Source organism: Bacteroides faecis (assembly GCF_020091505.1).
Taxonomy (GTDB): Bacteria; Bacteroidota; Bacteroidia; order Bacteroidales; family Bacteroidaceae; genus Bacteroides; species Bacteroides faecis.
The window spans coordinates 1,499,459-1,557,129 of sequence record NZ_CP081916.1 but is presented as its reverse complement, the minus strand read 5'-3'; the positions used below and the strand labels follow the sequence as shown (position 1 = coordinate 1,557,129).

The 57,671-nt window shown below is 42.3% G+C and carries 38 protein-coding genes and 3 pseudogenes (2 of these 41 running past the window's edge); 10 read left to right on the top strand and 31 right to left on the bottom strand.

Annotation, left to right across the window (positions count from 1 at the left end; genetic code table 11):
- The 3 genes in view from K6V30_RS06280 to K6V30_RS06270 are tightly spaced (at most 26 nt apart) and all read left to right on the top strand, a layout consistent with a single transcriptional unit that may run on beyond the window.
- On the top strand, positions 1 to 268 hold the 3' portion of the coding sequence (locus tag K6V30_RS06280) for an endonuclease/exonuclease/phosphatase family protein (protein ID WP_055269053.1). Its footprint begins 767 nt before the window's first position; only the last 268 of its 1,035 coding nucleotides appear in the window; the start codon falls outside the window, past its left edge; the stop codon is at positions 266 to 268.
- A gap of 15 nt (positions 269 to 283) precedes the next feature.
- Positions 284 to 3,031: a TonB-dependent receptor gene (locus tag K6V30_RS06275; protein WP_055269052.1), complete on the top strand. Its 2,748-nt coding sequence runs from the start codon at positions 284 to 286 to the stop codon at positions 3,029 to 3,031.
- A 26-nt stretch (positions 3,032 to 3,057) separates the two neighbouring features.
- Positions 3,058 to 4,050, top strand: coding sequence for a DUF5689 domain-containing protein (locus K6V30_RS06270; RefSeq protein ID WP_055269051.1), 993 nt, complete (start codon positions 3,058 to 3,060; stop codon positions 4,048 to 4,050).
- Positions 4,051 to 4,242: 192 nt separating this feature from the next.
- Here the strand turns inward: K6V30_RS06270 and K6V30_RS06265 are convergent, their stop codons facing one another.
- From K6V30_RS06265 to prfB, 5 genes are all read right to left on the bottom strand, one after another.
- A complete protein-coding gene (locus K6V30_RS06265; RefSeq protein ID WP_010536263.1) occupies positions 4,243 to 5,538 on the bottom strand; it encodes an MgtC/SapB family protein in 1,296 nt (431 codons plus the stop codon).
- Between the two features lie 50 nt (positions 5,539 to 5,588).
- A complete protein-coding gene (locus K6V30_RS06260) occupies positions 5,589 to 6,056 on the bottom strand; it encodes a CYTH domain-containing protein (protein WP_010536262.1) in 468 nt (155 codons plus the stop codon).
- A 22-nt stretch (positions 6,057 to 6,078) separates the two neighbouring features.
- Positions 6,079 to 7,131: a porin gene (locus K6V30_RS06255; protein ID WP_022301379.1), complete on the bottom strand. Its 1,053-nt coding sequence runs from the start codon at positions 7,129 to 7,131 to the stop codon at positions 6,079 to 6,081.
- A gap of 234 nt (positions 7,132 to 7,365) precedes the next feature.
- Complete coding sequence (locus K6V30_RS25185; protein ID WP_010536260.1) at positions 7,366 to 7,500, bottom strand: hypothetical protein; 135 nt, start codon at positions 7,498 to 7,500, stop codon at positions 7,366 to 7,368.
- Between the two features lie 83 nt (positions 7,501 to 7,583).
- A protein-coding gene (gene prfB, locus K6V30_RS06250) for a peptide chain release factor 2 (protein WP_162533273.1) occupies positions 7,584 to 8,700 on the bottom strand; the annotation gives its coding sequence in 2 pieces (ribosomal slippage) (positions 7,584 to 8,636 and positions 8,638 to 8,700; 1,116 coding nt in all).
- Between the two features lie 105 nt (positions 8,701 to 8,805).
- Between prfB and K6V30_RS06245 the strand changes: the two genes are divergently transcribed.
- Positions 8,806 to 11,724, top strand: coding sequence for a M16 family metallopeptidase (locus K6V30_RS06245; RefSeq protein WP_022301382.1), 2,919 nt, complete (start codon positions 8,806 to 8,808; stop codon positions 11,722 to 11,724).
- 100 nt (positions 11,725 to 11,824) lie between these two features.
- On the opposite strand, the gene K6V30_RS06240 is transcribed toward K6V30_RS06245, so the two are convergent.
- Positions 11,825 to 13,630: an AMP-dependent synthetase/ligase gene (locus tag K6V30_RS06240; RefSeq protein ID WP_010536257.1), complete on the bottom strand. Its 1,806-nt coding sequence runs from the start codon at positions 13,628 to 13,630 to the stop codon at positions 11,825 to 11,827.
- A gap of 109 nt (positions 13,631 to 13,739) precedes the next feature.
- On the opposite strand from K6V30_RS06240, the gene K6V30_RS06235 reads away from it, so the two are divergent.
- The gene (locus K6V30_RS06235) at positions 13,740 to 14,807 is read left to right on the top strand and encodes a M20 family metallo-hydrolase (protein WP_055269050.1); all 1,068 of its coding nucleotides are present in this window, start codon (positions 13,740 to 13,742) and stop codon (positions 14,805 to 14,807) included.
- Positions 14,808 to 14,819: 12 nt separating this feature from the next.
- Here K6V30_RS06235 and K6V30_RS06230 read toward each other — a convergent pair whose 3' ends face one another.
- The 9 genes from K6V30_RS06230 to K6V30_RS06190 form a co-directional block, all read right to left on the bottom strand.
- Positions 14,820 to 16,034 (bottom strand): ATP-binding protein, encoded by a 1,215-nt coding sequence (locus tag K6V30_RS06230; protein ID WP_055269049.1) that lies wholly within the window; start codon positions 16,032 to 16,034, stop codon positions 14,820 to 14,822.
- A gap of 541 nt (positions 16,035 to 16,575) precedes the next feature.
- The gene (locus tag K6V30_RS06225) at positions 16,576 to 17,217 is read right to left on the bottom strand and encodes a hypothetical protein (protein WP_022301384.1); all 642 of its coding nucleotides are present in this window, start codon (positions 17,215 to 17,217) and stop codon (positions 16,576 to 16,578) included.
- Positions 17,218 to 17,301: 84 nt separating this feature from the next.
- Positions 17,302 to 20,199 carry a glutaminase family protein gene (locus K6V30_RS06220; protein ID WP_055269165.1) on the bottom strand — a complete coding sequence of 966 codons (2,898 nt, stop codon included), beginning with the start codon at positions 20,197 to 20,199 and terminating at the stop codon, positions 17,302 to 17,304.
- A 689-nt stretch (positions 20,200 to 20,888) separates the two neighbouring features.
- Positions 20,889 to 21,638, bottom strand: a complete 750-nt coding sequence (locus K6V30_RS06215) for a hypothetical protein (protein ID WP_055269048.1) — start codon at positions 21,636 to 21,638, stop codon at positions 20,889 to 20,891.
- Between the two features lie 207 nt (positions 21,639 to 21,845).
- Positions 21,846 to 23,393, bottom strand: a complete 1,548-nt coding sequence (locus K6V30_RS06210) for an O-antigen ligase family protein (RefSeq protein WP_055269047.1) — start codon at positions 23,391 to 23,393, stop codon at positions 21,846 to 21,848.
- A 13-nt stretch (positions 23,394 to 23,406) separates the two neighbouring features.
- The gene (locus K6V30_RS06205) at positions 23,407 to 23,904 is read right to left on the bottom strand and encodes a hypothetical protein (protein ID WP_055269046.1); all 498 of its coding nucleotides are present in this window, start codon (positions 23,902 to 23,904) and stop codon (positions 23,407 to 23,409) included.
- Positions 23,905 to 23,916: 12 nt separating this feature from the next.
- Positions 23,917 to 24,783, bottom strand: a complete 867-nt coding sequence (locus K6V30_RS06200; RefSeq protein ID WP_141758182.1) for a hypothetical protein — start codon at positions 24,781 to 24,783, stop codon at positions 23,917 to 23,919.
- Positions 24,784 to 24,957: 174 nt separating this feature from the next.
- A complete protein-coding gene (locus tag K6V30_RS06195) occupies positions 24,958 to 26,976 on the bottom strand; it encodes a transglutaminase domain-containing protein (RefSeq protein ID WP_055269044.1) in 2,019 nt (672 codons plus the stop codon).
- Positions 26,977 to 27,173: 197 nt separating this feature from the next.
- The gene (locus tag K6V30_RS06190; RefSeq protein WP_055269043.1) at positions 27,174 to 27,578 is read right to left on the bottom strand and encodes a hypothetical protein; all 405 of its coding nucleotides are present in this window, start codon (positions 27,576 to 27,578) and stop codon (positions 27,174 to 27,176) included.
- A 517-nt stretch (positions 27,579 to 28,095) separates the two neighbouring features.
- On the opposite strand from K6V30_RS06190, the gene K6V30_RS06185 reads away from it, so the two are divergent.
- Positions 28,096 to 28,884, top strand: a complete 789-nt coding sequence (locus K6V30_RS06185) for a hypothetical protein (protein ID WP_224207264.1) — start codon at positions 28,096 to 28,098, stop codon at positions 28,882 to 28,884.
- A gap of 282 nt (positions 28,885 to 29,166) precedes the next feature.
- On the opposite strand, the gene K6V30_RS06180 is transcribed toward K6V30_RS06185, so the two are convergent.
- The 4 genes and pseudogenes from K6V30_RS06180 to K6V30_RS06165 form a co-directional block, all read right to left on the bottom strand.
- Positions 29,167 to 29,979: a hypothetical protein gene (locus K6V30_RS06180; RefSeq protein ID WP_055269041.1), complete on the bottom strand. Its 813-nt coding sequence runs from the start codon at positions 29,977 to 29,979 to the stop codon at positions 29,167 to 29,169.
- A gap of 346 nt (positions 29,980 to 30,325) precedes the next feature.
- Positions 30,326 to 30,556, bottom strand: a complete 231-nt coding sequence (locus K6V30_RS06175; RefSeq protein WP_224207263.1) for a hypothetical protein — start codon at positions 30,554 to 30,556, stop codon at positions 30,326 to 30,328.
- 38 nt (positions 30,557 to 30,594) lie between these two features.
- Entirely contained in the window at positions 30,595 to 31,581 is a 987-nt protein-coding gene (locus tag K6V30_RS06170) for a DUF2059 domain-containing protein (RefSeq protein WP_055269161.1), read from the bottom strand.
- Positions 31,582 to 32,192: 611 nt separating this feature from the next.
- Positions 32,193 to 32,867 (bottom strand): annotated as a pseudogene (locus tag K6V30_RS06165) (aldose epimerase family protein); the annotation flags it as partial.
- Positions 32,868 to 33,059: 192 nt separating this feature from the next.
- Between K6V30_RS06165 and K6V30_RS06160 the strand changes: the two are divergent.
- The 3 genes from K6V30_RS06160 to tnpC all read left to right on the top strand — a co-directional run bounded on the left by K6V30_RS06160 (position 33,060) and on the right by tnpC (position 35,368).
- Positions 33,060 to 33,341: a hypothetical protein gene (locus tag K6V30_RS06160; RefSeq protein WP_224207215.1), complete on the top strand. Its 282-nt coding sequence runs from the start codon at positions 33,060 to 33,062 to the stop codon at positions 33,339 to 33,341.
- Positions 33,329 to 33,682 carry an IS66 family insertion sequence element accessory protein TnpB gene (gene tnpB / locus K6V30_RS06155; RefSeq protein ID WP_055268734.1) on the top strand — a complete coding sequence of 118 codons (354 nt, stop codon included), beginning with the start codon at positions 33,329 to 33,331 and terminating at the stop codon, positions 33,680 to 33,682. The genes K6V30_RS06160 and tnpB overlap by 13 nt, the downstream gene beginning before the upstream one ends.
- Before the next feature lie 90 nt (positions 33,683 to 33,772).
- On the top strand, positions 33,773 to 35,368 hold the full coding sequence (tnpC, locus tag K6V30_RS06150) for an IS66 family transposase (RefSeq protein ID WP_055268733.1): 1,596 nt from the start codon (positions 33,773 to 33,775) through the stop codon (positions 35,366 to 35,368).
- A gap of 59 nt (positions 35,369 to 35,427) precedes the next feature.
- Here tnpC and K6V30_RS06145 read toward each other — a convergent pair.
- The 11 genes and pseudogenes from K6V30_RS06145 to K6V30_RS06095 form a co-directional block, all read right to left on the bottom strand.
- Positions 35,428 to 35,898, bottom strand: a pseudogene (locus K6V30_RS06145) (aldose epimerase family protein); the annotation flags it as partial.
- 264 nt (positions 35,899 to 36,162) lie between these two features.
- A complete protein-coding gene (locus K6V30_RS06140) occupies positions 36,163 to 38,226 on the bottom strand; it encodes a beta-L-arabinofuranosidase domain-containing protein (RefSeq protein ID WP_055269369.1) in 2,064 nt (687 codons plus the stop codon).
- A gap of 50 nt (positions 38,227 to 38,276) precedes the next feature.
- Entirely contained in the window at positions 38,277 to 40,289 is a 2,013-nt protein-coding gene (locus K6V30_RS06135) for a GH92 family glycosyl hydrolase (protein WP_055269377.1), read from the bottom strand.
- Between the two features lie 93 nt (positions 40,290 to 40,382).
- Positions 40,383 to 41,516, bottom strand: coding sequence for an aldose epimerase family protein (locus K6V30_RS06130; protein ID WP_010536235.1), 1,134 nt, complete (start codon positions 41,514 to 41,516; stop codon positions 40,383 to 40,385).
- 94 nt (positions 41,517 to 41,610) lie between these two features.
- Positions 41,611 to 43,074 carry a glycoside hydrolase family 125 protein gene (locus K6V30_RS06125; protein ID WP_010536234.1) on the bottom strand — a complete coding sequence of 488 codons (1,464 nt, stop codon included), beginning with the start codon at positions 43,072 to 43,074 and terminating at the stop codon, positions 41,611 to 41,613.
- A 3-nt stretch (positions 43,075 to 43,077) separates the two neighbouring features.
- Positions 43,078 to 45,366 (bottom strand): GH92 family glycosyl hydrolase, encoded by a 2,289-nt coding sequence (locus K6V30_RS06120; RefSeq protein WP_022301397.1) that lies wholly within the window; start codon positions 45,364 to 45,366, stop codon positions 43,078 to 43,080.
- 12 nt (positions 45,367 to 45,378) lie between these two features.
- Positions 45,379 to 47,856: a glutaminase domain-containing protein gene (locus K6V30_RS06115; RefSeq protein ID WP_055269368.1), complete on the bottom strand. Its 2,478-nt coding sequence runs from the start codon at positions 47,854 to 47,856 to the stop codon at positions 45,379 to 45,381.
- Between the two features lie 29 nt (positions 47,857 to 47,885).
- Positions 47,886 to 50,051, bottom strand: coding sequence for a hypothetical protein (locus K6V30_RS06110; RefSeq protein WP_055269376.1), 2,166 nt, complete (start codon positions 50,049 to 50,051; stop codon positions 47,886 to 47,888).
- Between the two features lie 55 nt (positions 50,052 to 50,106).
- A complete protein-coding gene (locus K6V30_RS06105) occupies positions 50,107 to 51,369 on the bottom strand; it encodes a glycoside hydrolase family 76 protein (RefSeq protein WP_055269367.1) in 1,263 nt (420 codons plus the stop codon).
- Positions 51,370 to 51,579: 210 nt separating this feature from the next.
- Positions 51,580 to 52,524 (bottom strand): family 43 glycosylhydrolase, encoded by a 945-nt coding sequence (locus K6V30_RS06100; protein WP_229112917.1) that lies wholly within the window; start codon positions 52,522 to 52,524, stop codon positions 51,580 to 51,582.
- Positions 52,522 to 53,505 (bottom strand): annotated as a pseudogene (locus K6V30_RS06095) (glycoside hydrolase family 43 protein); the annotation flags it as partial. The gene K6V30_RS06100 and the pseudogene K6V30_RS06095, both read right to left, overlap by 3 nt.
- Before the next feature lie 166 nt (positions 53,506 to 53,671).
- Here K6V30_RS06095 and K6V30_RS06090 point away from each other — a divergent pair.
- Entirely contained in the window at positions 53,672 to 54,784 is a 1,113-nt protein-coding gene (locus tag K6V30_RS06090) for a glycoside hydrolase family 43 protein (RefSeq protein WP_022301398.1), read from the top strand.
- Here the strand turns inward: K6V30_RS06090 and K6V30_RS06085 are convergent.
- Positions 54,781 to 57,671 carry the 3' portion of a glycosyl hydrolase 115 family protein gene (locus K6V30_RS06085; RefSeq protein WP_055269366.1) on the bottom strand. The gene runs 58 nt beyond the window's last position, so 2,891 of the gene's 2,949 nt are visible here — the last part of the coding sequence; its start codon lies beyond the right edge, outside the window; the stop codon is at positions 54,781 to 54,783. The two genes, K6V30_RS06090 and K6V30_RS06085, sit on opposite strands and share 4 nt — an antisense overlap.

The following is a 57,671-nucleotide window of genomic DNA, read 5'->3' as shown; positions in this document are numbered from 1 at the left end:
GGCAGGATACGGAACATTAGCTTATGGTGACGCCTGGAATATATTTGATAACATTGTCGTTTCTGAGAATTTAGCCAAAGGTTCGACCGGAAAACTTAAATTACAGCAAGCATCCGGTTCTAAATTCTACGGAAACATCTTCAAGCAACATTATATGGTGCAGAAAGAAGGACAATACAAAGGATATCCATTGCGCACTTATGTGGGTAACAATTTCCAAGGAGGATATAGTGACCACTTCCCCGTATATATCTATATAGGTAAATAAAAAAAATAAGTTTATATGAAAATCAGAACATTCCTATTCATGATGCTATCTTTGATGTCATTCACCGTTTTTGCACAAAACAATGGTGGTGTCAAAGGTAAAGTCGTTTCCCGTACAACACGTGCGGCTATAGACGGCGTAAAAGTGACATTAACTCCGGGAGATGTAACGACCAGAACCGATGAGTCGGGTAACTTCGTTATCGAGAATCTGGCAAAAGGAGAATACACTCTTACTTTCGAGGCAGCAGAGTTCGAACCATTGACTCTTGCAGTTCGTGTAGATAAGATGATCAGAGATATCAATAACGTAATCATGGTTCCCGACAATGTCGCTCCAACTATGGACGACGCAATCTTTGCCGAGTTTGATACAGAAACGCTGGACGATGCCCAGTCGCTTCCTTCATCACTGTCGGCTTCCAAAGATGTATTCAACAACATCGCTTCTTACAAATTCAGCGAGATGCGTTTCAATGTCCGCGGTTATGATTCACAATACTCAGACGTATATATGAACGGCATTCAGCTGAACGACGCAATGACAGGATACACTCCTTGGTCTTTGTGGAGCGGCTTGAATGATGCAACCCGTAACCAGGAAATCACATCTGCGCTGAACATGGGCGACATGGGCATTGGCGGTATCGCAGGTACAACAAACATCAATACCCGCCCTTCACAGATGCGTAAAGGACTTCGTGCCAGCGTAGTGAACGGTAACTCCATGTATCGCTTCCGCGGTATGCTGACTTATGCATCCGGTATACAGGATAATGGCTGGTCGTATGCTTTCTCCGTATCGACTCGCCAGGGAGGAAACTCGTATGTAGACGGTGTGTATTACAATGCTTTCGGATATTTTGCTGCTGTGGAAAAGCAATTCAATTCGCAACACCGACTGGCATTAAGCATCTTGGGTGCTCCTACAGAGCGTGGCGCACAACAGGCTTCTACTCAGGAAGCTTATGACTTGGTAGGCAACAACTACTACAACCCGAACTGGGGCTGGCTGAACGGCAAGCGTGTCAATGCACGTGTGCGTAGCTACCATGAACCTATCACCATGCTGAACTATACATTCGACATCAATGACCGTTCGCAATTGAACGTTGCAACTTCTCTGCGTTTCGGACAGAACGGTTATTCTGCCCTAACCTGGTATGGCGGTCCCGACCCACGTCCTGACTACTACCGTTATTTACCCAGTTTCTACGACAACACTTATGTCGGAGCGCAATTGTATGAAGCATGGATGGGAAATACGAACAACATCCGCCATATCAACTGGGACAACTTGTATCATATCAACCAAAGCCAGGAGGAAAATCCGACTTATGGAGCCGGTCATCGTGCCATCAACATGATTGAAGAACGCCATGCAGACCAACTGGACTGGAACCTCTATACACAATTCTCTCATCTCTTCCGTGATAACTCTAAAATCAACGGTGGTTTGAACTTCCGCCGTAACCGTACGGAATATTATAGCGAAGTGAAAGACTTGCTGGGCGGCGACTACTGGGTAGACGTAGATAAGTTTGCCGAACGTGACATGGGTGGTATGAATCCTGTTCTTTACCAGAACAACATGGAATACTATGAAAAGCATGGTCATGCACAAGCAGTAAAGAAGGGAGATAAATATAGCTACGACTATTACGGTAACATAATCAATGCGCGTGCCTGGGCACAATACAGCAAGAGTTTCGGTAATCTCGGAGTTAATCTGGGTGGAGAACTCGGGCATACTACTTTATGGCGTCATGGTATCTGGAAGAAGGGGTTGTTCCTTGACAATTCTCAGGGAGATTCCAAGAAGCAGAATTACCTGACTTATAAGTTGAAAGCTAACTTCAGCTACAAGTTCTCTGCCGCTCATTCTATTGACGCCAACATCATTTATATGCAGGATGCTCCCGCTTTCCAGGCTTCATTTGTTTCACCTCGTACTCGTAACTCTGCGACTCCGGGCATTTCAAGTGAAAAGGTATTCGGTATAGATGCTTCTTACAACTTGCGTTGGGGAGATGTTAAAGCACGTATCTCCGGATACTATACGAAATTTATGGATCAGTCTAAAGTCCTTTCTTATTATGATGACGTAGAAGCTACCTTCTCTAACTTTGCCATGAGCGGTATTAACAAACGTCATTTCGGACTTGAAGCTGCGGCTTCCGTACCCATCTACGCAGGACTTTCTCTGAATGCAGCTATCAGCTGGGGACAATTCACTTATGACAACAATCCGGATTATGTACAGATTCAGGACAATAGTGGAGAAATTAAAAATCAAGGTAAAGTATACTGGAAGAACTTCCGTGTAGAAAGCACTCCGCAGACTGCACTGAACGTAGGCTTGTCATATCGTGGTCCTAAAAACATATTTGCGTCATTAGATATGAACTACTATGATAACATGTACTTATCAATGAGTCCGCTCTATCGTACAGATGCCGTATTAACACCGGGAATGACTACAGAAGACATTGCAACCTTGCGTAATCAGGAGAAATTCAACTCAGCTTGTGTATTTAATGCAAGTGTTGGCAAGAACTGGTACATCAACCGTGCCTATACTCTTGGCTTCAGCTTAGAAGTGAAGAACCTGCTCAACAACCAGAACATCAAGACCGGCGGTTATGAACAAGTTCGTCTGCTGAAGAACAAAGACGAGAGCTATCAGACTTACCAACCGTTTGATTCGAAATATTTCTATATGTTCGGTACAACGTATTACATGAACATTTATTTCCGTTTCTAAGGATATCATAAGTAAAAAGAACAGTTATGAACAAAATATTTAAATTATTTATGCTTGCGGCAGTAGTGCTCGGTTTCAGCAGCTGCTACAACGAATTCGAAGAGCCTGCTCCCGCCAAAGTCTGGACGAAAGCAGACTTCGCAGATAGCAAACTCATCTCTATCAAGGACTTTAAGCAACTTTTCTATGACAAATATGGAAACGGTGCTTCCAGCCTTGGCAAAACGTTGGAAGTCACAGAAGATTATGTCATCAGTGGAAAAGTAATCTCAAGCGACCAAGCCGGTAATGTATACAAATCAGTATACATCTATGATGAATCATCCGAATCGGCAATCGAACTGAAACTGATGGTTAGCAACTATGTTTATTTTCACGTAGGACAAACTCTCTTTGTCAAGACCAAAGGATTGGCTATCGGAAGCTATCGCTATATGTTAAGTGTAGGCGGAATGCCAACAGCTGAAGATATCGCAAAGGGTTATGCAAACCGTAATCTCGAAAACACTTTATTTGTTGATCAACATGTGTTCAAAGGTGAGCTCGGCAGTCTGACAGAAGATGATACATTAGTTATCAACTCAAGCAATTATAAAACAGCATTGAATGATGATGCACTTGGCCGTTTGGTACGCTTCGAAGGATTGACTTACACAGAAGGTTCATTCGACGGAGACAAATATCCTCAATACCTGGAAACGACTTATCCGAATGGTTCAACTACTGCGGTATACGAGAATAAATATTATTCAGAAGAAGGATTGACTCCGACCTATGCTTACAGTTATGGAGGCAATCGTTATTATGGATCTTCATTGTTCAACTATGAGAATGCCACGACTACAAGTGGGAACTATATCCTGCGCGTCAGCGGATATTCCAACTTCGCCCTCCAACCTCTGCCCACAAATGGGGCTAAAGGTAACATTACTGCTATTTACACTAAATATTCTTCCAAAAGTGGAGGATACATTAAATATCAGTTATTGGTTAACAGTATGAACGATATTGATTTCTAAATAAACTCATTAAAAAAGGCATCTGTTTCTCAGATGCCTTTTTTAATGAGTTTATTTACAGATTTCATTACGCCTGTTCTTTCTGAAAATTATAAAGCAAAGCATACCATTGTATTCAATTAGTGCGAATAGCTACTTTCTCAGAAAACAAAATATAATGGAGTATTTTCATATAGCAACCACTATACGAACTCAAATAAAATAGAAGAACAACAGCAGCACAAGATTTACTCCAATCACCGTTCCGAATCCTCCCAGAATCCAGGGGCGTAACTTACTGCCTTTCCCTGCAAAAAACAAAGCATAAAACATATTCACCAGGATATTACTGATAATAGCCTGCATACTGCATGCCACAACAATCAGCACAGCAACACTTCCCGTATTCTGCAACAGGTTCAGTATAAAAGGTGTAATATCGCTAAGTCCGGACACAAAAGAGAGCAGATTCAATCCGCCTGTACCCGCATAAACCAACGTATAATGTGTCAAAACGGTAAATATCACGAAGAGAGTGGCAAAAATCAGGGCTACCTTAAACTCAAGCGGGTTACTGCTGTCCTCCTCTTCCGAGTCAGCCGACAGGTCTTTGGAACGTCGCTGACGGGAATGGATGAACCACGCGACAACAGCAGCTACCACAGACATTATCAACAGATAAGGATAGATAGACATAAAAATCTCTCTGCTAAAGATCAGAATCAATATCATAAAGCGCAGAAACATCATGCTGACTGCAAGCAACATGGCAGCTACATACTCGTTCGCCTCCTGCGCAGAAGCTTTTCGGCTCTTGCGCGCCAGTACCGAAATGGTAGCGGTACTGCTATACAGTCCGCCGATAATACCGGAAACCAACACTCCCGATTCATGAAACACATATCGCTTTAACAAGTAGGATAGATAGGAGATACCCGATACGACGACCGTCGCCAGCCAGATAGAATAAGGAGTAAGGTTGATATCAGGAATCAGATTCTTATGCGGCAGCATAGGCAGTATGATGCCACTGATAGCCAGGAACTTTGCCAGCGTAATCATCTCATCATTCTTCATCCGCTGGGCAAACTCCGTAAAGGTATGTTTGAGCTCTGTCAATAAAAGTACCGTCACAACCACCATCACATAGAACCAGGAAGGCTGGGTAGACACGATAGGGGCCAAACAATAAGTTATCAGCGCAATGATAATGGTCGTCACGCCAAAAACGTGAAACTGGGATTGCTTGACGTAATAATTCAAACCCAGCAACAGACCGAGCACAGCACCGCCACCCATAAACAGGCGCATATCTGCAGGATCGAGTATATAGAGCAGATAGCCTAAAATACCAATGAAAGTAAATGTACGGTCAGTCCCGAAAAGCGTTGTTTCTCCTTCACGCTTCAGGCTAATGCGACGCTGAGACAGTCCGATAAGTAAAGAAAATAGGGTAACCAAGATGAAAGTAACCAGTTCTCTCGGTAAATAATTATACAACTGTTCCATACATTGTTCTTTTAATACTAAAAACAAATATACGGCTTATTTGTTAACATTCACCACGTTTGATACGGCTTTTTCATCAAATGAGAGTTATAGTAGCGTATATCTCCGGTTACTTCCTCACCGATAAACTCCGGTTTCACAAAAGCCTCATCTTCTGACTCCAGCTCCACTTCGGCCACAATAAGCCCTTCGTTCTCGCCATAGAACTCATCAATCTCGAAAACATGATTGCCACAACGAACCAGATAACGGGTTTTATCAATCATGCCCGGTTCGCAAAGCTTCATCAGTTCCTCGGCTTCCGACAGGGGAAGTTCCTTTTCCCATTCATAACGGCTGGTTCCCGATGCATTAGAGGCCCCTTTGATCGTGAGATAACCTTTATCGTCACGAATACGTACCCGCACCGTCCGTCCGCGGGCGCTGCATATATATCCCTGCACTATTCGGCTTTGGGCAAATGCAAAGGGTTTGAAATCACCGGTAACTAAAAATTTACGTTCTATTTCTTGTGCCATGGCACAAAAGTAAACATAAAAATCAGAATCTCGTCATAAACTCAATGACGATTTTATCTCGCTCCGACTCTTTGGGAACACCGGATTTCTTATAGAAGTACTTTTCGAAATTCAACCGGAGATCGGCAATAAAGGCTTTGGAAAGGCTCAGCGTGATACCTCCTGTCACCCGATGACGGGCATAGTCGTTTATCTTCAGAGCGCCTGTCTCGCTATCCGCCAGACCATTGCTATGATCCGTCATCATATCATAACGGGCCAGAAAAGAAACCTTATTGAATACTTTCTTCAACGGCAAGTCGTAATTCACAAAGCTGTTGACCGCATGAACATTCTTAAATGCTTCGTGTCCATACATCTTATACAAATACTCCGCTTCGACATGGAAATTACGATTCTGATAGTAGATACCTGCATCATACATATTAATACGTGTATGCTCCGGCTTTATCATTTGGGTGCTGAGAGTCAGATTCCAGTTTTTATTAGGCAGCAACTGGGCTTTTATCGAATAATTCAGGGTCTTATGCCACTCCTTCTGATTGGTCAGTCCGGAACCATTGAACAACCCTCCTTCAAGGATAAAAGGAAAACCTTCCTTTTGCGTATAGCAACCGGTGAAACCGACATCACGCACATTGCCCACCTGCTTGGCTATAAACGAACGATTGGCAAAATACTGCTGATGAGGCGAACGATGGGCGTCTATCGTGAAAGGCACACGCATCTGACCAAGCGTAAAATTCAGGTTTTTGACAGGAAACACACGGGTATACGCATCGAGCATCTTGATGGAGCCTTCATCGGACAAGTCGATTTCCGCCTTATAAGCAACGATAGGATGTACATTTCCCGAAACACTGAAACGGGCATTGCGCACTTCAAAACGACTTTCATTTGTTTCTGTCTGGAACTCATATTTCCCCCGGATCGTTCCATGAATTTCGGGCAGATAATCTTTCAGTTCCATAGTCTGCTTATTCAGTTGTTTGCCATCCCCGGCATCTTCTTTGGCCTGTCCATAGGCTGCTGTCGCCAGTAAAAAGATAGCGACGGTTGTTGTGATTCTACTCATTCGGTTACTTGCTACTTAATTCGCGGCAAAGGTACGACGTGCAGAATACGGAGAGATTACAATAGAAATACAGTGAAATTACAGAAAGATTACAATACTGTTACGCGAATGACAAAGGTATTACAAAAAAAGAATTCACCACGGACTACCCTGGTCAGCATGGACATTCACCGTCGAGAGATCAACGTTTACTGTCTCCATCCATGCAAAACTGCGTAACCTGTGGTGAATCAATCAGCCGAAAAAGGAATATGCGATCAGCATAATCAGTGCCAGAATAATCAGTGAAACAAATACTATCTTGACTACCCGCTGGGCCTGTTCCTCCTCTTTCTTACTATGTGCTACTTTTCTCTTACTTTTACCCATAATGCTAGCTTTAAAGTTCAACGCTAACAAAGTAAAAACAAATCTTTTAACTTTCCAAAAATAACACTCGCTAATTTTTGTTTTTATGATTCCTGCGATGAAAATTCCATCAGATAAGCTTTGATGAAATCATCTATCTTGCCATCCATCACTCCGTTCACGTCCGAAGTCTGATAGTTGGTACGATGGTCTTTCACACGACGGTCATCAAATACATAACTACGTATCTGCGATCCCCATTCGATTTTCTTCTTACCGGCTTCTACTTTCGCCTGTTCCGCCATGCGATGCTGCAATTCTTTATCATACAAGATAGAGCGCAACTGACGCATTGCATTCTCGCGGTTCTTCGGCTGGTCACGAGTCTCGGTATTCTCGATAAGGATTTCCTCTTCTTCTCCCGTATAAGGGTCTTTGTACTGATAGCGCAGACGAACGCCGGATTCCACCTTATTGACGTTCTGACCACCGGCACCACCGCTTCGGAATGTATCCCATGAAATGCAGGCGGGCAAGATATTCACTTCGATACTGTCGTCCACCAGCGGAGTGACGAACACGGAAGCAAACGAAGTCATGCGTTTTCCCTGCGCATTGTACGGAGAAACACGTACCAGGCGGTGAACGCCGTTCTCTCCTTTCAGATAACCGTAAGCAAAATCTCCTTCAATATTGATGGTACAGGTTTTGATTCCTGCCTCATCCCCTTCCTGAAGGTTGGCGATAGTAGCCTTATAACCGTTCGTTTCGGCATAGCGCAGATACATACGCATCAGCATTGATGCCCAGTCCTGACTTTCTGTACCACCTGCACCGGAGTTGATTTTCAACACACATGCCATCTGGTCGGCCTCATCACGCAGCATATTCTTGAGTTCGAGTGCTTCTACCGCTTCACTGGCTTTCGCATAAGCCGCGTCCACATCTCCCTCGGTCACTAATTCTTCTTTATAAAAATCAAATGACAGTTCCAGTTCATCTGCCAGCGTCTTGACTTCGTTATAGTCATCAATCCACTTTTGCAGGTCTTTCACCAGTTTCATCTGGGCTTCTGCCTTCTTCTGGTCATCCCAGAATCCCGGTGCCTGAGTTCTTAATTGTTCTTCTTCGACTTGAATTTTCTTCCCGTCGATGTCAAAGATACCTCCTCAGCGCATCAGTGCGCTCTTTCACGTCTTTAAGTTGTTCAATAGTAATCATGTGATTTACAATTTTATCATTTACAATTTACAAATTTCTATTTTCGGTGCAAAGGTAAGAAAAATTCCGCTACCTTTGTTTCTGTCACTAAAATGTTGTCACATTATGAACAAACTACTGAAACTTTCATGCTTATCACTTTTCCTCGCATTAGTGATCTGCAGTTGTAGCTCACCACAGAAGTATAGCTACGAGACAGTGCCTAATGACCCGCTAAAAGCCCGCATCTACACACTGGACAACGGATTAAAAGTTTATCTCACAGTTAACAAGGAGACCCCGCGCATTCAGACATTCATTGCCGTACGGGTGGGCGGAAAGAACGACCCGGCAGAAACGACCGGACTTGCACACTATTTTGAGCACTTGATGTTCAAGGGTACGGACAAATACGGCACACAGGATTATGCCACAGAAAAGCCGCTATTGGACCAGATAGAACAACAGTTTGAGATATACCGCAAAACAACGGATGAAGCGGAACGCAAGGCAATCTACCACACCATCGACAGCCTTTCTTACGAAGCGTCCAAATACGCTATTCCTAACGAATATGACAAACTGATGGCTGCTATCGGCTCTACCGGCAGCAATGCCTATACGTGGTATGACCAAACTGTCTATCAGGAAGATATCCCTTCCAATCAGATAGAAAACTGGGCTAAGATTCAGGCAGACCGCTTCGAGAATAACGTCATACGCGGTTTCCACACAGAGCTGGAAGCAGTGTACGAAGAAAAAAACATGTCTCTCACCCGGGATAACAGTAAAGTACAGGAGGCTATCTTCTCCTCACTCTTCCCCAAACATCCTTACGGCACACAGACCGTACTGGGAACGCAAGAGAACCTGAAGAACCCTTCTATCACCAATATCAAGAACTACTATAAACAATGGTATGTTCCCAACAACATGGCAATCTGTATGTCAGGAGATTTGGACCCGGATGAAACAATTGCCATGATCGACAAGTATTTCGGTAGCTTAAAGCCTAATCCGGAACTTCCGAAACTGGACTTGCCGAAAGAAGATCCTATCACAGCACCCATCGTGAAAGAAGTGTTAGGTCCGGATGCCGAAAGCGTAGCATTGGCATGGAGATTCCCCGGTGCATCCAGCAAAGACTTTGAAATCCTGCAAGTTGTCTCACAGGTATTGTACAACGGGCAGGCAGGACTCATCGACCTGAATCTGAACCAGCAGCAGAAAGTACTGAACAGCTACGGCTATCCGATGGGACTGGCTGATTATTCGGCACTGATACTAGGCGGACAGCCCAAGCAGGGACAGACACTGGAGGAAGTGAAAGACCTGTTGCTGAGTGAAATCAAGAAACTCCGTACCGGAGAATTTGACGAAAAGATGCTGCAAGCCAACATCAACAACTTCAAGCTCAACGAACTGCAAAGCATGGAAAGCAATGAAGGACGTGCCGATATGTTTGTCAACTCCTTCATTGACGGCACAAACTGGGAAGACGAAGTAACCGCCATCGACCGCATGGCCAAACTGACCAAAGAGGATATCGCAGCATTTGCCAACCAATATCTGAAGGAAGATAATTATGCTGTGATCTATAAGAAGCAAGGCAAAGACCCGAACGAGAAGAAAATGACGAAACCGGAAATTACTCCTATCGTGTCCAACCGGGATGTGACAAGTCCTTTCCTTACCTCTATACAGGAGAGTGTAGTAAAACCAATCGAACCCGTATTTCTTGACTTCAAGAAGGATATGAGCCAGCTGACCGCCAAGTCCGATATTCCGGTACTTTACAAGCAGAACGTTGCCAACGACCTCTTCCAGCTCATCTACGTATTCGATATGGGCAATAACAACGACAAGGCACTGGGAACTGCTTTCGACTACCTCGAATATCTGGGGACTTCTGACATGACACCGGAAGAACTGAAAAGCGAGTTTTATCGTCTGGCTTGTACTTTCTACGTTTCCCCGGGCAACGAACGTACTTATGTAGTACTCTCCGGCCTGAATGAGAATATGCCTGCCGCTATGCAGCTATTCGAAAAATTACTTGCAGACGCACAAGTGAACAAGGAAGCTTACGAAAATCTGGTCGAAGATATTCTGAAAGCTCGTACAGATGCCAAACTGAACCAGGGAAAGAACTTCTCCCGCCTGATGAACTACGCAATGTACGGTCCGCAGTCTCCTGCCACCAACGTGCTGACAGAAGCCGAACTCATCAGCATGAATCCACAGGAACTGGTAGACCGGATTCATAATCAGAACAACTACAAACACCGCATCCTGTATTACGGGCCTAGCAGCAGCAAAGACCTGTTGGCCACCATCGACCAATATCACCAGGTACCGGCTGCTCTGAAAGATATTCCTGCAGGAAACGAATATCCTTATCTTGAAACTCCGACAACCAAAGTACTGATAGCTCCTTATGAAGCCAAGCAGATATACATGGCGCAAATTTCCAATCTCGATAAGAAATATGATCCGGCTATCGAACCTACCCGCGAATTATATAATGAATATTTCGGAGGCGGCATGAATTCTATCGTCTTCCAGGAAATGCGTGAGACACGCGGACTGGCTTATTCCGCATGGGCCGGCATGTTGCCGCCAAACTATCTGAAGTATCCATACACGATACGTACCCAGATTGCAACGCAAAATGACAAGATGATTGATGCTGTCAATACGTTTAACGATATTATCAATAATATGCCGGAGTCCGAAGCAGCCTTCAAACTGGCCAAAGAAGGACTGATCAACCGTATGCGTACCGACCGCATTATCAAAAGCGATATTATCTGGACTTACATCAATGCACAGGATCTGGGACAGAATGTAGACCCTCGCATCAAACTCTACAATGACGTGCAGACGATGACATTGAAAGATATCGTTGATTTTCAGAAGGAATGGGTGAAAGGACGCACGTATGTATACTGTATCTTAGGAGATAAGAAAGACCTTGATATGAACAAGCTGAAGGCAGTAGGTCCGATTGAAGAACTTACTCAGCAACAAATCTTCGGTTACTGAAAAACGATGTACTTGTATCGGCCGGCCGATACATAAAAAAGAAACGGTGAACAGCCTGCGGAATGCGGCCTGTTCACCGTTTATCATTGATCATCTGTCGTTACTCTTCGTACATCTTCTCGATCAGTTCCTTGTAATTCTCAGCAACCACTGATCGTTTCAACTTCAACGTATTCGTCAACTCTCCACGTTCCATACTGAAAGGTTCGGGAAGCAATGTAAAACGTTTGATCTGTTCGTAATGAGCGAACTGTTGCTGCAAGGTCTCTATCCGGGCACGGAACAAACCGATAATTTTAGGATGCTGCAGCAAGTCAGCCATATCTTTGTATTCAATGCCTTTCTCCTTCGCATAGTCCTTGACAAACCCGTACACCGGCACAATCAAGGCAGAAACGAACTTGCGCTGATCTGCGATAATAGCGATCTGATCGATATAGCGGTCAATAACCAGTTTGGTTTCCAGCGCCTGCGGGGCAATATACTTTCCGTTAGATGTCTTGAACAAGTCCTTGATACGTTCTGTAAGGAAAAGCTGTCCGTTCTTGAAATAACCGGCATCTCCCGTATGGAACCAGCCGTCAGCATCAATAGCGGCAGCCGTAGCTTCCGCTTTCTTATAATATCCTTTGGTGATGCTTTTTCCACGAAGCAGAATTTCATTATCTTCATTAATCTTCACTTCCAGTCCCGGTAATACCACCCCTACCGAACCGATGTCATACCCTACCGGCAAAGTACATGACACTGTAGCCGTAGACTCTGTCAGTCCATAGCCGACCACCATATTGATTCCTACAGAATGAACAAATTCATTGATTTCATCGGGCACGGCAGCACCTGCTGTCGGGAAGAAGTTACCATTCTCGATGCCGATCGTCTTCTTCAGCAAAGAATAAATGGTCTTTTCGTAGAACTTATATTTAAGCTGGTTCATCACCGGAGGAGTCTTTCCCTGACGGAGATAATCCAGATTATGGATTCTGCCGACCTTAATCGCATCCAGCATCAATGCCTTCTTCAATCCTGTCGTTTCACTGATCTTTTCCTGTACACCGGCGTATACCTTCTCCCAGAAACGGGGAACGCTGCACATCAGTGTCGGACGGATTTCTTTAATGGTAGTCTGAATATCTGCCGGACGGAGATTGATACATATCTGCACTCCCTTGTGAATACAGAGATAGCTCCATGCTTTCTCGAACACATGTGTCAACGGGAGGAAGTTCATAGAAACATCCTTGTCGGTCATTGTCGTCAGGCGTTCGTCATGCGTATGGAATTGCTCCAGATAGCAAGAATGGTGCAGCATCACACCTTTAGGTTCCCCCGTCGTACCGGAAGTATAAAGGATGTTAGCCAGATCATCGTAAGAAGCACGTGCGGTACGTTCTTCTACCACCTCATTATGCGGCAACCCTTCGCCCATTGCCATAAACTCATCAAAATAGATGGAAGAGACATCACGCGGGTCCTTTACTACCGAACGGTCGAAAATAATCAGTTGTTGCAACGAAGAGCAAAAGCCGAAGATGCTGAATGCAGAATCATACTGATACTGTTCGCCAACAAAAAGATATCGGATTTGCGCATCGTTGATAATGTATTGTGCCTGTGCGGGCGAACTCGTTGCATAGAACGGAATAGTAACCCCGCGATTGGCAAATGCACCGAAATCGACATAGAACCATTCAGGCTTATTCTGTGAAAAAATACCGATATTCTCTTGTTCCTCCACTCCTAGTGCTACGAAAGCATTAGCAGCCTGCCGTACAGTTCCGGAGAATTGATTCCAGGTTATTGGAATCCATTGTGCTGTCTCGTAGTCGCGGTATTTCAAGGCTACCTTGTCGCCATACTTTTCAGCCTGACGATGGACCAAGACAGATAAATGATGATAAGTCATACTCTTTGTATTGATAAATATGGTACAAAGGTATTAGTTTTATTTGAAACTATTGCGCAAAACGAGTATCTTTGTGCAAATATTAAGCTCTAAATTAACAAGTTTGTATATGAAATACGATATTCCAACCATGACAGCCGAAGCTGTAAGCCTGTTGAAATCACTAATCAGCATTCCGTCCATCAGTCGGGAAGAGACGCAAGCAGCTGATTTCCTGCAAAATTATATCGAAGCCGAAGGGATGCAAACCGGACGCAAGGGAAACAATGTCTGGTGCCTCAGCCCTATGTTCGATCTTAAAAAGCCGACCATCCTTCTCAATTCTCATATCGACACGGTGAAACCTGTAAACGGCTGGCGCAAAGACCCTTTCACGCCCCGCGAGGAAAACGGAAAATTGTACGGACTGGGCAGTAACGATGCCGGAGCCAGTGTTGTTTCGCTCTTACAGGTGTTCCTGCAACTATGTCGCACTTCTCAAAATTACAATCTCATCTATCTGGCTTCCTGCGAAGAAGAAGTTTCGGGCAAGGACGGAATTGAAAGTGTATTGCCGGGCTTGCCTCCTGTCTCTTTTGCCATTGTAGGCGAACCAACAGAAATGCAGCCTGCCATTGCCGAAAAGGGATTGATGGTATTGGATGTAACTGCGACAGGCAAAGCCGGACACGCTGCACGCAATGAAGGAGATAATGCCATTTATAAAGTATTGGATGACATCGCCTGGTTCCGCGATTATCGTTTCGAGAAGGAATCGCCCTTGCTCGGACCGGTAAAAATGAGCGTTACGGTCATCAATGCAGGCACTCAGCACAATGTGGTTCCCGATAAATGTACGTTTGTTGTTGATATCCGAAGCAACGAACTTTACTCTAACGAAGATCTGTTTGCTGAAATCAAGAAACATATTTCCTGCGATGCGAAAGCCCGTTCGTTCCGCCTCAACTCTTCACGGATTGACGAAAAACATCCGTTCGTACAGAAAGCAGTGAAAATGGGACGCGTTCCTTTCGGCTCCCCGACTTTATCTGACCAGGCATTAATGTCCTTTGCGTCGGTAAAGATCGGTCCGGGACGTTCTTCACGCTCACATACAGCCGAGGAGTATATTATGCTGAAAGAGATAGAAGAGGCTATCGGACTTTATTTAGAATTATTAGACGGGCTAGAACTCTAGTCCGTCTTGGTTTCACCACTCGTCGAGTAGGAAGTCTGCTATGTGACGGTGTTTAACCCCCTCAATGTTATCCTGCCACAATTCATCCATACTAACCACATATTTGGGATAATGATCATCAATTGCCAGCAAGGGTGCAAATTCACGATCAATGGTTGCTTGTGAACCTAGTTGATAAGTAACCTGTATATAAACTTTTTCTTCACGCCTAATGGCTACAAAATCAACTTCTTTTTCATCCTGCTTGCCTACGTATACTTCGTATCCACGACGTTTCAATTCCATACAGACCAGATTTTCAAGCATTCCCCCTATTAATCTATCCCGATATCCCATTACGGAATAGATGAGCGAAAGATCACTTACAAAATACTTTTCATTAGTTTGCAATATTTCTTTACCTTTGATATCATAACGTGGAATACGCTGTATCACAAAAGCATTATTTAAAGCATCCAAATAATTGTAAATCGTATTGATATCCACTTTTCGTTGCTGACTTTTAAAATAGTCGGCAATATTCTTGGCATTCAATTTATTCCCGATATTATCAAAAACAAACTTTACTATCCTTTCGAGCATTTCTACATTACGGATTCCATGTCGCTGCACAGTATCACGCAGAATGACAGAAGAATAAATATCATACACTATTTTGTAAATAGCGTTATAATCATAGTTTGCTGTATGAATAGCCGGAAATCCTCCCATGCGAAGGTATTTCAGAAATTCCGCTTTACGGTCGGATGCAGAAATTGCCAAAGGAACATTATGGAATAACAGATATTCCCTAAAAGACAAAGTCATTATATGAAAAGCAACATATCTTCCTGCTAAATATGTGGAGAACTCAGAAGACAGTAAACGTGAATTGGAACCAGTCACATAAATGTCAGCATCCAAGTCTACCAAGAATGCATTTACCGCCTTCTCCCAATCTGTAACTTCCTGAATCTCATCCAGAAGAATATAATATTTTCCCGAAACTTTCGTAACTTCCCGAATATAAGTATACAGTGCCTTCGCCTCCTTCACATCCATCCACTCAAAGCTTTCAAAGTTCATATAAATAATATGATCTTCAGATACTCCCCTTCGTAAAAGTTCCTCACGGATTAAACGCAACACGACAGACTTGCCACAACGACGGATACCAGTGATCACTTTCACAAATGGTTTATCAATAAAAGGAGTGATTTGCTCCATATAAAGTTCACGATTAATCATACATCCGAAGTTTTTAGGGTTATAGACACAAATATAAATAATTAATCGGAAGTTTTTAGGGTTATACCCCTAAAAACTTCCGATTTCGAACATCTTTTATGGTTATAGACGGAAACAAGAATGGCATTTATGCAAAGAAAAACTCCTTCTGTATCTTTATCCAGGTTAAAAAATTTAGCCACCATCATAATAATGGTAGCTAAATCAAAGAAAAACAACCAGTTTCAATGGTCTATTCAATCCATCCCGGATTTACAAAGAACATAGAGAAAAAAAGTTTACCCGATTCATATTATACATCAAATCAGACATTTCCGTGCGATCCACTATTGCTCGTTTTGTTAAGATACTGTTTCCATATCAAAAAGGCAATTATGCCTAACAGATTAAATAACAAAACCAAAATGACCCATAGATATTTATATGGTTTAGTAAGTTGATGACTTTTCAACACTACCAATATCCCAATCAACAAAATCAAAACATAAGCAATTTCAAAAAACATTGGAGACATAATCATAATTTTTATTTTCAATAATCATTAATATGCAGAAACTGTAACACTTCCCTTTCCCGCACTCTTATCGTATGTCCCTGAAGAATTAATAACATAAGAAAGGTTAAAGCCAACAACCTGAGTTATAGTTGCCTTAATTTTCCCCGTACTATTAAATGATATAGCATTTCCTGATACATAGCCACTCGCATAAGATTGAGAATACGTATAAATTGATAATCCTGTTATATCTGTCATTACTGTTACATTTTTATTATCTTCGATCAAAGTTACACTAAACCATGTAAGATTCCAAATCCAATCACTGAATGAATAAATTTCACTACGTGTTTTAGCAAGCGGCACACTAGGTTTCTGCTCTTTAGTAGAATAAAACATACAGCCATTTTCTTCTTTATCCTTATACATCTTTAATTCAACAGGGTGTTCTCTAAGTTGTTTTATATCACGAAACAATTCTTCTATTTCTTCTAATGACATCTCATTTTCAGTTTTTTCTGAAGGATTAATCTCAAAAAAATCGACGTTTACATCATATTTTTCAGCTAATGATGCAATCTTTGTTTTAACTTCTTCCTTCTTAACTTCTGAATTAGCATCAAACTCTTCATTTGTACATGCAATCATTACTACCATAGTAACAACTAAATAAAATAAACTTTTCATATTCATAATGTTTTTATTTAAAATAATAAATCAACTATATCATATTGCTCCTAATATACCTTCTAAAAGACATCAAGATTCTAATTATTCCTTTTCCAACAACCTGATAAAATATGCACCTACTACAGTACGCCCCGTAAATCCTACTATGGTTTTCCCATCCGTATTTATCAAATCAGCCATTGGTGTGCGATCTGTCGTCTCATTCATAAACTTATAAAGCGGCAACATAAGTTTACGGAATCGCATACGGTCAGCACTCAACGAAGCAGACCATACTGTCCAATCCACTTTCGCGTAACTATGTCTGCTATCCAACGGACATCCAAATTCATTCATTTTAGTAAGATAGAAATCCGTCTCTTTCTGAATGACTCTCTCTGGGAAAAGATTCAAGCCAAGCAGCCTGTCCCATATCAGATTATACTTCATCCCCCAACTATCCGGCTGATCAAAAGCCAAGCGATAATGATCACCTGCATAAGCAGCCTTTTCCCATTCTTTCGTCATCTCATGGGCAGCATCCATATACTTCTCCGCTTCTTCTTTCTTGTTCAACATTTCCGCCAGACGTGCGTATGCTGCAATACCTAAAATACCTTTTGCAGACAAGTTAGTATGATGGGGACAGTTTCCTGCGAAATTATCCGTAGTAAGCTGATCACCGGTATCTGTTCCATTTTCCAATAAATACTCAGCCCATTGAGTCAATGTCTTCCAATGTTTCTCCGCATACGAAGCATTCTTCTCCATTTTAGCAATAGCAGCAGTCATTATCAAGCCGTTTCCTGCTTCTTCCACAGGCATATCACCGCCTATCGTCTGTCCGTTTACAGCAGGATATCCGCCTAAGTCATGCGGAGGAAACGGCTTTCCCCATTTTCCGCTTTCACTGTAGTAGAAAAATGGATTAAGCATCGCTTTTACCAAATCAGGATTATAACGGAGATAAAGTGGCGAAGCCGGATAATACTCATCCACAGGCCCCACCTGTGGAGTAAAATAAAGTAACTCACCTTCCGAATCTTCAGACATTTGGAAAGCGGAAACAGACTGACGATAAGCTAAAGCACAAAGTTCGGCATATTCTTTTCCTCCGGCGAGGTAAGCATCTGCCATCAATTGACGGTCAAATGCATAACATTTTGCCATCACTTCTTTATAGTCCTCCTCCGCGTCCGCATACAAATCTTCTATGCTTGTTTTTCCATCTTTATTCCAATAAGGTCTCAGATCCTCTCCAAAATAAGCCATTGTATACAGTCCGTCGAAAGCAGCAGTGAGATGCTGCGGAAAATCACCATCCACATCCAGTTTCTGTGCAAAGGCGGCATATCGTTTTTCGGCAGACTTTCTCATCTGTTTCAGATCTCCCTCTTTCATAAAATATGCCCTCATTTCGGCTGCATCTCCCTGTGCACAGGTTACATCATCCTTTGTTCCCAAATAGAAATATCCCCACGATCGTCCGCCTTTTTCTTGATCTACCCACAATTTCTGATTCTCTTGTCCTGTCTTCATAAGAGACAGTCCATCCTTTTCATACATTTGGGTAGACTGTCCGGCACGAAATGCCTTATGTGGATCTATCTCAAAATAGACAGCAACATCATGCTCCTTACCATCCAACGCCTTAGCCTGATAAGAGATATAATTGACGGGACGGGCAAGCGTCTCCAGATCATCCAACAGGTAAGGAGCAGTAAAGCTAAGTTTCAGTTCCACATCCCCACATTCAAACGTATAATGTGTCTGGGTTGCCTGCACATCAACAGACGTTTGTTCAGCTTCTTTCAATTCTGCATATAGTCCGAAATCAACCAATGCACCTCCCATACGGTTTTCGCAATGAGCAGCAATCACGGCTTTCCCATCTTTCATTGTTTCCGCTATGGAATCCGGAATATTCACCCTAAGATCACTTTTCCATTCATATCCCGTGCTGACCAACTGCATTCCATTCACATACAATTGAAATACATCATCATGTGAATAGCGCAAATACAGTTGCTTGTTTTTCGCCAATGCCGGGTCGAATGTCAATTCGCGTCTCACCCATATATTAGGTGAGAACCAGGGAGTATTCACATTCCGCTGATCATCCGTACCGAAGGCTGCCTGTCCTTCTGTCCATGTTGAATCGTCAAACTCTTTGGCTTCCCAATTTTCCTGAGGTTGCTCCATGGTATATCTCCCCGTCCACTCTTTTTCATAAGAGATGGGAGCTACCCTTTCCACAGGCATAGCCGGTTCCTCGGCAAAGAGTCCGAAGTCTACCAATCCTCCTCCCACACGATTCTCACAATGAGCGGCAATCAACGCTTTTCCACTTTTCATTGTTTGCAGAATAGAGTCCGGAACTTCCACTTTAAAGTTTGCTCCCCAGTCATATCCGGTATTTACCAATTGCTTCCCATTAATGTACAATTGGAATACATCATCATGAGAATAGCGCAAATAGATCTTCTTATGTTCCAAAAGATACGGATCAACTTCAACCTCTCTTCGTACCCAAATATTAGAAGAAGTCCATTGTGTTCTTGCTTCCCACATACCAGGCGTACCAAATGCCCCTTCTGACAATTGCCAGTACTTATCATCAAAGTCCGGCTGCTCCCATCCTTCATCAGGTACTAATGAAGTGAACTTTCCTTCCCACTTTTCGTGATCAAGCGCCATCGGAGCGATGGCTTGCATCGGCAGTTCTTTATTACCCATAAAACGATACATAGCACCGTCTACCCGTAAGAAGCCAACAAAAGGAAGTTGTGTGCTGCCGCCAAAAGTCATATTCTGTTTGTTCAGTTCATCCGTCATAGACCAAAGTTTCATATGCGGATGCAAGGTTAATAACGGATAAGCAGGCGCACGAAGGTCACTTTTTGTAGTTTCATCAGAGTAAGGAGTGCTTTTGCAAGCTGCCAATACCGTTATTAGCAGGCAAATGAATGCTTTATTCATTAGTGTTTTATAAATTCTCATTTTCCAAATAATCATTATTAACTACACAATACTTTCAATAGTTACAGGATTTCCTCTTACAGTAATCTCTTTTACAATCTTATTTTACTCTTACACAAGAGAGTCTTTTAGTTTTATCACCTATAAAAAGACACGATAGAATACCTTAAACAACAAAGCTCCTTTTACTATTCTACCATCATGTAGCAATTCAAGTACTGCTGACAGTCCTTTTTGATTAGAGATTTGCCTTTATAATCAAATTTTACGCTACAGATATTGACTCTCTATCCACTAACATAGCATCTATAAATCTATTATACACATATAAAATATCTTGTTTGATGTACTTCTACTTGACAATCTGTAGTATGTAATAACAACCAGCTTATTCCTCTTGGATAAGCTGGTTGTTTCTTAGTAGCTTATCATCTTCTCCGCATTCATTAAGCAATACTTCACAAACGCAACTTATATTGGAATAACAAAATAAGCTAGAGCAAGAAGCGTTACAGATATAGCGTATCCTATCTTCTCTATTTTACTATGCCGAAAGAAATAATTAAATACAAACAAAGCAATCAGCCAACCAATCACTATCTTCATTAAATCATAATGTTTCTCCAAAGGATCCCAAATGTAGAGGTACACATTAAGGAAAAACATTATAATACTAATTATCCAAACCATTATACGTCTCATAGAACTAATTAATTTATACTTGAACGATAGGAAGTAGACCCTACCCCTGTAGTAGATGACCACATATACGTCTCTGTCAATGTAATTCCATTAGTAGAGCCAGATCGTGCATATTCATCTTGAATAGCTGAGAGCTGAGAACTAGATGCTCCACAATAAATACTGACTAATGCTCCTGCCACAGCACCGGAAAGACCTCCCGCTAATAATGATGCATAAAAAGATGTTTTATCACTTGCACTTCTCATCGCATTTAATACTGTTATAGTTTCTTCATTATTCAAGACAGTAGTAGTCGTAATCATATTAGGTCCGGATGTGCTTTCAGATGTAGCTCTTGTAGTAGCGATAGGAGGTCGCATTTCAAATGGATTTCTTATTATAATCCCTTTCTCGTTATTCTCAAAATACACATAAGCCGCGTATTGTGCATTGAGACTATTCACTGATTGTTTTACTAAATCAAAAACTGCATCTGACATATTCATATCTTTAGCAGACTGGACGGTCAAATAGCATGTATCATCTTCAATAACAAAACGATCCCCTATTCTCTGAAAAGCCTTATCTATAATCATTAATTCCTCTTCTGAAGATAAGTCGCTCGGACAATCCAAATATTCACTAATTACCGCAGATTCATTTTTTGTTTCTAAACTTTCTTCAAAATCACTACTACAACCTTGAAACAAACTAACTGTCACCATAAACATTCCTACTGAAACACAGAATGTCACAGATTTAAATACTCCATTCATAATATTAAATTTTAAATTCTATTATTTAGCGAACTGTTTAACCACTATTCCGTAAGTACTATGACTAAAGCATATTCTTAGATGGTTCGCATTCATCTTTCTTACAATTTTTATCACTGCATAGGCCAATAGTTTAAAGTTCACAAATCAACATCTTCAAATTAAAAATATTCAATTCCATTTTTTACCATATAAAATTGCATAAGATCAAAACTCCTTACTTACTTTATGTTTTATCCGTTTTACAAATGCTGAATTAATCTTAACTGGTTTTTCCAATATTGTCTTTGCGATTAAGAATACTTTCTTTTCATTTCCGTTTTTTTTATACAGCTCATACAATTGATAAAGTGGATAAAAACGACAAGGACACATCATTGATGCACTATTATAATATTCCTCAGCCAAGTCGGGTTTATTTAGCTGCTGATAATTTTCTCCGATAATAAGTTCGAGATCATAATCAGCCCAATATTGACGGCATTTCAATGCTACTTCCAAACTCTCACTATATTGTCTCATCTCTTGCAAAATAGCAGCATAGTTATAAAGGAAATAAGGATTATCCAGAAATTTCTTTTCTAATATTTCATATGCTGGAAGAAGTTCATTATATGATTTACAACGCGCAAGCGTAGACGCTTTGCCCCAGCTTAGTTCTGCCTGAATTCGTTCTGTTAATTTATAAAATCCGATAATAGAGGCAATTAATACAAACACACAAATTATATTCTTTATCCAAATCCTAATAAAAAATCGTTTTATATACTCACCAATTATTATGTATATACTAAAGAATGCTATAACCCAAACAAAAGGATATGTAAATGGATAGGAAAACAACGAAAATGTACCTATTGAGATCAAAGAATAAAAACCTATCTTCTTTTCTGTATTTGAATTCTTTTTATAACAATAAACAATTGCTCCTATCAACAGAAACAACACCAATATACCAACAATCCCAAAATTCAGAAGAATTTTGAGATATTCGTTGAATGGTTGCTTCACATTATCTGCTAACATAGAATAACGACTTTGCTCATGTTGTTTAAAGTAGTCTGCTTGATAATCCATATAATGCGCTTCGAAACTACCAATTCCATGACCTGTCCAAGGAGCATCTTTCACCATATTTATACAACATTTCCAAATTAGCAGTCTCCCATCTGCAGAGTCTTTTTTCATCCAATAACAGCCAAACAACAATAATACCAAACTTGCCAATAAAAGATATTTCAACACCTTTTTCCATTCCAATCTTTCATATAAATATAAGCAAGATAATATAGTAACACTAACAATGCCAGCTCTCGAATATGATAAGATGATAGCTGTTACAATGATAGTTCCAGCTAACCAGCCACCATATCGGACATATTTATTCTTACTCGACAATAAAAGTATGAGAAAGGGGAATCCAGCACAAAGACAAGAAGCAAAACCTGCGGGATTATCAAAGCTACCAGTTACCTTATAAAATGAATGAGAAGAAAATAATCCTGAAAACTGTAATATCCCATAAAGTGCTTGTAGTACACAACTGAACACAATAATATTCCCACACATTAACATATTTACCGATACAGACTTATACAACAGCACTTTTATACAGATATATAGCAATAGCACTAATGATATCAACAATGTCAAACACCATTTAGCAACAATGTATACATCAGTAAATTGGTATGAGTAAACAAACAAACTACCGATACAACAAACAGCAAACAGAATATGAGGGAATCTTATCATTTCATATTTTCGTTCATGACACAATCATTAAGTTCATGATAATATGATCATATACAATCCCATTATCAGAAACCACACACAAACTTTCATACGTTTTGGAATGTAATTTCCATGTCAATTTTACAGTACGCATTCCCTGTTGAATCACATGATCAAAGTACTCCGACAAAGATTTAATTGTGGCGGAGACATTTTCCTTGCCTCTTATCTTCTGAATTTCTTTCAAATTTAGAAGTTCTACACACTCATTTTCTTTGTTGACAACTGGCAAATAATTATCAGTTTGCGATAGAAGTTTTTTCTTTAGTCGCTTCATCTCATCCACTGTCTTGACCTCTCCTTGAAGAGCATAGCTTACTAGCTGAGGATACCCCTTATCTCTCAACATTTCATTTTGTTGGATTTCCTTTAATTGCTTCTTCCAATCACTATCGTTTTGCGCTTGCAAATTTATTAAAGGAAAAGCAACTACCAACAGAAATATACAAAGAATAAATCTTATTTTACTCATATCGCTTTATTCTTACAAATTAGATGCACTTAAATAATTATCTCCAGATCCCGACGCCTCACTTCCGATACCAGAAGTAGATATAGAAAAATCAATACCATTTCCACCACTTATAGAAACGCTTACCGTCGGTGTTGCTAGGTAATAGGCATAATTACATATTGAATATCCACCTACTCCTTTACTACATTCTTTTATTTGTGAGTCTGCACCTGCACTTCCAATAGATATATAAGCGTCCTCACTACTAGTACTATTGGTCAGGTTTCCGGTACTTACATAAATAGTATGATTAATCTCTACACGCCCACGTTCTGACCCCCACAACCAATAAGCAGTCCAACGCAAGGTATTAGTACATGATCCACTAAAATTACTTTCAGGAGATTTCGTTTTTATTATTGGCGTAAGCCCTTTATTTAATGGAGACTCCTCTGATATACATAAAATATTCATTATGACATTATCATATATAATATCTTCATTCGAAGTAATGCATATTGTTTTATATGTTTTCGAATTGCATTCCCAGGTTAATTCCATTTTATTCATTCCAACCTTAAGAACTGTATTTAAAAAAGTCTCCAAATCAGATTTGGAATATTGAGTTTTCTCATTTTGTTTTTTGCACTCTATTTCCGACCATGTCAACAAACTAATATTACTATTTTCAGTATCATAATAAGGGAAATAACTTTCATTAGATAAAATAACCGATTTCAGTTGATCAAGTTCTTTCTCAGTAGTAATTACTCCAATATTTTTATATTCTTTCAATTGAAGCTGAGACTCATTTGCATATAAACTGCGAGTCAGAATATCCTCCCCACTCTTTTGAATATTGGTCAACTTTTGTTCTAGAGTCAACTCATCTTTCACAATAACGCTTGATTCTGCCTCCGCTATATTGGACTGTATAGAGAAATCATCCTCTTGATAACAAGAAGCCAACAGTATACCAACAAAAATTAATTGCAAAAAATAATCTTACAAACTTCATATTTACAAACCTTTAATTAATAATATTTTAACTATAATAAATAACAAGATAGACTACTTCCAATTTTGTTTTTCATCTTCACATATAAAAACTCTCTCCTGCACACCATGCGAATAATTTTTCAATAGCAACAACACATTGCGAGGAACATTCTTATAAGTTAACGAGTCCGCTTCAGAAAGTTGTTTACCTAGAGAACTCCATTTATTCCCAGTGCAATAGAAAAGTTCATATTTATCACCTGAACGAATATAATTATCATAACTCCGAGGTGTATAAACAATCTTTTCTATCTGCTTAGGAATTCCAAGATCAAGACCTGCCCAGCCACCGGAAGACTCAATATAATCAAAAGAAGTTGTGACATCCCCATCAAATACATTCGTGTATTCATGCGAACCGTCTTTTTGAAAACATCCGGGGGTACCCATTACCTTACCTTTTAAAGAAGCGGTATCATTAGGAGTATAAAAAGCTACTTCTGCAATATTACAGTGTGACTCTTTAGGTCCTACATATCTGACATAGCGATACGGTTTTGAAGAATATGATTGAACAACTGTCTGTAATCTTTTCGGTTTCTCATTTATCAAGTACAAGACTTCTTTTTCACGAAAATCAGGGTCATTGCTTCCTTCAAACGTTCCGCCTATCATGCGATTCAAAAACATATCATCTGCCCGCAAAGTATATTTTGCGAACAAAGTAACATCCTGTACACTATCCGAAGGAGTGAAGAAATGGAATTCATTAGAAACATTAATCTCAAAAGGATCAGTCCAAAAACGGAGTCGTCCTCGTTCGTAAGTAGCAACCCGCATGACGGGTCCTTTTTGTATATCCGTAAAGACAATGTTTTTACCATCGAACTCTGTCCATGCAACAGGCTCCCAATCCATCCGTTTGCTGGCACATAGATAAGCTATTCGTGAACGTGGCTTACCTTTATATAAAGCGTCCTTCGGTATTTGGAGTTCTTTCTTAAAATTTTTTGTATAAGGGAAAGTAATATCTACGATATGCGGATCTTTGAAAAGAGGAATAACAGCAGTATCCAATTTCTGCATTTCCTCCTGCATAGCGCGATTTAGACTAAATGTATTACGATAAACCTTTATTTTAGGCATTCCACACATTGCGTCTTTCCGTACTTCACTCACACCATTAGGAAATTCGTGGTAATAGAGCGTACCGTATTTATCTGTAAATGCCACCCATTGATGGCTGTCATTCTCATCACCACGAATCGGCATGAAGTCTATGGCACACGGAATACCTAACGCACGACAAACATAAACAACAAAATCCGTGAGTTCACGACAACTACCGGTTTTCTGCTGGACAACTTCCGGTCCCACGTGAGGAAGGCTGGCAGGAACGGCAGTAGTAAATACCGCTCCTCCTTTACGAATTGAATCAAGTAAACAACGGGCCGCGACAATCGGATCTTCTTTATCAAGTACTTCTGAAGCACGTAAAGAATCGAGCAAGGGATTATATTTCTGATAAATAGATTCCCGCCAACTAGCCAAGGTCTCGTCACCAATACGATAAGGAAGAAGATATTCACAAAAATCTGCAAACGAAACATGTTTCCCCCATGGTTGTTCCTGCCACACCTTAAATGACCAGTCAATATTATTACATAAATAAGCAGAATCAACTGTTTCGATATCTCTATAGGATTGTAAAGAATCTAAATACAATGGTCCATACATGTGACGAACAGAGTCAGCCACGACCTGAGGAGAAATACCCAATCCACGTGTTTCCTGTAACAAAGCATAGTAAGTAAAATACCGATCTAACTGTTTTCCTTTATAATAGGTATAATAAGGCATATTTTCTATCAAGAAACAAGCAGCCCTATATTTCAAACTATCTGTCGGATCAATCTGATAGCGAAACAGAACCTTTTCCAGCTCCACACGATTCTCTCCTGCCTGCTGAAGAGCAGCTTCCAATATAGAAACCGCCGGAACATTCTTTTCTCTTCCAGAACATGAAAGGAAAAAGAGATAACCAACTGCTGTAAGCAGAAAGACAGATACCAACCTTGTGAATGTTTTCATAATTACTAACAATACTTTTGGTAGTTGCTAAAGACTTTAAAATTAACTCACTTAAATCTTCTTATAAATCATACTGTTCGGAAGTACAACTATAATCTATTAATAAGAAAGATACCGACAAAACAGCAAGCAATAACAAAACTAAATTTCGATAATTTCGTAATAACTTTAATATTTAATTCAAAAATTCAACACACTCACTTTCTTAATCTGTACACTTTATCAAATACAGCAATAGATGCATTGGTACTTAATTTCGTTTTATCTAGAATTTTATAAACAGCTGAACACGCTTTTGCATAATCATCAAACTCTTTTGTCTTTTCAGCGTCCTTCCTTTTTTTTACAGATTTCCCCTTTTCGAGATATTTCTGATATGTATCGGTTAATACTATAAACTCATCTAGCTTTGTAATAGAATCAACCAACACACGTTCTCTCTCACTAATTTTCAGTCGGTCTAACATATCCGCATAAGACTCAAAAGCCCGGTTATGATTCTTAGACATTCTCTTAGAACTGCACCCTGACGACAAAGCAACAATGCCTATCAGCATGAAGAGAATTCCAAACCTAATGATAAGATTTCTTTTTTTTAGCATTACATTAAAATATTAATTTGTTAAACAATAATTCTCGCCATTTTTATTTCATATTTACTACAACAACTTTTTGCTGTAAGCAGAAAAACAGATACCAATCTTGTGAGTGTTTTCATAATTAGCAGAAAAAATAGAGATAAATGATTTCGTATTATTTTTTGCAAATTTACATGTCATTTTACTATCGCACAAGAGGGCGTTACAGTCATATAGGCTTAAAAACGCACTACAGAGGCCTACAGCGAGAATGTTTTTCGCCTCCCTACTATGATTGTAACAACTAAAATGTATCCAAATTTCACTTTTGACCGAAAATTATCCTTAATGACTCAGAATTGTCCTTATATGACCGAAAATTATTTTGCAGATATTCATTCTCTCCTATCAATGTTACACCTTTAAAACCATTATACCACACAGAAGTACTTCTAGCCACTATTAGTTCTTTTATTTTCTTCTATATTGTAACACAATAAAAATAATTAAAACCTCGTAAGGATCAGATATTAGTCTTTTTTTGAATAAATATTATCCTTCAAATAAATCTATTTTTCGTTACTTTGCATCAACATTAAAAAACAAAATAATCATGAGCGCAAGAAGAAAGAAAAATGCTTTATTTTATGCGATAGCATTAGCTTGTAGTTTAACCGCTATTTTCATTACTTATAGCTGTAGTACTGATGAGTATTACACAGATGAAACACAGATGGCAGAGAATGGGATAGCAAAAACACGCGGATTTTCATCAAGAATGCTGAATAACGAAAATACACTCATTGATTCTATTGCCAGTTCTGATGAGTTTTGGGAATTCGAAATGAGCTCCGAGCTTTTGGCAGATAAGTTTCATGAGTACACTTCTACTTTAAGTGAAGAAGAATATGACAAACTTATGGAGAATCTGAATGATGATGACTACGTGGAAGACTTCATGAGAAAAGCCAATCTAGAAAATGAACTACAGCAACTGGCAAAAGCTAAAGAAAACCTGATTAAACATACAGGATTTTTAAGATTAAGCGCCGATGAACGGACACAACTCTTTATACTATATGCAGAAAGCAACGAACTTACAAAAGTAAAACTCCTGAAAACACGCGAAGAAGGAGGAGGTACTAACAGCTGTGAAGAACAAAAACAAGCAGCATATAAGCAGGCAAAAGCTGATTATGAGAATGCTACCACTAACTGTCAAGGAGATAATATGCCTTTGGGCTGTATAGCGCAGGCAGCTGCCAAATATGATAGAAACAAAAGAATAGCTGACAGAGAATATGCAGATTGTATAAAAAATAAAGCGTGAGAATAATTCGATATATAATTTTGTACAACTTAATGTGGTGCATCAGCATAGCGATGTGCTACTCAGACTGTCTTATTAACAACATAAATTATATCGTACAAGATTTTCTCATCACTTTCTTTGAGCTTCTTGCATGGGTTGTACTTATAATTGGAGCAATTGACACATTCCCTAAAGATAAATATTCGAATAAGCGTGTGTGGTTTTACTATGCCATCATGAGGGGAGGAATATCAGCAATCCATTCTTTTATAGGATTAATAAACATATTAAAAATATAGCTTAATGCAATTCCTTCAAGAAAGTTTCCATATCCTCATCTTCAATACTTAAACGTCTTCGTACACGAGATCTCAAAGTACGATAGTTACCATCATTAATATCAAAAATAGACATCATATCTTCTTTAGTTTTACTCATCCTGATAAGTACACAATACACAATATATCGTGGTTTCATTTCAATTTGCTTATTTTTCAACCAAACAAAAAAGTCAGGATCAATCGCACGACATCCTTCTATTAACGTAAGATACTCACTGGCAGTCAATTGATATATAGATTGATTTTCTAAAAGTTTGCGCACAAATACAACACCTTCCAATGCAGATGGAGGAGAAGACAACAATTCTTGAAGCCGTTTCTCTTGGAGAATTGTTTTTTGCCGTTCAAGTTCCAATAAACGATAGAATGAGACAGCCAATTTAACTATCCCTGCTATTGCTAAGCCAACAATAATCAGCACAGGCAGAGTATAAGCAGATAGTGCAGGAGCTAATTCTACGTGGACTTCCTTAGGCATAACAAAATAAATCTGATTGGCAACAATCAACAAAAAGGCAGCAATGCATTGCCAATCAGTTACCTCGGAGGGCAATCCATGTGTTCCTTTCTCACGGAATGTCCATAAGAGTGCGCCTACAAAGAGGATCAGCCACATAAAAAGATAATGGGAAGCCGAGAATGCATCCACATACATCCCCGGAAAGAACATCTGAAACAAATAGGCAGCCAGCAACACAAGACAACAGAGCAAACCACCTGCCAACCTACTCTTTATAAGGTCAGCGAACTGTATTGTTACTCTTTTATTCATCGTATTTTATTTTAAACACTGCAAAGATAAAACATTCCTATTACACAAGTCCATCAACAGGCTATTTTATTTGAACATGAATATAAATAAAACAATGGTTTTCCTATGCAGGAAACAGCCAATATAAAAGAGCAAGAAAAATCATATACACAAATATCCTTATCTCTTTGTATATTTTATAATGGCGAAGAGGATAATCTAATATCACAAAAACAATGAACCAAATAGCTATCATTTTCACCGGTAACTGCTTATTCAAAGGATCAACTATGAGTAAAAAGAATCCTGCTAACGCTAATAGAATATTGATTATCAATACAACTGCATATCTCATATTATTATACATTTAAGGAAATACAAAATAGAATACACAGAGAAGCACTGTGGCTATGACATTTCTTATCACCCCATAAGTATTATTATGGCGAAAAAGAAAGTCCAGCAGCAACGTTACAAGATACCAAGCCATTACGATTTGTACCAAATCATATTGCCGTTCCAAAGGGTCTGTAAATATTATATATACATCAACAGACATCAACACAATGGTTATGATCCAAACCATTGTGTTTTTCATAGTCATATTCATTTTCAGTGATAAATAAATCGCTCCAATCAATAATATACCTTCTTGTTTTCTTTAGAGGATACAATATAATCATCTATTTTTACATCAAAATAAGATTTAGCTACACCATCATCATTGGAAGGTAGTGCCTCTTTATCAGCCAGCGCCTCTATAATATCAATTTCTTTTACGCTCTTTTTCAGCTTGGGAAACAAAAGGCTGACATAGATATACTTGCGATCACAACCTTTAATAATCAACAGCTTATCCAATGGAGCCCCGCCATCATATCCTCTCACCATATATTCATCTCCGGTTTTCTTATCTACTATTTTAAATCCCGGGCTATAATACAACCATTGCCAATCGAAATAGATAGGCTGCAAAAATGTAACTTTAGTATCATTTTTTCGTTTCTCAATAGAATAGATTTCAGGCATTGTACTCATTCCTCGCTGATAAGTTCTATCGGCAGCTATCTTTATATCTTCTTTAGGAACCGTGTAAGCCTCATCAAACAATTTCTGATCACGTTCCTTGTTCGGGTCGACAACCTTATTCTCAACAATATTCATGCTTTTCTGAATCTGCGGCATGATCTCTTGTACCATTTCCATTGACAGTTGCTGTATCATCGGCATTGATTCATTCGCAACAGCAGATGCAGTCTCCCCAAGCTTCTTGCCGGCAGGAGATTCGTAGAAAGCAACTACTTTTTTCAGTTCATCCAATGTCATATGCTGTTGGTAAATAGGAGCATATACTTCCATCACTTTATCTTCAATCTTCTGTGTCCACTTTGCTGCAAAATCTTTCCAATAAGCCTCATCTTGTTGGAAAGGTCCCTTTTGCATACTTGACATGAATTGCGACATGATAGCCTCGGAGGATGCCGAACTACCGGAAAGGGTCATAATCTTCTTAAGCAAAGTTTTGTATTCATCAGTTTTATCTGAATTCTGAGCCGAAGCCGGTAAAATAGAAGTAAGCGATGTGGCTACGCAGATCACCATTAAGAAAAGGATTTTTTTCATCATATAATAGTTTTGTTAATGAAGTCAAGTTAACTTCATTGTGTTATACATTCTTACAAATATACTCTAATTATTATTAGAATACAAACAAATAACAGACATAATTATAAACTGCGGCAATTATTGTCTGATTTACTGCCTCTCTTCGTCCAAACAACCCTATAATCGCCTGATTTTCACCTATCATTATCAGATTTTCGTAGAGACATCTTCATCGTTCCACCCGGGTAGAACAAGCTGTCTACGTCTGTGACATGATCAGTTCACCTTGGTGCGATGATCAGTTCACCCGTGTGGAACGATGAAAATGTCGGTAAGATAATATAAGAATGTAAGGGAGATATGCCAAGAACACAAGTGTCATAACATACAAATGACAGGTAGAGTAAAATCAATACAGCTGTAGTCCGTAGCAGAAAGAATAATGAGAGATAACTCAAGAAAGGATGAGAGATGCGCTGTTCTGGAGCATTTTAAGGGATAAAAGAGTGAGAGATACCATATCTCGAAGGTATCTCTCACTCATTATTCATCTAGTTATATGATCTTTACAGAAAGGAAGTGAGACCGTGAGACTAAAATATTTTTTTTATTTCTTGGGAGCGAGCAGATTATTCCTTATCTACAGAAAACTTAAAGATGCATTGACTCATGTATTTTTCTCCCGGGCGAAGCACAGCCGAAGGCCATTCCGGTTTGTTCGGAGTATCCGGATATTTCTGTGTTTCAAGACATACAGAAGCACGTTGATTGTAAGTAATGCCTTTCTTTCCTGTCAGAGAACCATCCAGGAAGTTACCTGCGTACACCTGAATACCCGGTTCATTGGTATATACATCCAGTACGATACCCGTCTTAGGTGATTCGAGCGAAACACATTTCCGGGAAATATCCCCTTTGGCATTCAATACCCAGTTATGGTCATAACCATTTCCATTCTTCAATTGTACAAAATCGTAGTCGTTAATGCGTGCACCTACCGGAGTCGGAGTGCGGAAATCCATCGGAGTACCTTCTACCGGAACAATTTCACCAGTTGTCATGAATGTGCTGTCGACCGGAGTATAATAATCGGCATCCACCATCAACAAGTGGTCTGCATTGCTTGCTGCATCACCATCGAGATTAAAATAAGAATGATTGGTCATATTTACGATGGTCGGCTTATCCGTTTCTGCTTCATAGCGGATATCGATGGCATTATCGTCCGTCAGTTTCATCAGAACTTTACAGGTAATGTTGCCCGGGAAACCTTCTTCACCGTCCGCAGCGACATAAGTGTAAGCGTCTCGGCGATGCCGTCTTTTCTTTAATTCTACTTCTTCATATCTTTGCTTTCATATTAATCAATTCCTACTTATATGACTGCACATGCTTTATACACTCAAACCCTGTCTGAGTATAAATCCCGTCTGATATCTTCTCCCTGTTTAACTCTTCGTAGTTATTGTCATGAGTGTCATGTTAATTATCATGGTATGGAACTCTGGCTTTCTCGGCACGGCATTCGCATTCGTGAACTTCGTTCTTCCCTTTCGGCTTCTTCCTCCGAAAAGCCGGTGCCCTGCTTCAGTCCTTTGGTTCCCTCATCTGCGCCTTCGGCCCGTCCGTCCTCTTCTTCGGATATGCTTTATGGTATCAATATTACTTTTCCGGATGGGGTGATTATTTCCATCAAGCAGGGAAGTTCTTTTGGTATTCACCGTTTTATTGACCTTTATAACCGTAAGATACAGGAGGAGCAGTCATGTTTGCTTTAACCGAAAATATGCGTTATTACCTGTACCAGCATTATGTCGATATGCGTAAAGGTATGACAGGACTTTATCAGCTGGTCAAGTCCGACATGTCACTTTCTCCCGTTTCAGGAGATGTTTTTGTTTTCTTTTCCCACAAACGGGACATGGTTAAAATTTTACGTTGGGATACGGATGGTTTTATTCTTTACCAGAAGCGCCTGGAAGAAGGTACCTTCGAAGTCCCGCGTTTTAATCCTTCTACGGGTGCTTACGAGCTTTCCTGGAAGAGTTTCTTTTTGATTATGCAGGGCGTCTCCCTCCGGTCAGCCAAGTGCAGGAAACGATTTCGGCTGAAGTCATAGAAACACCAAATGATTGATAAACAATGTGTTATAACGTAGATTTATAATAAAAAGCTTTGTTGCCCGGTTCTTTTTTCGTATCTTTGAGGTATGAAAAAAGACCGGGTCATAGAGCTTCTGGAGGAACAGAACAGACATTTCAAGGAACAGATTAAAGCTGCTGACAAGCGTGAGCAACAAAGTCAGCGTCTGATCTGTGAACTGACTTCACAGGTTAAGCAACTGACCGATGCCGTTCAATCTCTGGAAGAAGCGCTGACGCTGAAGAACGGCAAACTGAAAAAGCAGGAGAACATTAGCCGCAGTTTGAGTAAGCTTATCAGCAATGAGTCTGAAAAGCAAATACCTGATAAGCCGCAACCCGCTTCTGAGACGGCTCCGTCCCGTCCGTCCGCTTCCCCCAAAGAACGGGGGAATAACAACTCCAAACGTAAAGAGCATTTTGAACTGGAAGAAAAGATAATCGAAGTCAATCCCGACCATCCCCTTTTCAGTATGTCTCTTGCCAAGTTTATGGGATACCGTGATTCTATCCGATATGTCTATATTCCGCCAAAGTTCATTAAGTACATTTATCGACAGAATATTTATAGCTTTAATGAAACGGTCTTCAGCGGTTGCGCCCCCGCCGCCCCTTTTCTGAATTCCCAATATGACGGTTCGTTCGTTGCCGGTTTATGCCAGTTGCGATATATCTACTCCATGAGTGTGGAACGTATCGTTAACTTCTTTCGGGAGAACGGGTTCGAACTCGAGAAGCCCACCGCCCATCATCTGCTGGGTAAAACGGCTGTTTTGTTCGAAAACCTCTATGAAGCACTCAGGGAAGTGGTGCTTGAAGATCCCTACCTCTGTTGTGACGAAACATATCACAAAGTACTGGTTCCGGAAAAGAACAGTAAAGGCAAAGGGGTACGAAAAGGGTATATCTGGGCAGCGGCGGCGGCGACCTTAAAGCTGGTGTTCTATTTCTATGAGGACGGATCACGCAGGCAGGAGGTGCTTTTTGATTTCCTCAAAACCTATAAAGGAACAGTACAAAGTGATGCATACGCCCCATACAGGAAACTGGAAACCGACCAATATCACAATATCACGAGGATCGCATGTCTTCAGCACGTCAAACGAAAGTTTCTTGAACAGGATAAGGAACCGGACGCCCGAAAGATAGTTGAAATGATAAACCAACTGTACCAAAAGGAACATGAACATCGGACAGGCTATCAGGGATGGACAATCAAAGACAATCTTGCACATAGAAAACAGTATGCCCCGCCAATACTCAGGAAGATAAAAAAGAAATTATTGAGCCTGCAGGCAAAGCCGGACTTATTACCGAAAAGCCAAATGGCGGAGGCCATTAATTACACACTATCCCAGTGGAAGGCCATAGAGGATATCTTTACCAAAGGGGAGTATTATCTGGACAACAACCTTGTCGAGAGGTATAATCGGTATATATCACTATCCAGAAGAAACTCGCTTTTCTTCGGAAGCCATAAGGGAGCTGAAAGAGGGGTAATACTATATTCATTGGCATGTTCGTGCAGGATGCATGGCATAAATACATTCGAATATATAGCCGATGTGATTAACAAAGCGGCGAAGTTACCACCAAATACAGACAGGAAAATATATAGAGATTTATTGCCACACAAATGGAAGGAAAACAGAAGTAGAATCTGAAAAGAAAAGGATTATCAGATTTTTTGAAGAAAAACACGGCATCGCCGAGACGCTTACACATAAGTCAGTTCGATCTCTTGCGGATTCAGTTGCACAGCGTCGAACACACGATACTGAAACCCTTTAGGGCCACCATGCAAGCAATGGCCGTAGTTATTTTGAGGCAATTGATATTCAATGCTGTCCAATGTGAATTTACCCTGATTGATACGATTAGCATAACGACCGATGCTGGCACCAAAATCCGAAGGTTTGCTGATATAATCCTGAATAGAATCGAATCCCAGAACTACATCCTGCATCTTTCCGTCTTTATCGGGAACCATCACAGAAACAATACGTCCTCCGAAATTCGTCACGCAGACTTCCATGTTATTCTTGTTGCGAAGGGTGTATAAATCTGTTTTCTTACCGCCTACCTCGGCTTGGAAATTAGTTCTTAACAGACCGGAGTCGGTAGTTTGCTCTGCTTTCGGAGTACAAGCAGTCATAAAAAGGGCAGCAAAAGCCCATAATGCTAAATTCTTCATGATTGATATAAAATTACAAAGTTACGTTATGGCTGCAAAGTTCGCAAAATCGGGGTTACTACAAAGCTATTATTTGACCAATAAATAACACAAATATTCCATTTTATCGAAGAATCGATCCATCTGAATGACAACGGAAAGAGAAGAGGAAGCATAAAAAAGGCTATTACAAAGAATCAAACGAATCTTGCAATAGCCTCTCACCCCATTCATTAAATGATTTATCTCATTATATGTCTGAATATATCAATGATAAGGATCTGTTTACTCCTTAGTATTCGGGAAAGCCGATATTCTCAACCGGGCCGCTCCCATCGGAATCAATGTAATCTCTTCTTTAGCTCCTTTCACCGCATCTTCTTCGGGTAATACGCCACAAAGTCCTGTCTCGTCAATCTGCCATTCGGGAATAATCCGACCGGTAGCTTTCACTTCCAAAGGTACATTGGCTACTGTGAACGGGAAGTTATCAGCAGGCCAGGACTTACGAACTACCTTGAAGTTTTTCAAAGGTTCTTTCTTATCCAATACCAATGAATAGTTCCAGGGGCTATTTGCATAAATTTCAGTAGTAGGCCATTTCTTCGGGTCGGCACCTTTCTGCCATTTGGAGTCACCGATAGCAGTTTCACGACTGTCTTTTTCTACATATTTTTCGTCAATCTTAAGAGACAATGTCAACGGACCATAATCCACACTTACACTGTTCTTATTCACTTGCCAGGTACGCATGGACAGAGACATCGGAAGGGTCATCTCCACTTTGTCACCATCCGCCCATTCGCGTTCGATGCACAAGTATTTGCCCGATACAGGTTTCGCGCTGATCTTCTTCCCGTTTACACGCACTTCGGCTCCCTCAGTCCATGAAGGAATGCGGAGATAGAACGGAAAATTGACCTTTTCACCGGTAGAAACGGTAAATTTGATACTTTCCTCGAAAGGATAGTTAGTCTCTTCATGAAGAACGATTTCCTTTCCATTACCAACTTTCACCGTAGCTTTACAGGCAGCATAGATGGCAGCAGCAATACCGTTGTCGGGAGTTGCCAATACCAGATGTTCTGAGAAGTAAGGCCAGCCTTGCGCATGATTATGCTGGCAGCAGCGGCTGCTGAACGGATTCATGGAAAGGAACGGACCACGGTTATCAATGCCCGGATGATGATTCTTTGAGTCACTGACTGTATGGTTCGGACAAGTGATGTAACGCAAAGCCTTGAAGTCGGGCATTACGGCAGCAGGATAAGAGTTGAAAGCCACTTCTTCACAATGTTCAGCCCACATCGGGTCGCCTGTCATGCAAAGCATGATTTCATCAGAAGCCATCTGCTCCACCAGTCCGCAGGTTTCCACTCCCTGACGGGGATCGATATATCCCAGACGGGCATTCTCGTCCGCACCGAACATACCGCCCGGCACCTGACCGAAGGTACGACGGATCAAATGATGTACATTATAAGATGCTTTGAGCATAGCGGAATCTCCGGTCTGCATATAATAAGTGGCAGGTTCGCGGAAACACTGGGCGATGTTCACATTGTGCCAGTTAGGCAGGGAAGTTGACTTTGTCCAGTCGGCTGTATTACGGTGAATCTTCTCGGCAAGTTCCAGCAGGAAGGCATCTCCGGTATGATTATACAGCCAGTAGATACTGATGATGTTGTCACCGCCACGGCTGTTTTCCCAGTAGTCTTCCAGAAGCTTATCGTCGGGAACAGTCATCTGCCATTTGAAATAGTTCGTCATCAGGTCAATAACCCGTTGGTCCTGAGAATATTCGTAATAAGATTGCAGACACCAGAGCATGATCATTTGTGCCCACAATTCACGTTTACCGTTCCGTTCGTTGATGGGGCCGAAGTAACCGTCGGGCTGGCAACTGGCAAATACACCTTCAATCCATGTTTTTGTTTCCGCAATCATCTTCGGATCATTCAGGATATAGGCAAGATTGCCGTAACCTTTCAGCCAGTAAGGGACTTCTTCCCAACCATGATCGCCGCCGGTCGTCAGCCAGGCATTATTGTCTTTCTCCAGCCAGGCACTGATCTCGCCCAGATGTCCGGTCAGACCTTCACGCTGCAGTTCGAGATACTTCTTTACCCAACCTTCCGGCTGAATGCTGCCAACAGGCAACTTAATAAAATTCAACGGACGAAGCGGAGCCCGATAGCTCACGTAATTCGCGTTAGTCGACTGTGTATCGGGACGGTCTACCACCCTTACAGATTCATTAGCAGTACGTGTGGTAAAAGCAGCTGTCAGCAAACCGACAGTCAACAGCGTACCCGCAACTCCTATTTTAAAAGATCGTTTCTGTTTCATTTTGAATATTTTTTGGGCTGACTAAAGAGTCAGCCTTATTTAAATTCGGTTTATTTATAATTAAAAATCAACTCTCCGCCTTTTATCAGTTCATTGTGAGATATACGGTAGTCATCAATCTTTTTTCCGTTGAAATGGATACTTTTGATCGGTGCGTCTTTCTTTTTTCGTCCTTCTGTCTGAATGGTAAGTGTATTCCCATTCGCCAACCGCAACAGTACCCTGTCAAAAAGCGGAGAGGTCAGATCATAGTATTCGTCTCCCACAAGCAGAGGGTAGAAGCCCATTGCACCAAACACGTACCAGGCACTCATCGTACCGTCGTCTTCATCCATTTCGGGGCTATACCCTTCCGGATCGTTTTTGAATGCTTTGCCCAGATAAGGAGTCTTAAATTCCGAGTTTCCTCCATATTTATGGATCATCGGCTCAGTCATCAGGCTTCGCACTATCTGTTGGGTCTTCTCCGGTGCTCCTAGCCGGTTGAACAGATAAGGGACATGAATATCCGGTTCGTTTCCCTGATTATAGAGGTGATGATCGAAGAAATAGGTGAGCTGCGAACGGAGAGAGTCTTGTCCCACCCACTCTATCATTTTATCGATGTATTGCGGAGCTGCCCATCTGTATTGCCAGCGGGTTCCCTGATAGAGTCCGTTATTCTTCATCACTTCAAAAGCAGGAGTGACATTCATAAATTCCTTCTTCCAGGTTTCCTCGAAGAGAGAGACCGAGCGTTGTCTGTATTGTTCAGAATCTGCCTTTTCACCGATGATTCCGGCGATCTGAGCCATGGCCCATAAATCATAAGCCGATTCCATCTTCTGATCGGGCGAACGCATGGGCAGTCGTTCCATTTCCTCCTTCATACCTGCATAACCTTTGCGGAAATCAAGGGTTGTGATTCCTTTCCGGTAGGCATCCAGCAAGAGAATCACAGCATGTTCGGTGCGCACTGTCGGGGTGGATTCGAATCCGGTGGACCAGTCTTTCTTTCCCGTTGCATACAGATGAATCAGAGAGGTTGCCATATCCCGCATTCTCGCAGGTTCGGTCAGCACCAACAGAGGAAATTTAGTGCGGAAGGTATCCCATAACGACCAGTTGCTGTAATAGCGGAAATCTTCTGATATATATACTTTCCCATCCGTACCCAGATAAGCTCCATCGGGAGAACTCACATCAGCCGGACTCAGATAAGCACGGTAGAGTGATGTATAGAAGATTACCTTATCGTCTTTCTTTCCGCCTTTCACGTCGATGGCGGAAAGTTGTTTCTCCCATTGGTTGCCGGTCTGTGATTTCAGTTCGGCAAAGTTCATCTTTTCCCAGCGGGCACATTCCCAGCTAGCCAATTCGGAGCTGAGTGCGGAAAGTCCGATACGTACTTCCACCGCACGTACCTTCTTGCCAAAAGTAAGGCAGGCAGTCGTCTCTTTCTGTTCCTCCAGTTGGAAAGGCTGGTCGGTGTTTAAGGAGAAATAAAGTTTGTAGCGTCCATGTCCGCAGACATTCTTTGCCTGTACATAGCCTTCAATGCAGGTATCCGATACACGTTTATACTGACAGGTAGCCACGTCTTCAAACGTAGAGGCGAAGTCCACCCAAAGAGCAGCGGAAATGCTTCGGGGAAACTTATAACGTTCCACCGCCATCGCATGAGTCGCAGTCAGCTCTGTCTTGATGCCATTGGTAAAGGCTGTCGAATAATAACCGGGAGTTGCTTTCTCGTGATTCTTCTTCATATGCAACTCCTGTGAAGGAGCTACCGGACGAATGCGCAGATTTCCTCCCCCTCCACTACATCCCACTCCGGAAAGGCGGTTGACAGAGATACCGGAGACCTTAGTCACGGCGTAATCATAACCGGCATGGCTGCGCGGATCGTTATCCGGACACACACAAACCATTCCGAAAGGAGCAGCAGCACCCGGAGCTACCTGCCCGTTATCACCGGAAGTACCGATAAACAGGTTGACATACTTTGTATTTTGCGCAACTGACGCAACAGTACATAAGGTCAGTAAAAGAAAGGTGTATCGTCTGATTGTGCTATTTTTCATAGTGTTCTCCTTTTGGATAAAAAAACTCAAGTGAACCGCAGGAGAAGCAATCTTCACCGGCGATTCACTTTGAAATAATAAAGAAATGATCTTTTAATTCTTGTTTACAGAGAACTTAAAGATACACTGGCTCATATATTTCTCGCCCGGACGAAGTACTGCCGAAGGCCATTCCGGCTTGTTCGGGGTATCCGGATATTTCTGAGTTTCGAGACATACGGAAGCACGCTGGTTGTAAGTAATGCCTTTCTTTCCGGTCAGTGAACCATCGAGGAAGTTTCCTGCATATACCTGGATACCAGGCTCGTTGGTATATACATCGAGCACGATACCTGTCAGCGGTGATTCGAGAGTAGCACATTTACGGGTAACGTCGCCCTTGGTATTCAATACCCAGTTATGGTCGTAACCATTACCATTCTTCAACTGTACGAAATCGTAGTCATTGATGCGTGCACCTACCGGAGTCGGAGTACGGAAGTCCATCGGAGTTCCTTCAACCGGAGCTATTTCGCCGGTAGTCATGAAGGTGCTGTCTACCGGAGTATAGTAGTCTGCATCAATTGTCAGCAGATGTGCCTCATTGCGGGCTGCATCTCCATCAAGGTTGAAATAAGAGTGGTTGGTCATGTTCACAATAGTCGGCTTGTCGGTTTCCGCTTCGTAGCGGATGTCGATAGCGTTATCGTCCGTCAGTTTCATCAGCACCTTACAAGTGATATTGCCCGGGAAACCTTCTTCACCATCTTCTGCCACATAAGTCAATTCCAGTTCTTGCGGATTGGGCTGTACTGCATCAAACACCCGGTATTGGAATCCTTGCGGACCGCCATGCAGACAATGACCGTAATTATTCTGAGGCAACTGATACTCTGTACCGTCCAATGTGAATTTACCTTGATTGATACGGTTGGCATAACGACCGATGCTTGCTCCAAAGTCCGAAGGCTTGCTGACATAATCCTGAATAGAATCGAAGCCGAGCACTACATCACGCATCTGTCCGTCTTTGTCGGGTACCATCACAGAAACAATACGGCCACCGAAGTTCGTAATGCAAACTTCCATGTTGTTCTTGTTGCGCAAGGTATACAAATCAGTTTTCTTTCCATTTACTTCCATCTGGAAGTTACTTTGCAATAAACCGGAATCCGTTGCTTTCTCGGCTTTCGGTGTACAAGCTGCCATTAACAGGGCGGCAACTGCCCATACACATAACTTTTTCATATTATTACTTTTTTCAGGCACGGATTACACGGATAACACGGTTTAAGACTCTATACCAGATAAAAATCCGCGTAATCCGTGCCTACCTTGTTTTCTACTTTATACTATTCAGCAAATCTACTTTACCTTCATTGACCAATTTAAGAATCAGTTCGCCGAAAAGCGTATTCTGCCAGGCAAACCACGCACGGGTGAAATTCTTCGGATCGTCTTTGTGGAAAGATTCGTGCATAAAGCCTGTTCCTGCATCCGTATCCATCAGCATTTTGATACAAGTTTTGATTTCCGCATCATCCTTGCTGGTGAAAGCTTTCATCATGATACTCATCGGCCATACCATATTATAACCGATATGCGGTCCGCCAATACCTTCGCCTGCCTTGCCCTTGAAGAAGTAAGGATTGTCCTCGCTCCACACGAACTTACGGGTATTCTGATAAATAGGATCATTCACATTCACATCGCCCAGATAAGGCATCGCAAGCAGACTCGGCACATTGGCATCGTCCATCAGGAAGTGATTGCCGAAACCGTCTACCTCGAATGCATAAATCTTACCGTATTTAGGGTGATTGTATACCGCATATTTCTTCAATGCTGTCTCTACTTCCTGTGCCAGGTCTTTACATTCCTTAGCCAAAGTAGTCTTCTTATTCACCTTCTCAAGGATTTCAGCAGCTTTGCGCAATGAAGATACGGCAAAGAAATTGGAAGGTACCAGATATTGAAGAGTCGTTGCATCATCCGAAGGACGGAAGCATGACACGATCAGTCCGACAGGTTTTACCGGTGCTCCAAGTCCGTCATTATTCAAGGTATCCAACGCGCGTTCTGTCTTACGCTGGAACTTATACGGACCCACTCCGTCTTTGCGTTGTTGTTCCTTAAATGTTTTCAGTACATTAGTGATAGCCTGAATCCATTCTTCTGAGAAGATGCTGGCATCTCCGGTTGTTTTCCAATAGTGATAAGCCAGACGCAACGGGTAGCAAAGTGAATCGATTTCCCATTTACGTTCGTGCAGTTCCGGTTTCATATCAGTCAGGTCGCTCATCCAGTGATTGTCTTCAACGGCACCATCATTAAACGCATTGGCATAAGGGTCGATATTGATACATTTGAACTGACGAAGGATCACCCCTGCCAGCATCTCTTTCAGTTCCGGATCAGAGTTTGCCAGCTGAACATACGGCCATACCTGTGCGCCCGAGTCACGAAGCCACATCGCATGGATATCTCCGGTGTAAACAAATGTATCCGGTTTTCCGTCTTCGCCTTTGCGGAAATGTACCGTAGTATCAATGGTATTAGGGAAACAGTTGGTGAACATCCACGCCAGTTTCTCGTTTTTCAGAAGTTTCTGCACGCGGAGGATTTCTTTCTCTACCGCATTCGAACGGAAAAGACGCTTGGAAACTTCCGGACGGTTGTCTTTCTGAATAGCATCCGTCACACATACATACATTTCGGACATCGTATTTGCAGCCTGCATCTGGCCACCGCAAAGGAGCATGCCTGCCAGCATACCTGCACTGATATATTTTACTTGCTTCTTCATAAATTACTTTTTCTTTTTAAATTCGTTGGAGAAAGAATAAGGGAGATCAGCCTCTTTTGTACCACGCTGTTCATTCGGTTGGGCAGCCATCTTGAAAGTGATGGAAGCGCCATTCATCAGTTCCTCATGAGTCAGGTAGTTCTTCGTATGTTCTTTACCGTTCAGAGTCATGGAAGATATATAACGTTTGTCGTCTCCGTTTTCAGGAGCTGAAATGGTTATTGTCTTTCCATTCTCCAGATGCAGCTTCATCTGCTTGAAGTAAGGAGTACCGAGGATATACTCATCCGTACCCGGACATACCGGATAGAAGCCCATGGAAGAGAACACATACCAGGCAGAAGTCTGACCGTTGTCTTCATCACCACAGTAACCGTCAGGAGCAGGAGTATACAGTTTATCCATCACCTCACGAATCCAGTGCTGTGCTTTCCACGGCTGGCCGGAGTAGTTGTACATATACAACATGTGCTGGATAGGCTGGTTGCCATGTGCATAGTTACCCATATTCATAATCTGCATTTCACGGATTTCATGAATCACACCGCCATAATAGCTGTCGTCAAAGACAGGAGGCAGGATAAATACAGAATCCATCATCTGGTTGAAGCCGTCTTTTCCGCCCATCAGATCAATCAGTCCCTGAGGATCGTGGAAGACAGACCAAGTGTAATGCCAGCTGTTTCCTTCTGTGAAAGCATCGCCCCACTTCAACGGATTGAACGGAGACTGGAACTTACCATCTTCATTCTTGCCACGCATCAGTTTATGTTCGGGATCATACAGATTCTTATAGTTCATGGCACGCTTGGCGAAGATCTCTATTTCCTTTTTAGGCTTGTTCAAAGCTTTACCCAGCTGATAGATACACCAGTCATTGTAAGCGTACTCCAGCGTACGGGCTGCATTCTCATTGATACCTACGTTATAAGGAACATAGCCCAGTTTATTGTAATAGTCATATCCGAGACGTCCGGTAGAAGACACTTGCGGATGTACTGCGTTAGCTCCGTGCTTCACAGCTTCCCACAACGTTTCGATATCATATCCTTTCAGACCTTTCAGATAAGCATCGGCAACTACGGAAGCCGAATTATTACCCACCATACAGCCTCTGTGTCCCGGGCTTGCCCACTCAGGCAGGAAGCCGCTTTCCTTGTAGGTATTGACCAGTCCTTCCTGCATCTTCGTGTTCATAGACGGATACATCAGGTTCAGGAAAGGGAAAAGGCAACGGAAAGTATCCCAGAAACCGGTGTCGGTAAACATATAACCGGGAAGTACTTCGCCATTATAAGGGCTGTAATGAACGATATCACCTTTCGCATCTATTTCGTAGAAGCTTCTGGGGAAAAGTACCGAACGATACAGGCAGGAGTAGAAAGTACGCAAATGGTCGATATCGTCATCTTCCACTTCGATGCGTCCCAAAACATCATTCCACACTTTACGTCCTTTGGCTGCAATCTGGTCTACATTATCGCTGCCCAGTTCTTTCAGATTCAGTTCCGCTTGTTCGGGGCTGATGAAAGACGAAGCTACACGTACATTCACCTGTTCGCCTTTGTTGGTTTTGAAACCAATCACTGCACCGGCATGCTTGTCTTTTGCTTCCAGCTTATTTGTATCGATATTGCCATTGGCAACGGCTGCCGTATAAGTAAACGGCTTGTCGAATTGCAGAACAAAATAGTTCTTAAAGTTTTCCGGAACTCCGCCGCTATTCTTCGTTGTGTAGCCGATTATCTTATTTTCCGAAGGGATGACTTTTACAAACGAACCGTTATCAAAAGCATCTACAACGACATAAGAATCATTATCGGGAAATGTAAAACGGAAAGCGGCAGCTCTCTCTGTAGGAGCTATCTCAGTGACAACATCATGATCGGCAAGGTATACTTTATAGTAATACGGAGTAGCCGTCTCAGCCTTGTGAGAGAACCAGCTGGCACGCTGATCCTGATCAAAGACCACCTTGCCGGTTATCGGCATGATAGCAAACTGACCATAGTCATTAATCCAGGGACTGGGCTGGTGTGTCTGTTTAAATCCTCTGATTTTATCAGCATCGTACGTATAGGTCCATCCATCTCCCATCTTACCGGTTTGAGGAACCCAGAAGTTCATCCCCCAGGGAAGGGCGATAGCGGGATAAGTGTTTCCCGTAGATAAGGCGTGCTTAGACTGAGTACCTACCAGTGGACTGACATAGTCCACCGGTCCGGTAATCGTTTTAGCATCCATATTCCACGCACTCAATAAAGTAAAAGCTAATAGAGCGAGTTTTTTCATGGTGTTCTTGTTTTATTTAGTTAGTTTATTTTCAAGCATCTTTATAAAATAGCCGCCAACTACGGAACGCGCCTGGAAACCTCTCTGAATCGGATTATCCGTAAATATCCAGTCGGACATCGGAACGCGGGTCGTTGTCTCGTTCATAAACAGATATACCGGTTCGATAAACTTCTCGAAAGTAGCTTTATCCGGTGCCATAGTAGCAGTCCACATAATCCAGTCGGTCTTGGTATAAGTCTCACGGTTATCCAACGGAAGGCCATATTTATTTTGCTTCGTAAGATAATAAGCAATTTCTGTCTCAGCAACTTTTTCCGGGAAAATCTGCAAATTCATCAGCTTGTCCCACACCAGGTTATACTTCTGGCTCCAAGTTCCCGGCTTGTCAAATGTCAGACGGTAATGGTCACCGTCATCTGCCATTTTCACCCATTCGGCAGCCATTTCCTTCGCTTTCCGAGTGTATTTCTCGGCTACTTCTTTCTTGCCTAACATATCTGCCAGATAGCCATAAGAAGCAATACCCATGATAGCCTTGATAGAAAGGTTGGCATTGTGAGCAAAGTGTCCGGCAAAGTCATCGGTACAAAGTTGGTTTTCCGGATCGAGACCGTATTCTACCAGGTAATCTGTCCAGGTAGTCAGCGTTTCCCAATGTTTCTGCGCGTAGTCGGCATTTCCTTCTACAGCAGCAATCACTCCAGCCAATACAACCATATTACCCGATTCTTCGATTGGCATATCGCCGCCGTAAGTCTGGCCGTTTGCCAACGGATAAGTACCTATATCATGAGCAGCAAACGGTTTGTCCCATTTTCCGCTTTCGCTGTAGTAGAAGATATGGTTCATGGTAGCTTTTACCAGTTCCGGGTTATAGAGCAAGAGCAGCGGAGCTCCCGGGTAGGTCAGGTCGACTGTACCGATAGAACCGTTACTGAAGTTTTCTTTAGAAAGGAATACCAGGTCGCCGTTCGGAGCCTGTACCAGCTTATGAGCAGCCAATGCCTGACGATAGGCCAGCGCACAAAGTTCGGCATACTTACGTCCGCCGGCAGCTTCTGCCTCTGCCATCAGTTTATTATCAAAAGCAGCACAATTCTTCATTTGAGTTTTGTATTCCTGTTCTGCTTTCTGGAATTGTGACACGATTGTCTCGCTACCCGTACGATTCCAGTAAGGACGGAGGTTTTCACCAAAATATTGGATAGAGTAGATATCGTCATAACCAATCAACAGGTGTCCATTCGATTTCTTCGTTTCACCCAGCGAGCGTACCAAAGCAAGTTTGTCATAACCGTTGGTAGCTGGAGCTTCCAGCTTGTTCTCCATAAAGCTCTTGCGAAGTTTCTTTCCATCGCCGATAGCATAGGTACTGTTTTCTTTTTCAGCAGCAAGATAGAAATGTCCCCAGTCGATACGGACATCGTCACCTTTCTTCTTCAGAATATCCTGATTGCGACTTCCGGTACGCAGGAACAACAGGTCACCATCGGTAAAGCTGTCGGCTACGGATTCCTGATGAGGCAGGTCGAGCGCCCATTGAGGAGCAACTTCGAAGTAGAGTTCAACCTGATGCGCCTGTCCATCATTAGCAGTAACTTCATACGAGATATAGTTGACAGGACGTGACATCAAGTCCAGATTATCCATAAACAGAGGAGCTGTAAATTTCAGATTCAGATCTACCGGACCACAAGTGAAGTTATAATAAGTCTGCATGGGTTGTACATCTACAGAAGTCTGCTGGGCGGTCTGCTCGAAATAACGGTTGTTGTCAAGTTCAATCAACAAACCAAAATCCAGCAATCCGTTCGCTCCGCGATTGTGGCAATAAGCGGCAATCAGATTTTCTCCCTGTTTCAAAGAAGCAACCACTTCTTCTGACAGTTTCACCTGTACATGTTTCTTACAAGCGTTTCCTGTATCTACCACCTTGATGCCATTGATGTAAATAATCACATCATCATCATGAGAATATTCCAGATATATGTTCTTACCAGTCAGGTCTTCCTGAATATCAGCCGTGCGGCGTACCCAGATAAATTCTTCTCCCCACTGTGTTTTGGCTACATGTTCATTCTCCATTGTTCCGAAGGCACCCTGACCTTCTTTCCAGGCAGCATCATTGAAGCCGATATTCTGCCATCCGTCGGCAGGTTTCTGAGTTGTATATTTTCCTGTCCAGTCACCTTGTTCGGAGGTTTTGACCAAAGGTCTCAGTTCCAGTTCTTCTGTTCCCATAAAGCGGTAAGTCTGTCCGTCGACTTTAGCCACCCCTATCAAAGGGAAATCTTTACCGCTCCAGTGCTTTACCGAACCATCATATAAGTTATCCGTGAAAGACCAGGCACTGGTATACGGATCTATGCTCACCAGTGGATAAGCCGGAGCACGCAACTCGCTCTTCACATGCTGTTCCATCTGGGTCTCACAGCTACATAATACAGAGGCTGCTCCCAGCAACAGCGTCATCAGTTGTTGTTTCATAATTTAATTACCTGTTTTATTTTATCTATTTACCATACTATTGACACATTCACACCAGCCGGATCATTCTCGAAACTCAACAGAAGAGTTTTTGAGGATTCATCCCACTCCGGTTGTTCCTCTTTCCCGTTTACCTGTACTTTCTCCGGTTTACAAGGCAAGAGTACTCTTGATACGTTAGTCGTGTTTATCGGACTTTTGGCAACAAAAGAGTAGCTCCGTTTTCCCACTTTCTCATCATAGATACGAGAGGCTCCGCAAAGCACTTTGGCCTTTACTTTGCCGGACACCTTGTTCAGATCATAAAGATACCCTTGTTCGCCCGGCTGAATCTGTTTGGATGTCAGTACAGGCAGGTCTTTATCGAACAGGTCGATATATAATCCGGATAAAGTCAGAGGCTCTTCAGAAACGCTTTCGTCCATGACGGCAGCAATGGTATACGGTCCACGTTCTACAATGAAGTTATTTTTAGTCTCAATTGCTTTACCAAGCTTTTTCCGGTAAGCGGATGCGATCGCTTCAAAATACTTCTGATCGTTTCCGGCTTTCAACACAAAATGTTTCGGGTCTTCACGCATAACGATCACTGTTCCTTTACCATAATGGTAAGTCCCTTCACCCGGATTACGGGACAGATTCATCTGCTCGAACAGGTGTTCCGAAGGGGCTTTATATTCATTCCCTTCTGTATTCCACCATTCCAATACTGTTTGATAAGGGTCGACATCTTCTCCGCAATAGATAAGTACTCCGCCTTTCTTCACCCAATCAGCCAGATAGTTGTGATATTCCGGCTCCATCGGTTTCATATTTGAATAAGACATGACAAGTATGTGAAGCTCTTTGAAGGTTTCTTTAAAAGGAGTATTTTCCATGTGTACCAATTCTACCGGAATACCGCGTTTCAACAGAGGCAAAGTTTGTCCGTAGAAGCTGGAAAACTGCGGGTCGTCATATCCGTTATGGTTCGGGAAGCGCTGGAACATCAGTGAGTTTGCCATCAGTACACCGATGCCATGCGTACCTGTGATCTTTTTATCAGAAGTACGGATATCATTCAGTGTATTCACCATTGTCTGCATCTGGGTAGAGTAAGATCGGGGAATACGCTCTTTCTGATCCGTTCCCGCTATCCGGTACAGTCCCTGATAAATACGGTCCGGCCAAGGCATTACTTCATAAGTATCTACCATGGGATACATTAACTGTGCAGCGAAGGTTGCCTGATAATTAATTCTATAGTCCAGCCAGTCTTTTGCACGGTCTTCAATGGGGTCAGTCAGGAAATACATTTTCCGGTTCAGCGGCGCAGTCATCGACTTCATACATCCATATTCCAAAAATGCATTCTCGAATACACGTTCTTTCTGTACGCCGTTATAGTAATTCGGTTCACGGGCAGTTCCGGTCCACACCTGTGCGATATAGCCATCTACGCAATCCAATGAAGCCAGGCTGGCTTCCGGACTTACAATCTGCCAGGACGTATAGTTAATCAAAGAATGAGTCGGCACATAACACTTGATATCCAGTCCTTTCGACTTTCCGTACTCTTTTGCATAGGTGAAAATCTTGTCCAGCGCATTATAATACAGATGATATTTCAGTTTGTTGGAAAGATAGGTATTCTCAGGAGATTCGTGCTGAGGTCTCCAGGGGAAATTATAATATTTCTGCCATTCGGATTGGAAAGCTTCGCTGTATCCGCCACGCATCCAGAACTCCGGTTCCTCCAGATAGATGGAGGTGATTCCGGCATCAATGACTCGTTTGATTTGTGTTTCCTGCATATAGCGGATAAAACTCTCGGTAGGTACGATATAGGGAATCAGATGGCCGTGAGCGATCTCATTTCCATTGCGGTCGCGCTGTCCTTCTTTCAGATGACCGTCTACTCCGTCCCACTTTCCCAGAAAATAGTCCTTATAGTCGCCCCAGGCAACTCCGGTCATAAACTCCGTCAGATACCCTTTATCTCTCCATGACTGAATGCGTTGTTCAAAAGTCACTCCGGGCTTATCCAGCGTGCCATATACCATAGTGGCATCGGCGCGTACGTCTGTTTCGGGTTTCCAGGGTTCAGCGGTCTGAAACGTGGTCTTAGCTTCTTTGCTTTTTCCTTTTTGTGCATAAGTAGCATGATTGCAGGCTAAAAGCAAGCCAAGAGCAATCAGCAGATGTTTATTGTTCATGATATTCTGGTGTATTTTCATTTCCATATCTGGCCGGTTACCGCTTCCTGCCGGATTATTTATCTGCAGGGAACAAGAGCATCAATGCCGGTATGCCGGAAGCTGAATAGCTGTCTATCTCAGCACCTGCCGGCAATACTTTCTCATATTCTCCGCCACATACATCCCGTGTCTTATCTCTGTTTGCCCAGCCGGCTTCGATATTACGTTTCAGGAACGGGATATATTGCGTTTGTCCGCAGTCGTATACCAGCATAGCTATGTATTCCGCAAAAATCGCTGTATAGATACCTTGTTCAATTCCACTTTCAAAAGGCAGCAAGCCATGTTTGGCAGACATTTCATTGACCGTATAATCCGCTGCCAGAATAGCGTTATCCAGATAACGTTTTTCCCCGGTTGCCTTATAGAGCAATACGGAAGAGCCGATAAAGGTGGCTTGATTATATACATGCGCTTTCCACGCAGGAGTACTGTTGCCATGACGGCTGTCAGCTATTCGTCCTGTTTTCTTATCCAACAGATTCTCTACTCCCCATTCATAAATCTCCTTTCCTTTAGCCAAATATTGCTCTCTTGTCTGATACTTAGGTGACTCCTCAGTCGGTTCTTTTCTTTTCTTCGGAACATTATTGTAAAGTGTAAGGGCTGCTACCACTGTAGGGAAATTGATGCAAGCCATCTTTCCATCACCCGGTCTGTTCGGTTTGGGATTATGAATCGGTTGCCATTGCCAGAACATTCCTCCGTTTTCTTCGTCGTATGATCCGGTATCGCCTACCTTCTTAGAACCGTACCATACACGGCTGAAGCTCTCTTCCGACAGTTTCAGATATTCGTCTACACCAAACAGCTCGTATGCACGTGCCAGAGAAATGGTCCACCACATGATATCATCGTAGATAAACCATCCGGTGTTTTCATTATTATTATCGAAATCGAACTGACAATACTGAGCTTTATTTCCTGCGAATATCTTCTCGCAGAGTTCTTTGTAACAGGCTCTTTTCTTTTTGTCTTTTTGGGCCTTGGCCAGTTTGTAAGCGTTCATTGACATATCCCAGTAAATAGGCTGGCACCAGATAGCAGCTGCGCCGTGCCCACGGTCTACCGCATGTTCATAGGCCGAAGTCGTTTTATAGATATATTTATCAGGATCAAGTAGTGTGTTGTTAAATCCTTCGTATGCCGCCCACACATCTTCATTGGTATAGGCTCCTGTCTTCTGGTTCGTTTTTTCTGAGCTATCAGCCGCCCATACAGTAGTAGTTGATATCGCCAGCAGTAAAGTTACCGCCAAAAGAATTTTGCTTTTCATGATAGTTGATAAGTTTTAGTATTTTTCCAGTTACAAAGATTGCAGAAATAGACGGAAAAGAACAAAAATCTCTATTCAATAAAGAACAAATACAGACCAAAACAGCCTTTGAATCCATGCCATCATAAACACAGATACAAAATTCCCCTTAATCAGTTTCCTGACTAAGGGGAATCCACTATTCTTCAGCGTATACTTATTTAATCATTTTCAGAATTTCGGAGCGGCAGCTTTCAACGAAGGAGAAGTGCCTTTGACAAACGGCCAGCCACCTTTCCATTGAACCCGGTCCATCATCAATACACGTCCTTCCGGATTAGCAACACTTACCGCATGATAGAACATCCAATCGTTCCCTTTTTTATCTGTCACCAGTTCCGAATTATGACCGGGACCGACGAATTCCTTGCTTTTCTGAATCAAGATCTCATGATGATTATCTGACATGGAGAGACCTTTCTTATCCACATAGGGTCCGAACAGATTCTTCGAACGTCCCACTACGGTGGTATATGTACTCTTCAAGCCTTCACAGCAGCGACCGATAGAGGCAAACAAATAATAATAACCGTCCCGTTTATGAATATAAGTACCTTCATAGGCATCACCGGCAATCTGCACAATCGGCGCGTCTTTCTTCAAAGAGAGACCATCTTCTGTCAGTTCCGTACCATAGATTCCATGAAAGCTACCCCAGAAAAGGTATTTCTTTCCATTGTCTTCGATATAAAAAGGGTCGATACAGTTCTGGATCTTGATTTCATTACTCCGGAATAATTTACCCAGATCGGTAAACGGACCTTCCGGTTTATCGGCAGTGGCAATACCTATACCACACGTCCATTCGCCTCCCCATGTAGACATAGAGTAATACATGACATATTTATCTCCAATCTTATTAATGTCCGGCGCCCAGAGTCCTCCTTTAGGTTCGAAAGCAGGACGGGTTTTATCTGTAAAGGCAGTACCTACAAAATTCCAATGAACCAAGTCTTTGGAACGATGGATCGGCAAGTTTCTTATATTTTCAGTCGCATACAAATAGAAATATCCATCTTCTCCTTCAATAATGCTAGGGTCCGGCAAACTGTAATTAATCACCGGATTGCTGTATGTACCCCGTTTGGACTTGTTTTCAGAATCATCCCATGACAACGGACTGGCTCCTACTCCTTCAAAAGTCATTCTGATGGGCTCAATCTTGCCTTCCTTGTCAAAATACATACGATCGATGCAAGTCGCACGACTATTCGCTGCGGTTTCTCCCAATGGACGACGGTGATAAATTATATACCATTCATCCTCTCCCGCACCTTTGACTACCGAATGATGACCGGCAGCTGTCGCCACGTTGGCATCCTGTTGCAAGATTGTACCGATTCTTTTAAACGGCCCGAAAGGAGAATCCGCAATGGCATAAGCCACACGGTAGTCCGGACCTCCCCAGCCACCTTCCGACCACATAAAATAATATTTTCCCTTGCGCTTCAACATAAACGGACCTTCTACGTAGTTTTCCGGAGTCACTTCCTTATAGATGGTACCATCCTCAAAAGGCACGATACTCAACAAATCCGGAGCCATCTTCACCATATTACAATGGCCCCAGCCACCATAATACATATAATATTGGCCATCATCATCCTTGAACACAAACTGGTCGATCGGTTGGGCACCATTCACAATTTTATCAATCAGCGGTTTTCCCAGTGCATCCTTAAAAGGTCCTGCGGGATTGTCGGCTACAGCAACACCTATTCCGCCTAATTCATTATTATTCTGGATATCATTGGCACCGAAAAAGAAATAATATTTATCATTCGCATGGATAACTGCGGGAGCCCACAAGGCACGTCTGAGCCAGCTGATATTTTCTTTTGAGAGGACTCTCGGATGTTTGGTCCAGTTCACCAGATCTTTTGATGAAAAAGCATCCATGAATATCTGGTCATCATAAGGAGCAGAATAAGTAGGATAAATCCAGTATTCGTCTCCAAATACAATTCCCTCCGGATCGGCGTACCAACCTTCGAAGATAGGATTACCACTCGTTTTAGGAAGCTTACTTTTGTTTTGGGCAAATATAGATACAGAACAGCAAATTACACAGAAAAGAAAGAGATGTCTAAGTTTCATATATTATCTATTTAAAAGTTCACTTCGCAAAGATGAGAAAAAACAGGGAAAGGTTTTAGAAATTATAGCTCATTTAACAACAAAATCTGACCAATCTGCCTTAATTTGCATGAATTATCAATATTTTGTGCTTACTTTGCATTATCGTTATCAATGAAAAAGTACCATGAGAAGCAAACTGTTTTTATTATCCGTAATCCTATTGATCTGTGCATCTTGCCGGCATAAGAAGGCTGCAACAGACAAAGAAACCGTACCCACCGAAAACACCTACACGAATCCGCTGCTTGAATACGGAGCTGAACCATGGGCCATTTATCATGAAGGGAAATATTATTATACACAAGGCTCAGAAAACAAGATTATACTTTGGGAAACCAATGACATAACCGACCTCTCACATGCTACTCAGAAAGAGGTATGGATACCCAATGATCCCAGCAACTCTTATCATCTCTGGGCACCCGAAATCCATCGGATAGACAATAAATGGTACATCTATTTCGCCGCTGACGACGGCAATATGGACAATCACCAGATCTACGTTGTCGAGAATGAGGCTGCCAATCCTATGGAAGGAGCCTTCGTGATGAAAGGACGCATACAGACGGACAAAGGCAACAACTGGGCGATTCATGCCAGCACTTTTGAACACGACGGACAACGCTATATGATATGGTGCGGATGGCAAAAGCGCCGAATTGACAGCGAAACACAATGCATCTACATTGCCACCATGGAGAATCCATGGACACTATCCTCCGACAGAGTACTAATCTCCAAACCGGAATACGAATGGGAATGCCAATGGGTGAATCCGGATGGCAGTAAAACAGCTTATCCGATACATGTAAACGAGGCACCTCAATATTTTGAATCGAAGAATAAAGACAAGTTATACATCTTCTACTCCGCCAGTGGCAGTTGGACTCCTTACTACTGTGTAGGACTGCTGACAGCAGATGCAAAAGCCAACTTACTTGATTCTGCATCCTGGAAGAAATCTCCGGTTCCGGTATTACAGCAAGAACCTGAAAACGATGTATACGGCCCCGGTGGGATATCCTTCACGCCTTCACCGGACGGAAAAGAATGGTACATGCTCTATCATGCCCGCCAAATACCGAATGATGCTCCGGGCGCATCCGACTCCCGCTCTCCCCGCTTACAGAAGATAGACTGGGATCAGAACGGAATGCCTGTATTGGGAACTCCTCAAAAGAAAGAGGAGCCGATGGCCAAACCATCCGGCTCCCCTATGAATCAGAAACAAGACTAATTACAGATTGTACTCTGAGGACCGAGATAGGAACGCTTCAGCCCTCCCAAGTCAATGACGATCTTTTGAATAACGACGCCCGGGTCACCACAGCGTATCTGCAAAGTGTGCCTGCCGGGCTTCTTCACATACAGAGTAGACTTATTTACCCTGCAATTCTTCAATACGCTATCATACCAGATTTGAGAATACTCGATAGCCGAAGTAGAAGGAGTAGAAATAGATCCGTCATCTATACGGACACTATACTTCGTATCCGAGTTCGTATGTTCCGGCAATTTATAGTCCCGTTCGGCATGCAAGGGGAATGTCGGCAGGACATACGTATACACATCATAGATTCCGGCGTTGAACGTATAGAAGTCATATTCCACTCTGGGTACATCACCGGCACGATACATCTGTAAAGGTGCCGTCGGATTTCCCAACTGCAAAGAACGTCCTTCAAAGCCAAGCCCCGCCAGAATATTCATTTGGATATCATTACTTTCAAACTTCCGGTGGAAGTCGGCAGCCGGGATAGAGATATAGCCATTTTCCTCTACATACAATCCTTGCAGTTCATCGCGTGCAGGAGACTCCGGATTGAATACAGATACCAGCACACTCTCTTTCTGATTACCGGAGGTTATGTCAATCTGCCCTTTTACCTTCTCTCCCACCGGCACTTTATCCCAGTTGACAGAAATATGGATACGGTTTTCGGTAGAGGTCTTCCCGCTCTTTTGAGAGATCAGTATCCAGTCATCCGAAGGGGCCACACTCCAGTTTAGCTCTCCGGTTCCCTGATTGTATATGTCTATCCAGTAGCTCTTACGTGCATAAGTGCTGAACGCCGGCAGTGCATGAAAACTCATTCCGCCTTTATCCAGATTCTCGCTTTCTGCCTGAACAGCCAGCCTGGGAGCACCAACAGGCGTATATTCTTCTTCCATCAATGGAATCATGAAGTAAGAACTCGTACCATCATAGTTTTGCTTCAACGACATCATGTACTTCCACTTTCCATCCAGCAGAGAGTTATATCCATCGGTTATGATCTCCAGACTATCATGATAACATTTTACCTGTGCTTTAAGCCGGTCGGCAGCAGCACGTTGCTGACGGACATACTGGCGGTAAAATTGTCCTTTTATAGTCATGTGATTCATCAGTTCGGCCCCCTTCACCGGATAATAGAGCAATTGATAGAAAGCCGGCCGGCTCTCTTCATCCAACGCAGCCAATAGATTCTCCGCCTTTTTTCCAATACGGCTATACTCGGTCAGGCGTCTTTCCGCTTCATTATAGTTTGCAAAAGAGAACTCGGTATCCGTGCGCTTCTCTCCGCCTCCCCAATAATTATTCCAGTATCCCCAGCCCATGTACTCCGGTTTTCTGGAGAAAGCCAGATTGATATGAGAACAAGTTATGTCCTGAAACAAGTCGTAGTACTGCTCACCGAACATCTTAGCCAGCCAACGTGCCGGATAAGTAGCGACGTTGCCGGCATTAAACTGATCGATATCATAAGCCATATCGAGAAAGAGGGAGATTTGCGTTTCAGCTCCTTTCAAGTCTCCGCAATTCGCCAGCCAAACACGGTCGGCAGTCGTATCATACGCCTTACGGAGTTCTTCGTACATCAAAGCCGGCGGAGTAGTACTGTACCACAGATAGCTATGAGGCACACCCAGATAGGATATATGATAGTAAACACCTGCACGTCCGGAACGCTTTTGTTCATGCGGACCACTCAGCCGTTTCATGTATCCGAAATTATCGTCTGCCCAGATAATCGTAACATCGTCCGGCAGTTCCAATCCGTTCGAGTAGATTTCCAGCACTTCCTTATAAGGGGTAAACGCCTGCGGGATAGTCTCTACCGGTTTGTCAATATGCCGGGCAATAATGTCTCTCTGAGCATTCAATGCACTTTCCAGCATCTTCACCTTTTCCCGCATCGGTACATCTCCGCCTCCCATAGCCGCATCGTGCAAACCTCTTAAAGCCAGTGTATATACATTCTCATAAGCACAGTTCTCTTTCACACGGTTGCTCAGGACCTCGTTGATTTTATCTTTGTTCTTGTTATAATCCCAAGGGCCCATCGTCTTGCTATCCCATTCGCTGGCGGTGTTCAGCAATAACGGTTCACAGTGGCTGGAGCCCATAACGATGGCAAAGGTATCAGCTACCAGTTTATTTTCCGGTATCTTATAGAACGCGGTAGAAACAGGATGCATAGCCGGTGCGAGATGATTCGCTTTCAGCCTCAGCAACAGTTCGCATATTTTGGCATAAGTACGCGGACCGATATTTCCTCTTTCTTTTTCGAATGTCTTGGCAGCCCAAGGTTTCAGTCCCCAGTCTTCGTCATTCAGAAAGATTCCTCTGTACTTCACCGAAGGAGTTTTGGACAGGGTGGCCGGGGCGTCAACATAAAGCGTCTTATGCTTCTTCGCCGGAACGTCGGCCCACCAGTACCAGGGCGATACTCCCATCATCTCCGAAAGAGAGAAAAGCCCATACGCTGCCCCGCGCCTGTCACTTCCCGCTATCACCAGCGCCTTGCTGACTCCGGGAAATGGGCGGGAAACGGTCTGAATCAAATAACGTTCCCATGCTCCTTCCAGAGGAGAGATATCTAATTTTCCCTTCTCTGCCAACTGGCGGATCAGTCGGTTTTTCTCAATCGTACCCACCACAATAATCTCTTTGTCGCCTTTCACCGTATCCGTCAGCCGCAACTGTTTCCCGGTCACTGATTCGACATCCGCAACAAAAAGTTCCGCTGTCTTCTGTACCACCAGATAGTCATCGGCATCATAAACCACTGCTGCTTTCGTATTGGAAGTCACCAAAGGAAAAGCAGACTTACTCTGAATCATATTCTCTTTTACAACTA

What these genes read in the sequence shown, in the direction of transcription:
- K6V30_RS06175 (WP_224207263.1), bottom strand. Translation starts at nt 30,556, where the DNA reads ATGAAAAACACAATGGTTTGGATCATAACCATTGTGTTGATGTCTGTT.
- K6V30_RS06215 (WP_055269048.1), bottom strand. Translation starts at nt 21,638, where the DNA reads ATGAATGGAGTATTTAAATCTGTGACATTCTGTGTTTCAGTAGGAATG.
- K6V30_RS06235 (WP_055269050.1), top strand. Translation starts at nt 13,740, where the DNA reads ATGAAATACGATATTCCAACCATGACAGCCGAAGCTGTAAGCCTGTTG.
- K6V30_RS06180 (WP_055269041.1), bottom strand. Translation starts at nt 29,979, where the DNA reads ATGAATAAAAGAGTAACAATACAGTTCGCTGACCTTATAAAGAGTAGG.
- K6V30_RS06110 (WP_055269376.1), bottom strand. Translation starts at nt 50,051, where the DNA reads ATGAACAATAAACATCTGCTGATTGCTCTTGGCTTGCTTTTAGCCTGC.
- K6V30_RS06195 (WP_055269044.1), bottom strand. Translation starts at nt 26,976, where the DNA reads ATGAAAACATTCACAAGGTTGGTATCTGTCTTTCTGCTTACAGCAGTT.
- K6V30_RS06190 (WP_055269043.1), bottom strand. Translation starts at nt 27,578, where the DNA reads ATGCTAAAAAAAAGAAATCTTATCATTAGGTTTGGAATTCTCTTCATG.
- K6V30_RS06270 (WP_055269051.1), top strand. Translation starts at nt 3,058, where the DNA reads ATGAACAAAATATTTAAATTATTTATGCTTGCGGCAGTAGTGCTCGGT.
- K6V30_RS06170 (WP_055269161.1), bottom strand. Translation starts at nt 31,581, where the DNA reads ATGAAAAAAATCCTTTTCTTAATGGTGATCTGCGTAGCCACATCGCTT.
- K6V30_RS06120 (WP_022301397.1), bottom strand. Translation starts at nt 45,366, where the DNA reads ATGAAAAAACTCGCTCTATTAGCTTTTACTTTATTGAGTGCGTGGAAT.
- K6V30_RS06135 (WP_055269377.1), bottom strand. Translation starts at nt 40,289, where the DNA reads ATGAAAAATAGCACAATCAGACGATACACCTTTCTTTTACTGACCTTA.
- K6V30_RS06255 (WP_022301379.1), bottom strand. Translation starts at nt 7,131, where the DNA reads ATGAGTAGAATCACAACAACCGTCGCTATCTTTTTACTGGCGACAGCA.
- K6V30_RS25185 (WP_010536260.1), bottom strand. Translation starts at nt 7,500, where the DNA reads ATGGGTAAAAGTAAGAGAAAAGTAGCACATAGTAAGAAAGAGGAGGAA.
- K6V30_RS06140 (WP_055269369.1), bottom strand. Translation starts at nt 38,226, where the DNA reads ATGAAACAGAAACGATCTTTTAAAATAGGAGTTGCGGGTACGCTGTTG.
- K6V30_RS06125 (WP_010536234.1), bottom strand. Translation starts at nt 43,074, where the DNA reads ATGAAGAAGCAAGTAAAATATATCAGTGCAGGTATGCTGGCAGGCATG.
- K6V30_RS06160 (WP_224207215.1), top strand. Translation starts at nt 33,060, where the DNA reads ATGGAACTCTGGCTTTCTCGGCACGGCATTCGCATTCGTGAACTTCGT.
- K6V30_RS06245 (WP_022301382.1), top strand. Translation starts at nt 8,806, where the DNA reads ATGAACAAACTACTGAAACTTTCATGCTTATCACTTTTCCTCGCATTA.
- K6V30_RS06090 (WP_022301398.1), top strand. Translation starts at nt 53,672, where the DNA reads ATGAGAAGCAAACTGTTTTTATTATCCGTAATCCTATTGATCTGTGCA.
- K6V30_RS06205 (WP_055269046.1), bottom strand. Translation starts at nt 23,904, where the DNA reads ATGAGTAAAATAAGATTTATTCTTTGTATATTTCTGTTGGTAGTTGCT.
- tnpB (WP_055268734.1), top strand. Translation starts at nt 33,329, where the DNA reads ATGTTTGCTTTAACCGAAAATATGCGTTATTACCTGTACCAGCATTAT.
- K6V30_RS06265 (WP_010536263.1), bottom strand. Translation starts at nt 5,538, where the DNA reads ATGGAACAGTTGTATAATTATTTACCGAGAGAACTGGTTACTTTCATC.
- K6V30_RS06260 (WP_010536262.1), bottom strand. Translation starts at nt 6,056, where the DNA reads ATGGCACAAGAAATAGAACGTAAATTTTTAGTTACCGGTGATTTCAAA.
- tnpC (WP_055268733.1), top strand. Translation starts at nt 33,773, where the DNA reads ATGAAAAAAGACCGGGTCATAGAGCTTCTGGAGGAACAGAACAGACAT.
- K6V30_RS06275 (WP_055269052.1), top strand. Translation starts at nt 284, where the DNA reads ATGAAAATCAGAACATTCCTATTCATGATGCTATCTTTGATGTCATTC.
- K6V30_RS06220 (WP_055269165.1), bottom strand. Translation starts at nt 20,199, where the DNA reads ATGAGAATTTATAAAACACTAATGAATAAAGCATTCATTTGCCTGCTA.
- K6V30_RS06105 (WP_055269367.1), bottom strand. Translation starts at nt 51,369, where the DNA reads ATGAAAAGCAAAATTCTTTTGGCGGTAACTTTACTGCTGGCGATATCA.
- K6V30_RS06210 (WP_055269047.1), bottom strand. Translation starts at nt 23,393, where the DNA reads ATGATAAGATTCCCTCATATTCTGTTTGCTGTTTGTTGTATCGGTAGT.
- K6V30_RS06115 (WP_055269368.1), bottom strand. Translation starts at nt 47,856, where the DNA reads ATGAAACAACAACTGATGACGCTGTTGCTGGGAGCAGCCTCTGTATTA.
- K6V30_RS06225 (WP_022301384.1), bottom strand. Translation starts at nt 17,217, where the DNA reads ATGAAAAGTTTATTTTATTTAGTTGTTACTATGGTAGTAATGATTGCA.
- K6V30_RS06230 (WP_055269049.1), bottom strand. Translation starts at nt 16,034, where the DNA reads ATGATTAATCGTGAACTTTATATGGAGCAAATCACTCCTTTTATTGAT.
- K6V30_RS06240 (WP_010536257.1), bottom strand. Translation starts at nt 13,630, where the DNA reads ATGACTTATCATCATTTATCTGTCTTGGTCCATCGTCAGGCTGAAAAG.
- K6V30_RS06130 (WP_010536235.1), bottom strand. Translation starts at nt 41,516, where the DNA reads ATGAAAAAGTTATGTGTATGGGCAGTTGCCGCCCTGTTAATGGCAGCT.